This is a genomic window from Bradyrhizobium sp. ORS 375 (assembly GCF_000239775.1).
Lineage (GTDB): Bacteria > Pseudomonadota > Alphaproteobacteria > Rhizobiales > Xanthobacteraceae > Bradyrhizobium.
The window spans coordinates 1-44,965 of sequence record NZ_CAFI01000164.1 but is presented as its reverse complement, the minus strand read 5'-3'; the positions used below and the strand labels follow the sequence as shown (position 1 = coordinate 44,965).

32 protein-coding genes and 3 pseudogenes are annotated in these 44,965 nt (G+C 64.4%); 23 read left to right on the top strand and 12 right to left on the bottom strand.

Annotation, left to right across the window (positions count from 1 at the left end; all coding sequences use genetic code 11):
• The first annotated feature begins 74 nt into the window (after window positions 1-74).
• From BRAO375_RS36315 to BRAO375_RS14255, 3 genes are all read left to right on the top strand, one after another.
• The gene (locus tag BRAO375_RS36315) at window positions 75-356 is read left to right on the top strand and encodes an HWE histidine kinase domain-containing protein (protein WP_009028179.1); all 282 of its coding nucleotides are present in this window, start codon (window positions 75-77) and stop codon (window positions 354-356) included.
• 94 nt (window positions 357-450) lie between these two features.
• On the top strand, window positions 451-1,257 hold the full coding sequence (locus BRAO375_RS14260; RefSeq protein WP_035640277.1) for a hypothetical protein: 807 nt from the start codon (window positions 451-453) through the stop codon (window positions 1,255-1,257).
• Complete coding sequence (locus BRAO375_RS14255; RefSeq protein WP_502688892.1) at window positions 1,229-2,497, top strand: phage exclusion protein Lit family protein; 1,269 nt, start codon at window positions 1,229-1,231, stop codon at window positions 2,495-2,497. The genes BRAO375_RS14260 and BRAO375_RS14255 overlap by 29 nt, the downstream gene beginning before the upstream one ends.
• Before the next feature lie 93 nt (window positions 2,498-2,590).
• Here the strand turns inward: BRAO375_RS14255 and BRAO375_RS14250 are convergent, their stop codons facing one another.
• Window positions 2,591-3,535 (bottom strand): hypothetical protein, encoded by a 945-nt coding sequence (locus BRAO375_RS14250; RefSeq protein WP_009028176.1) that lies wholly within the window; start codon window positions 3,533-3,535, stop codon window positions 2,591-2,593.
• Between the two features lie 409 nt (window positions 3,536-3,944).
• On the opposite strand from BRAO375_RS14250, the gene BRAO375_RS14245 reads away from it, so the two are divergent.
• The 3 genes from BRAO375_RS14245 to BRAO375_RS14235 all read left to right on the top strand — a co-directional run bounded on the left by BRAO375_RS14245 (window position 3,945) and on the right by BRAO375_RS14235 (window position 5,745).
• The gene (locus tag BRAO375_RS14245) at window positions 3,945-4,136 is read left to right on the top strand and encodes a hypothetical protein (RefSeq protein WP_139031378.1); all 192 of its coding nucleotides are present in this window, start codon (window positions 3,945-3,947) and stop codon (window positions 4,134-4,136) included.
• A gap of 434 nt (window positions 4,137-4,570) precedes the next feature.
• Entirely contained in the window at window positions 4,571-4,774 is a 204-nt protein-coding gene (locus BRAO375_RS14240) for a hypothetical protein (protein ID WP_009028174.1), read from the top strand.
• A 32-nt stretch (window positions 4,775-4,806) separates the two neighbouring features.
• A complete protein-coding gene (locus tag BRAO375_RS14235) occupies window positions 4,807-5,745 on the top strand; it encodes a TauD/TfdA dioxygenase family protein (protein WP_009028173.1) in 939 nt (312 codons plus the stop codon).
• Window positions 5,746-6,039: 294 nt separating this feature from the next.
• On the opposite strand, the gene BRAO375_RS14230 is transcribed toward BRAO375_RS14235, so the two are convergent.
• From BRAO375_RS14230 to BRAO375_RS14210, 5 genes are all read right to left on the bottom strand, one after another.
• Window positions 6,040-6,912: an ABC transporter ATP-binding protein gene (locus BRAO375_RS14230; protein ID WP_009028172.1), complete on the bottom strand. Its 873-nt coding sequence runs from the start codon at window positions 6,910-6,912 to the stop codon at window positions 6,040-6,042.
• A complete protein-coding gene (locus BRAO375_RS14225; RefSeq protein ID WP_009028171.1) occupies window positions 6,909-7,796 on the bottom strand; it encodes an ABC transporter permease in 888 nt (295 codons plus the stop codon). The genes BRAO375_RS14230 and BRAO375_RS14225 overlap by 4 nt, the downstream gene beginning before the upstream one ends.
• Window positions 7,793-9,208 (bottom strand): ABC transporter substrate-binding protein, encoded by a 1,416-nt coding sequence (locus tag BRAO375_RS14220; protein ID WP_009028170.1) that lies wholly within the window; start codon window positions 9,206-9,208, stop codon window positions 7,793-7,795. Before BRAO375_RS14220 ends, BRAO375_RS14225 begins: the two co-directional genes overlap by 4 nt.
• 163 nt (window positions 9,209-9,371) lie before the next feature.
• Window positions 9,372-10,151, bottom strand: coding sequence for a Crp/Fnr family transcriptional regulator (locus tag BRAO375_RS14215; protein WP_009028169.1), 780 nt, complete (start codon window positions 10,149-10,151; stop codon window positions 9,372-9,374).
• Window positions 10,152-10,226: 75 nt separating this feature from the next.
• Window positions 10,227-10,517, bottom strand: coding sequence for a gamma-butyrobetaine hydroxylase-like domain-containing protein (locus BRAO375_RS14210; RefSeq protein ID WP_009028168.1), 291 nt, complete (start codon window positions 10,515-10,517; stop codon window positions 10,227-10,229).
• A 251-nt stretch (window positions 10,518-10,768) separates the two neighbouring features.
• On the opposite strand from BRAO375_RS14210, the gene BRAO375_RS14205 reads away from it, so the two are divergent.
• The 4 genes from BRAO375_RS14205 (at window position 10,769) to BRAO375_RS14190 (ending at window position 14,631) form a co-directional block, all read left to right on the top strand.
• Entirely contained in the window at window positions 10,769-11,542 is a 774-nt protein-coding gene (locus BRAO375_RS14205) for a ferredoxin--NADP reductase (protein ID WP_009028167.1), read from the top strand.
• A gap of 111 nt (window positions 11,543-11,653) precedes the next feature.
• Window positions 11,654-13,396, top strand: coding sequence for a fumarate reductase/succinate dehydrogenase flavoprotein subunit (locus BRAO375_RS14200; protein WP_009028166.1), 1,743 nt, complete (start codon window positions 11,654-11,656; stop codon window positions 13,394-13,396).
• A 21-nt stretch (window positions 13,397-13,417) separates the two neighbouring features.
• Complete coding sequence (locus BRAO375_RS14195) at window positions 13,418-13,651, top strand: 4Fe-4S dicluster domain-containing protein (protein ID WP_006609939.1); 234 nt, start codon at window positions 13,418-13,420, stop codon at window positions 13,649-13,651.
• A 2-nt stretch (window positions 13,652-13,653) separates the two neighbouring features.
• Window positions 13,654-14,631 (top strand): HEAT repeat domain-containing protein, encoded by a 978-nt coding sequence (locus BRAO375_RS14190; protein WP_009028165.1) that lies wholly within the window; start codon window positions 13,654-13,656, stop codon window positions 14,629-14,631.
• Between the two features lie 66 nt (window positions 14,632-14,697).
• Here the strand turns inward: BRAO375_RS14190 and BRAO375_RS14185 are convergent, their stop codons facing one another.
• From BRAO375_RS14185 to BRAO375_RS14175, 3 genes are read right to left on the bottom strand one after another with little or no spacing between them, the layout of a single operon-like run.
• Window positions 14,698-22,653, bottom strand: coding sequence for a hypothetical protein (locus tag BRAO375_RS14185; RefSeq protein ID WP_009028164.1), 7,956 nt, complete (start codon window positions 22,651-22,653; stop codon window positions 14,698-14,700).
• 11 nt (window positions 22,654-22,664) lie between these two features.
• Window positions 22,665-23,927 carry a hypothetical protein gene (locus BRAO375_RS14180; protein ID WP_009028163.1) on the bottom strand — a complete coding sequence of 421 codons (1,263 nt, stop codon included), beginning with the start codon at window positions 23,925-23,927 and terminating at the stop codon, window positions 22,665-22,667.
• Window positions 23,927-27,286 carry a hypothetical protein gene (locus tag BRAO375_RS14175; protein ID WP_035640273.1) on the bottom strand — a complete coding sequence of 1,120 codons (3,360 nt, stop codon included), beginning with the start codon at window positions 27,284-27,286 and terminating at the stop codon, window positions 23,927-23,929. Before BRAO375_RS14175 ends, BRAO375_RS14180 begins: the two co-directional genes overlap by 1 nt.
• Before the next feature lie 199 nt (window positions 27,287-27,485).
• Here BRAO375_RS14175 and BRAO375_RS14170 point away from each other — a divergent pair, with 199 nt between their 5' ends.
• The 9 genes and pseudogenes from BRAO375_RS14170 to BRAO375_RS14130 all read left to right on the top strand — a co-directional run bounded on the left by BRAO375_RS14170 (window position 27,486) and on the right by BRAO375_RS14130 (window position 38,572).
• Window positions 27,486-28,502, top strand: coding sequence for an autotransporter outer membrane beta-barrel domain-containing protein (locus BRAO375_RS14170; protein WP_009028161.1), 1,017 nt, complete (start codon window positions 27,486-27,488; stop codon window positions 28,500-28,502).
• Window positions 28,503-29,245: 743 nt separating this feature from the next.
• The gene (locus BRAO375_RS14165; protein WP_009028160.1) at window positions 29,246-29,722 is read left to right on the top strand and encodes an Lrp/AsnC family transcriptional regulator; all 477 of its coding nucleotides are present in this window, start codon (window positions 29,246-29,248) and stop codon (window positions 29,720-29,722) included.
• A gap of 226 nt (window positions 29,723-29,948) precedes the next feature.
• Window positions 29,949-30,326 (top strand): annotated as a pseudogene (locus tag BRAO375_RS14160) (HAD family hydrolase); the annotation flags it as partial.
• Window positions 30,327-30,782: 456 nt separating this feature from the next.
• Entirely contained in the window at window positions 30,783-32,429 is a 1,647-nt protein-coding gene (locus tag BRAO375_RS14155) for a dipeptide ABC transporter ATP-binding protein (protein WP_009028158.1), read from the top strand.
• A 76-nt stretch (window positions 32,430-32,505) separates the two neighbouring features.
• On the top strand, window positions 32,506-34,176 hold the full coding sequence (locus BRAO375_RS14150; RefSeq protein WP_009028157.1) for a peptide ABC transporter substrate-binding protein: 1,671 nt from the start codon (window positions 32,506-32,508) through the stop codon (window positions 34,174-34,176).
• 81 nt (window positions 34,177-34,257) lie between these two features.
• The gene (locus BRAO375_RS14145) at window positions 34,258-35,208 is read left to right on the top strand and encodes an ABC transporter permease (RefSeq protein ID WP_009028156.1); all 951 of its coding nucleotides are present in this window, start codon (window positions 34,258-34,260) and stop codon (window positions 35,206-35,208) included.
• A gap of 39 nt (window positions 35,209-35,247) precedes the next feature.
• A complete protein-coding gene (locus BRAO375_RS14140) occupies window positions 35,248-36,129 on the top strand; it encodes an ABC transporter permease (RefSeq protein WP_009028155.1) in 882 nt (293 codons plus the stop codon).
• A gap of 100 nt (window positions 36,130-36,229) precedes the next feature.
• Window positions 36,230-37,564 (top strand): NAD(P)/FAD-dependent oxidoreductase, encoded by a 1,335-nt coding sequence (locus tag BRAO375_RS14135; protein WP_009028154.1) that lies wholly within the window; start codon window positions 36,230-36,232, stop codon window positions 37,562-37,564.
• A 132-nt stretch (window positions 37,565-37,696) separates the two neighbouring features.
• Complete coding sequence (locus tag BRAO375_RS14130) at window positions 37,697-38,572, top strand: GNAT family N-acetyltransferase (RefSeq protein WP_009028153.1); 876 nt, start codon at window positions 37,697-37,699, stop codon at window positions 38,570-38,572.
• 133 nt (window positions 38,573-38,705) lie between these two features.
• Here BRAO375_RS14130 and BRAO375_RS14125 read toward each other — a convergent pair whose 3' ends face one another.
• Entirely contained in the window at window positions 38,706-39,062 is a 357-nt protein-coding gene (locus BRAO375_RS14125) for a cupin domain-containing protein (protein WP_009028152.1), read from the bottom strand.
• A gap of 29 nt (window positions 39,063-39,091) precedes the next feature.
• A pseudogene (locus BRAO375_RS14120) lies at window positions 39,092-39,247 on the bottom strand (glyoxylate/hydroxypyruvate reductase A); the annotation flags it as partial.
• 332 nt (window positions 39,248-39,579) lie between these two features.
• Here BRAO375_RS14120 and BRAO375_RS14115 point away from each other — a divergent pair.
• From BRAO375_RS14115 to BRAO375_RS14100, 4 genes are read left to right on the top strand one after another with little or no spacing between them, the layout of a single operon-like run.
• Window positions 39,580-40,449 (top strand): GNAT family N-acetyltransferase, encoded by an 870-nt coding sequence (locus BRAO375_RS14115; protein WP_035640271.1) that lies wholly within the window; start codon window positions 39,580-39,582, stop codon window positions 40,447-40,449.
• A 10-nt stretch (window positions 40,450-40,459) separates the two neighbouring features.
• Window positions 40,460-41,611 (top strand): DSD1 family PLP-dependent enzyme, encoded by a 1,152-nt coding sequence (locus BRAO375_RS14110; RefSeq protein WP_009028149.1) that lies wholly within the window; start codon window positions 40,460-40,462, stop codon window positions 41,609-41,611.
• A 51-nt stretch (window positions 41,612-41,662) separates the two neighbouring features.
• Window positions 41,663-42,940, top strand: coding sequence for an NAD(P)/FAD-dependent oxidoreductase (locus BRAO375_RS14105; protein ID WP_009028148.1), 1,278 nt, complete (start codon window positions 41,663-41,665; stop codon window positions 42,938-42,940).
• Complete coding sequence (locus BRAO375_RS14100; protein WP_009028147.1) at window positions 42,937-44,394, top strand: aldehyde dehydrogenase family protein; 1,458 nt, start codon at window positions 42,937-42,939, stop codon at window positions 44,392-44,394. Before BRAO375_RS14105 ends, BRAO375_RS14100 begins: the two co-directional genes overlap by 4 nt.
• A gap of 187 nt (window positions 44,395-44,581) precedes the next feature.
• On the opposite strand, the pseudogene BRAO375_RS14095 reads toward BRAO375_RS14100, so the two are convergent.
• Window positions 44,582-44,965: pseudogene (locus BRAO375_RS14095) on the bottom strand (RNA-directed DNA polymerase); the annotation flags it as partial.

Here is a 44,965-nt window from a genome sequence, read left to right as displayed (position 1 = left end):
TGTCTCGCCTGAATTAACAACCAGCCAACTGAGCGGTCTTAATCAATAGCACCATTCTGATCCTCTTTGAAGACGTGACCGACAGTCGCGTCCGGGATACCGAAAAGGACATTCTCCTCGCCGACACGCGCCATCGGATGAAGAACCTGCTGGCGATCGTGCGCTCTGTTGCCAAACAAATGGAGGTCGAAGGGCGGCCCGCGGAGCAATATCGGGACGCCCTTCTGGGACGGTTCCAAGTAGTCGCCGACGCCGAGACCTTGGCACTGATCGGCACTGGTCCAGCCGATCAGACCGGGCCGCATTGCGCCAACCTCGGACATCCCACCGTGTCCATTCAGTCGATCTTTAGCTAAGCGCTCGACCTCTTGTTGAGTTAGATCAATCCTCGCCTCCGGGTAGCGTTCTATCGATGTGAATGGTGCAGCGAAGCTGAAGGAGGCGTTGCAGATGACACTCCGTGACGTGTACGCGAAAGCATGGGTGGGGCGCCGGGGCCTCGGGAATGGGTGGATCGTCAACCTGGAGCCGACCTTCAACCTTGCCTTGGGCTCAGTTGGCTTTGTCCGGGGCAACGAATTCCGCCCTGAGACGACGCTGGAACTCCGCGGTGTGACTGGCTTGCAAGTGGACCCGACTCAGCAGCGCAAGGACACACCCTGGCAGTTCCAAAGCAACGACCAGATCGAAGTCCAAATTACTGCGGCGGGCAAGAGCCCAGGTGAATCAGTTGTACCCGTACACGCAAGCTGCGACGTGATGGTAAAGTTCGGCCGGGAAGCCGGGGCGAGCATCCACGGCACGGCAATGTGGTGGAACGGATACGCAGACATGGGTGCCGTGCGCGCGGCCATCGTCGACGCAGCCCGAAAGGGTCGGCTCCACAAGGGTGAATCCATCGTGGTAACACAGCAGCTCACCGGGGCCGGCATCGTCTTTACCGCAGAGGGCCACAACGCATCGCTAGTAGCAGCAGCGTCGGTCGATCCCGTGGGTGGCACCGTGCCCCCGATTGGTTCCCTGGCAGGCAAGCTCAGTCTCGTCAATTCCTCGGCAGGCGCGCAATTCCAGTCCTTTGCAGATGGCTCCGTGCTGGCCGCCCGGTTGCTCTACCTGGGCTGGCGGGGTTGGCTCTGGTGGCGTGACTTCGAGGCCTATGGCGCAATCGGTAACGACCCCGACCAGATCGAGGAGACAACGATGCGTCCTGTAGAAGGCGATCTTGAAGATGAGTACTTTGCCATTGTCCGGCGATAAAGCTGTCGTCCCTCCCAGTACCGCCGAGTTGCTCGCTCGACTTCCGCCGCTGCCCGACCTAAAGAGACCGCTCCTAAGGCCGGACGAGGTGGCCAAGAGTATCGCGAGTGGAGACGACGCCTATCTTGAGGAGATGATCTCCGGGCGGTTTATGGACTTCATGCTGCGCGAATTGCTAGACCATCTGCCCGACGTGGTGCAGCGGATTACAAGTCTCGGCCCGGCGGGCCTAGTCCTTCAGGCCCGTCCATCGAACACCATCAACGCGCTGGCGGTCCCCACGCGAGACGGGGCGGTAATTGTCTACAATCTGGGCTTCTACGGAGCGATGTATTCGTTCTCGAGAGCCGTCGCTCTGACTCTCGAACAGCACAACGCAATGCAAGCGATGGAGTGGCTTTCGAGTGTTGTGGATTGGGCCACATCGCGGGCCAAAGAGCCGCGGATACAACAACCGCTGGAACTCGGGGAGGAGTCGGCGAGCCTAGCAGCCAACCTCAGCGCCCAAGCGCAGCGTTTTGCCATGTGTCACGAACTGGGCCACGTCATGACGTTCCGCCGAGCAGAGACGGCGGTCCGCGCCGCCACGCTCGCGGGAGTCACCGTGAGCGCGTTACCAGATACATGGGAAAAGGAATATGCCGCGGATCGGGATGGGCTTGCCATGTTCCTGCGCGTTCTCGCGTCGCAGGGCAAGAGTGCCGCAGCCGCCCTGATAGGCGCAGAGGTATTCCTTAACGCGGCCGGAATGATGCATGAGTCCTCTGCAGAAGAGGAGCAGGCCCACCCTCCGCCCGACGATAGGCTCGCTCGAGTGCGGAACCAGTTCCTGCAAGCGTGCGGCGAACGGGGGTACGAGCTCGCAGGGCCTTCATTGGCGGTTCGGCACATCCTGGAGGCGCTGCGCGGTTTCGTCACACAGGAGGTACGGCGGAGACGCGCCGAAACGACGCGGCGGCTCTCCGAAGTCTTTGAAGCCTATACTGCAAGCGTAACCCAGAGGTCGAAGGACGACATGCGCGCCGCTGCCAAGCACGTCTCGCGGTTCCTGCTCGCCAGTCCAGGCGCCACACTCGACTTCCTGTACGAGAGGATCTTCGCTCCCAAGGTGAGCGATGAACCCGATGGCGGTTCGCCCGCGCGGCTTCTGGCGATCAACGCCGCCCTACACTTCGAAAAGCCGTTACAGGAGGCAATTGAAATTCCCCGGCTTCAGCTTCATTTCGAAGGGCAGCCCTAAAGCAACGATCCGGCGAACGCACACATCCGCTGAGGGTCACAGGCCGACATCCTCGATTCGTCGCCGCTCGGGAAGGCCGGCCAACCTCGGCGATCAAACAACCTCGGCAAGGCCCACCAGCAAACTGGCCTCGATATCCTTGATCACCAACGACAAAAGGTACATCCGAGCCATAAGAATCACCTCCAACTCATCGAGGGACGCGAAAGTTTTGTAGAGATGATCAAAATGACGAACCAATTTCGTGTGCTCGATGATCAGTACCTGATCCCACTTGGCCCGCGCTACCGGCTTACGATGATGCTGGTCCTGGAGGCTTAGAATCGTCACCGCTTGCCCGTCGTTTCTGCCGGGAAACCAGGCCAGCGGCTCCGGCGAGAGGCAGAGGTCCCATCCGTTGATCAATTGCTTGGACAACACCGCACGGTCGCTCGTCGATCTTCCGGCGTCGTAGGTGAAACCCAGCGGCCGGGTTTCGCGCTCCATGACCGCCCGGTAGAAACGTGCAGGCCGATCCAACTCCTCGCTGAACTCCCTCGACATGCTGGAAGCGTGTCGGGCGGTCTCGTGGACGCGCCGTTGTTTCTCCTCGGCTTGCACGGACTCGAAGCGTCGGCTGAAAACAGCCTGATCGGCATATCGCAGCTGTGCCATCCGGCGCAGGCACGGATCGAGCTCGTTCATCCACAGAGGCCGTTGACCCGGAGCAAGGCTGCTCTTGAACTGTTCGTCGCGGCGACGGCGCAGCTGGTCGATATATTCGGTCGAATGGGGCTCGCCTTCGGGCAGACGGAAGCGAATGTTGGGATTGGCGAGGCCTATCTTCGTCGACTCGACCACGTAGCGCCGGAATTCGGATCGCTCCTCTTCGCTCTCGGCAAAGGAGACCTCGAAATCGAGCCGTGGGTTGACGACGTCCCAGCCTGCCTGTTGCAAGGTCGCGACGAATTCCCAATGACGCTCACCTAGCGCAAGCAACTCGGCCAGCACCCGACGCTGTGAGTTGGTGTCGAGCGCTTTCGCCCTCTGTCTTGCCATTCACAAGTCTCCATCAGGCGGGCAAAGAGATCGCAACCAAATTGCAGCCCGGGCACGGTCAATATCTCCGCTAGGGTCTAGCTCAAAGTCGGCAATTATCCCAATTTGGAACTTCGTGACATGGGCTTTCCGATCCGTTGGGGCGCGACATGCAGCTTGCGGTATGGGTCAATGACGGCCCTTTGGTCGTGTCGACTGTTACTTTCGGTTGCGGCCGCGCGGCACCTCCCTGGCGCCGACCGGAGCGTTTGAGATGACCTAACGCGAGACTGCCAGGCGGACGCCTCGCTCGCTGCAGCGACGGCCGACAGGGGAGGCCCCGGCCGCACAATTTCGCGGCAAGACGATCAGCTTCGGTCAGAGCCTCAAGGATGGTCCGTTCACGATGCGGTTCGAGCCCGACGGTCGGATGAGCTATCCGCACTGGGACCAGTCGCTCGGACCTCAAGCCGCGACATGGACGGTCACGGAGGACAAGCTCTGTCTCTCGATCTCCGATGATAGACGTCGCTGCTATCGTCCGGTGCTGAACGGTGAGCGAATAGAGTTGTTCGACCAGCTTGGCCTGATGCAAATCGCCGTGGTGGCCGTGCCGCAGTGATGGAGTCGGTTGGTCGGAAGGCTCGGGCAGGTCGGATCGACGCGCGGCGTTTGGAGATGTGACGACGATCCGTCGCGCGGGAACGACCCGCTGCAAGTCGGTTGCAAACCGATCTCGCGCCGTGCTGAACGATTATTCGCGTCGGTCGCCGCTGTCATGAAACGAACGGCGTGCGGCGCTGCGATCTTTGAATCCCCATTTCATTGACCTGATCACGTCCTGCGCAGATAGTCGGCGCCGTCATCCCTCGACCGGGAATCGCCAGATGAGAACCAGAACCGCAGCCCGTCGCCTGGTGCGCAAGCGCCTTGCCGGACGCTGCTTCTCGGCGGCGACCGGGGCCTGTTGCTGATCGCTGCAGCCGAACTCACCTCATTCATCGATTTTGCAGATCCGACAGGAGCGCCGCTGTGCAAGGCGGCGAATGATCAATCATGCCCACAGCCTTTGTCATCGAAATCTTCAACCGCACCGCCGGCATCGTCACGGCTGACGAGCGCGGCTTCAGCTTCTTCTCGTCCGAGCGCGCGTTCGACAGCCTGGAAGGGCAGTCCTTCTCATCGGCGCGTGATGCCGAACGCGCCGCCCGTGCGCTCATCACCAGCGGTGGCGGACGCGTCCGCCGCACCGCCGTCTAACGCCTTCCATTGACAGCGAAGGATCATCGCTCATGAGCTTCTACAGGGACTTCAACGACAAGCTCGCCATCCAGGCGTGGAACGCCATCAAGCGCGAGTGCTACCAGACGATCGAGGTCCGGCAACTCGGTCCGACGGTCGGCGCGGAGATCGGCGGGGTCGATCTGGCAAAGGATGTGTCCGGGGCGCAGTTCGCCGAGATCCACCGCGCGCTCGACGAAAATCTGGCGATCGTGTTTCGCGATCAGGACATCTCCAAGGAGGACCACAAGCGCTTCGCGCGCCGCTTTGGCAAGTCGCTGCACCGGCACGAACTCGCGGCGACGCGTTTCCGTCACGATGGGCGGTTCGATCCGGAATTCCTGTCGTGGAAGACGGATGCCAATTCGCGCTTCACCGCCGGCGACGGCTGGCATCCGGACGTGTCCTGCGACCCGAGCCCGATCGCGGTCTCGCTCTTGCGGGTGACGAAGACGCCGCCGCTCGGCGGCGACACCGCCTTCGCCAACATGTATCTCGCCTATGAATTCCTGTCGGATCCGATCAAGCAGCTGCTCGACGGCCTGACCGCGATCCACGACGGATCATTGGCCTGGACCGCCGGCTACGGCGCCAAGCCCGATCCCGGCAAGACTTATCCTCAGTCAGAGCATCCGGTGGTCGTGACCCATCCGCGCACCGGCCGCAAATTCCTCTACGTCAACGCCTCCTTCACCTCGCACACCGTGCAACTGACACGACGTGAGAGCGACGCGCTACTGCAGCTCTTGTTCCGCCATGTCGAGAGTCAGCTGGCGCTGCAGACGCGCGTACAGTGGCGGCCCAACTCGCTGCTTGTCTCGGACAATTGGGCGAGCCAGCATCATGCCGTGTGGGACTACTATCCCGAGGAGCGCTGGGGCGAGCGGGTGTCAGTGGTCACCGGCGAGAGTCCACGGGCACGGCTCGATCTCAGCGAGGCCGCGGAGTAGGGCCTCCGAGCTGCGGGTGCGAGCGGGTCGAGGCGACGGCCGGCGTGATATCGCTGCGATGACGTCATGCCTGCCATGTCCAGGTGGAGCTGACGGCGCAGTGAAGAACATCTCGATCGGGCGCCTGTGCGTACGAGCAAACCCGTCCTACGCAGCTGCCCTGCGAAGCAGGAACGTTGCTATGTCGGCCGCCGGCTTGTCATGGCGGCCGGCTCCGGCCAAGCTCCATGCAGTCGCATGAAACTGCCCGGAGACATCCCATGAGCCTGGTCCCGGGACATCGGCTGTCCGTTCTTACAGAATGTCGGGGATCGATTGACCCTGCAGCTCGATGCCTAGGCCCTGCATGCCCAAATCGGTGATCTCGCCGCCCATCGCTTTCAGGCTCTCCTCGCGGATCAGCGACATCAGCCCGCGACGCAACGCCAGGAATTCCGACGACATCATCATCGATTGCTGGCGCGGCCGCTCCAGCGGGATCTGGATCTCTGCCTTGATGGAGCCGGGGCGGGCGGTCATGCAGTAGACGCGGTCGGAAAGGAAGATCGCCTCGTCGATGTCGTGGGTCACGAACAGCACCGAGATCTTCAGCCGCTGCCACATGTTGGTGAGGATCTGCTGCATGATGATGCGGGTCTGCGCGTCGAGCGCGCCGAACGGCTCGTCGAGCAGCAGCACCTTGGGGCCGGTCGCGAGCGCGCGCACGATGCCGACGCGCTGCTTCATGCCTCCGGAGAGACGCTCGGGATAGTGGTTCTCGAACGCCTCGAGACCAGCAAGCCCGAGCAAAGTCCGTGCGGCGCGGGCGCGCTCGAATTTGGGCATGCCGCGCATCTTCAGGCCGAACTCGACGTTCTCGCGCACGGTCTTCCAGGGAAACAGCGAATATTGCTGGAACACCATGCCGCGCTCGGCACTCGGGCCGGTGACGACACTGCCGTCGACGGTCACCACGCCGCTGGTCGGCTTGAGGAAGCCGGCGACGGCGTTGAGAAGCGTCGACTTGCCGCAGCCGGAGGGACCGACGATCGAGACGAACTCGCCGGCTTCGACATGGATCTGCGTGTCGGTGACGGCTTCGACCGCGCCGTCGATGGTCTCGTAGCTCAGGGCGAAGTCGCGGACCTCGATGTGGCCCTGTCTCGTCTCCGCAGCAATCTGGCTCATCGCGACCTCCAGGGCATCACCAATTGACCGGCGGCGCGGATCACGAGGCTGGAGCCGAGCCCGAGCACGCCGATCGCAATCATGCCGAGCGCGATGTCCGCATATTGCACCAGGGAGTAGGCCTCCCAGGTGAAGTAGCCAATGCCGAACTGTCCGGAGATCATCTCGGCTGCGATCAGCGACACCCATGCGACGCCCATGCCGACGGTGAGGCCGGTGAAGATGTGGGGCAGGGAGGCCGGGAAGTAAACCTCGCGGAAGATCGACGCCTCGCGCGCGCCGAGACATTTGGCGGCGCGCACCAGCACCGGATCGACCAGCGTCATGCCGTGCAGCGTGTTGACGAGGATCGGGAAGAACGAGCCGAGAAAGGTGATGAAGACGATGCTCTGCTCGTTGGTCGGCCACAGCATGATCGCCATCGGCACCCAGGCGATCGCTGGAATCGGGCGAAGCACTTCTGCAACGGGAAAGACGATCTCGTGCACGAGCTTGAAGCGCCCCATGATCAGGCCGAGCGGCACGCCGACCAGAGCGGCGAGCGAGAAGCCGATGAAGATCCGGCGACAGCTGAGCAGGATGTGCATCAGGAACTTCGGATCGTGGATCGCCTTGGTGAAGCTCGCATAGACCGCCAGCGGCGCCGGCACGTTGGTGAACTTCACGAAGAAGACGACGCGGTAGGTCGTCAGCAGGTGCCAGGCAATCAGGAACAGGATCAGCGATGCGGTGCCGATCAGCAGGCCGCGCAGCCGGTCCTGGTTCAGCCGGAACCAGCGCGCGGCACGGGCGGAGAATTCCGGCCGGCTCGGCAGCGTGGCGGCGGCAGGCGCGGCGGGCGCCGCAGCCTGCTCGGGCGACGTCATCAAAGCGGGGCTGCTCAAGTCTTGCCTCCCGCCACCGCGAGCTTCACGGCCTCGTCAAGTCCCATCACCTTGCCGCCGATCTTTGCGGCATAGGCCTCGGCATCCTTCTTCAGCAGGAAGGGCGCGATCTCGCCATTGGCGGCGGCGAAGAAGGCCTGGTCGGCGAAGAGCTTGATGCCTCGCGCCGTGTCGAAGACATAGGCGACGTTGATCTTCTTGCCCTTGGCCTTGTAGTCGGCATAGGCGCCGAGCGTGCAGGCCGCGCTGCTAAAGGCCGAGATCCCTTCGCCATCAACCCAGACCTCGCCGGCCTTGCGCGGCTCGGTGATCGGCTTGTTGCAGAACCTGTCCTCGCCGGAGACTTCGTAGTTCGCGGTGCCGGCGAGCTCCTTGTCGTAGTCGAGCTTCAGCTCGGCATAGGCTTTGCGGATGTAGCTGTCGTCCACCCACTTCTTCGGATCGAACTCCTTCATGCGGCCGAGGCTCTGCAGCACCTTGACGTCGGTTGCGGCCGCATCGACCAGCGCCGGCTTGATCGTCGGATCGGTGGTCATGTTGCCGCCGGGGCCTAAGAAGATGTAGACGACCTCCTTGTTGATCCCGGTCCATTCCTGGATCTTTTCGGCCGCCGCCTTCGGATCCTGGCGCAGCCACTGGTTGGCGGCGACGACAGCCTTGACATAGGCGATCACGACCTCCGGATATTTCTCCGCGAAGTCGGTGCGGACGACGACGCCATGGAAGGTCGGCAGGTTGGTCTGGACGCCGTCATAGATCTTGCGGGCGAAGCCGCGAAATGGCAGCAGCTCGGCGAACGGCACGAAGTCGGCATGGGCGTCGATCTTCTTTTCCTGCAGGTTGGTCGAGCCGACCTCCGGGGTCTGGCTGACGAGCTGGAAGAAGTCCGAGGGATAACCGCCGTCCTGCAGCGCCTTGAGGACCATGCCATGCGCGGCCGAGCCGAAGGGTACGCTGACCAGCTTGCCCTTGAGATCCGACAGTTCGTAGTAGGGCGAGTCCTTGTGAACGACGATGCCGTTGCCCGAGCCGGACAGGCTATAGGCGGCGACCGCGATCAGCCGGCTCTTGCTCTCGGGATTGGTCTCGAAGGTGAAGCCGTTCACGATCAGCGGGTAGTCGCCCATCATGCCGAATTGCAATTTGTTCGCCATCATGCCGTTGGTGACTGGTGGGCCCGAGGTGAAGTTCTGCCACTCGATCTCGAACTTGATGTTGGCGTATTTGCCGTCCTTGGGGAGATACTTCTCCAGCAGCTTGAGCTGCCGCACGATCGTGCCGGCGGTCACCGTGTTGGTCGTCGTGTCCTGGGTGCCGATTCCGATCGTGACGGTCTCTGCTGCGGCGGGCTGCGCTGCGATGAGTGACAGGCAGGTGACGGACAATATGAGCGCTTCAAGTCGGCGGACCATTCTCATCCCCGTTCGGTTGGATGGCAGATGGCGCCATGATGAAGGCCGCATCCGTGAGCGCAAATCCCGACTTCGGCTTGGGGTCGATTAGTTGCCGTCAAATCCCGGTTGCGTACTCCTTGGGCAACTTTGCTCCTGAGAGCCGCTTGCATGAGCAGACCGGTCAGTCGGCTGCCTGACCGCGCATCTCGTCCAGGATATCGGGACGGCAGACCACGATCTGTGAGCGCTTCGTCCGGACGATGTTCTTCTCCTGCATCCGCTTAAGGCTGATCGTCACCCATTGCCGCGTGGCGCCGACCATGTGGGCGATGTCGGCATGGGTGAAGGCCGCAGCGATGACCTTGCCGTCGGGATCATCGACGCCGTAAAGGTCGACCAGATGCAGCAGGAGATGCGCGAGCCGCTCGGTGATGGAGCGCGTGCCCAGCATCTGCGCCAGCGCGGAGTAGCACTTGCCCTTGAAGCTCAGGCCCTCGATCAGCCCGATCGCGAGGTTGGGGATGCCAGCGACCAGCGCGCGCAGCTCCTTGCCCGGAAGCTGAATGACGCTGGCGTTGCTGGCCGCGACGCCCGACCATTGATGCACGCCGGTATCGAACACTTCCGGGCCGCCCACGAAATTGCCGACATGCCAATAGGCCAGCGTGATCTCGCGTCCCTGCGGCGAGGTGTAGAACACCCGGATGCGGCCGCTCTCGATCAGGAAGATGCCGTCATGCTTGGCGCCCTGGCTGAACAGTGTCTGGCCGCGGTTCAATACCTTGCGGCGCCCCTGCTTGAGCACCTGCTCGCGCTCGCGCAGGCTGAGCCTGTCGATCAGCGACGGCGGCCCGCCGATGCTTTGCTGGCTTTCGCTGAGCAGGAGCGACGAACTGGTCACGGCGCGCGCGGACGTCAGGGACGAGGGCACGGCTTCCGGTTTGGCCGCCTGCAGCAACATGTCTTGCCTCCGCATTGATCACGTTGATCACAGGCGGAGCAATGTTCGTGCCATCCGGCACGGGGCGGCCAGCGCTCAGCCCGCAGCGAGGTCCCAGAGGTATGATCTCGGATAAATGCCGCGATCGTGGCCGTCGGAGAACGCGATGTTCAGGCCGTAACCAAGGTCTCCGATGCCGACGATGCCGATGCCCGGAAATTGTGCCGGGAAGCGGTCGTCAAAGCGCGCGCGCCGGCAATGCGCGCACATGCAGGACAGGCGCAGCCGTTCGGCCGTCAGCACGGCAGGCGGCCGGCTCGCATCCCGCAGCAGCAAGGTTGTCAGATCGGAGCTGACCTCGCACTCTGCGATATCAGATACGGTCATGTTGTCTCCTGGTTGCGCCAAGACCTGGTGGTCAGCCTAAGCTCACGAGACGGGCGTCACCCAGCAACTAATTGCCAGCGACGGTCGAATCTCGATCCCTCGTCCTCAATCCCCGTTGTCTCAAGCGTCGGACCGCCGAACTTTGCAACTAATCGACCAGCGCGGTGCTTTCGAAATTGCCGCACCGGCTCGTTTCCGCGACATCGTCGTCATCAACCGACGCACGGCGCCAAGCGCCGCGAGGAGACGAGATGAGCGCTTTTCAGACCGCGACGGTGTTGTCGGTCCGGCACTGGACCGAGACGCTGTTCAGCTTCACCGCCACACGAGATCCGGGCTTCCGCTTCCAGAACGGCCAGTTCGCGATGATCGGGCTAGAGGTGGACGGCCGGCCGCTCATGCGCGCCTACAGCATGGCGAGCGCCAATCATGAGGAAGCGCTGGAGTTCTTCAGCATCAAGGTCGCCGATGGCCCGCTGACCTCCAGGCTGCAGAAGATCAAGCAGGGCGATCAGATCCTGGTCGGCCGCAAGGCGACGGGAACGCTGGTCGCCGGCAACTTGATTCCGGGACGCCGGCTGCTGCTGTTGTCGACCGGGACCGGGCTCGCACCGTTCGCCAGCCTGATCAAGGACCCCGACATATACGAAACCTATGACACCATCGTGCTGGCGCATGGTTGCCGGCAGGTCTCCGAGCTCGCCTATGGCGAGCAGCTCGTCGACGAGCTGCGCAGTCACGAGGTCTTTGGCCCGCTGGTCCGGGACCGGCTGCTCTACTACCCCACTGTCACCCGCGAGCCGTTTCGGAACCGCGGCCGCATCACCGACCTGATCGCATCGGGGCAGATGTTCGCCGATCTCGGCGGGCCCGATCTCGACCGCGAGACCGATCGGGTGATGCTGTGCGGCAGCCCCGCGATGCTGGCCGAGCTGCAGACCATGCTGGAAACGCGCGGCTTTACCGAGGGCAATCACAGCACCCCCGGTCATTTCGTGGTCGAGAAGGCCTTCGTCGAGCGCTGACCTCCGGCCGCGAAGAAATTCGCTCCGGCGACAACTAATTGCTATCGCCGGCCGCCCCGCTGAACAACTCTGACCCGGACCGGTGTGTCCCCGGCCAAGCAGGAGCTTAGAATGGCAATGGATGAAATCGTCGACGGCCTCTCGGAGGTGTCCTGCGACGTGCTGGTGATCGGCGGCGGCACGGCCGGTCCGATGGCCGCCCTGAAGGCCAAAATGAAGAATCCGAAGGCGAACGTCGTTCTGCTCGAGAAGGCCAACGTCAAGCGCTCGGGCGCGATCTCGATGGGCATGGACGGCCTGAACAACGCCGTCATTCCCGGCTACGCGACGCCGGAGCAGTACACCAAGGAGATCACGATCGCCAATGACGGCATCGTCGACCAGAAGGCGGTCTATAAATACGCCCAGAGCTGCTACGGAATCATCGAGGAGCTCGACAGCTTCGGCATCCGCTTCCTCAAGAACGAGAACGGCGACTACGCCGTCAAGAAGGTGCATCACATCGGCACCTATGTGCTGCCGATGCCGAACGGCGAGACCGTCAAGAAGGCGCTGTACCGCCAATTGCGCCGCGCGCGCATCCTCATCTCCAACCGCTACATGGCGACGCGGCTGCTCAAATCGAGCGACGGCCGGATCGCCGGGGCCGTCAGCGTCAACACCCGCACCGCCGAGATTCTGGTGATCAAGGCCAAGGCCGTCATCTTGTGCATGGGCGCGGCCGGGCGGCTCGGCCTGCCGACGTCCGGCTACATGTTCGGCACCTACGAGAACGCCGCCAATTCCGGCGACGGCTACGCCATGGCCTATCATGCGGGTGCGGCGCTGGCCAATCTCGAATGCTTTCAGATCAACCCGCTGATCAAGGACTACAACGGGCCGGCCTGCGCCTATGTCGCCGGTCCGTTCGGCGCCTACACCGCCAACAACGAGGACCGCCGCTTCATCGAATGCGACTACTGGTCGGGCCAGATGATGTTGGAGTTCTACAATGAGCTTTTGTCGGGCAAGGGACCGGTGTTCCTTCAGCTGAAACACCTGCACGACAAGACCATCGAGGAGATCGAGCACACCCTGCACAAGGTCGAGCGTCCCACGCGGGGGCTGTTCCAGGAAGGGCGCGGCGTCGACTACCGCAAGGAGTCGATCGAGATGCACATTTCCGAGATCGGCTTCTGCTCCGGCCACAGTGCATCGGGCGTGTTCGTGGACGACAACGCCCGCACCACCGTTCCCGGACTTTACGCGGCCGGCGACATGGCCAGCGTGCCGCACAACTACATGCTCGGTGCCTTCACCAACGGCTCGTTCGCCGGGCTCGACGCGATGGAGTTCGCCGACAGTCATGATTTCGGCGAGATCGATGCCGGCGAGATCGCGCTGGAACGTGAACGCGTGATGGCGCCGACGAAGCGGGAGGACGGCATCCCGCCGAACCAGATCGAGTACAAGACACGGCGCCTCGTCAATGATTATCTGCAGCCGCCGAAGGTGACCCGGAAGTACGAGCTGGGCATGCGCCGGCTCGCCGAGGTCCGCGAGGACATGCAGGAGTGCATGATTGCTCGCAACGCGCATGAGCTACTGCGCGCGCTGGAGGTGCAGTCGATCATGGATTGCGCCGACATGGCCGCCCACGCCTCCCTGTTCCGCGAGGAGAGCCGCTGGGGGCTCTATCACTGGCGCACCGATTTCCCGGAGAAGGACAACGAGAACTGGTTCTGCCACACGCTGCTGAGCAAGCAGGACGGCAGGATGACCAGCGAGAAGCGGGAGGTGCAGCCCTATGTCGTGCCGATCGCGGACGACGAGAAGGACCTCTACGACAAGCAGCGCATCCGCGCCAGCGCCTGACGAGCAGACGGAGAATGAGACATGCCTCTTGCGACCTATCAGACGTCGGTTCCGGTGGTGGTCGACGACGCCAAATGCATCGCCGACAAGGGCTGCACGGTGTGCGTCGACGTCTGTCCGCTCGACGTGCTCAGGATCAGCGACATGACCGGCAAGGCTTTCATGGCGTATGACGAGTGCTGGTACTGCATGCCCTGCGAGGCGGATTGCCCGACCGGCGCCGTCACCGTCAACATTCCCTATCTGCTGAGGTAATCATGTCGAGCCCGTTCGAATCCTATGACGATCTCGACGATGCCGACGAGCGCCTCGGCGCCGCCGATCCGGCGGAGCGGCGGGTTGCCATCATTGCGCTTGGCCATTCCGGCGATCCGGCCGCGGTGGCGCACCTGGCCAAAATGGTTGCCGATCCCGATGCCGGCGTGCGTCAGCAGGTCGCAATGGCGCTCGGGGAGTTCGACGGGCCCAGTGCCGCCGGGGCGCTGGTGCAGCTACTGGTCGACCCCGAGCGGATCGTCGCGTCCGCGGCCGCCGACAGCCTTGCCGAGTTCAAGGATCCGGAGTCGGCGGATGCGATCCTTCCGCTGGTCAAGCATGCCCATGCCTTCGTCCGGATGGGTGCGCTGCGCGCCCTCAAGGAGCTCAGGCGCAAGGATACGCTGAAGCCCGCGCTCGAAGCGCTGCAGGATCCCGATGCCGCCGTGCGGGTGCAGGCGATCGGCGTCATTGGCTTTCTCAAGCTCGAGGAGTCCATTCCGGCGCTGACGGCCCTGATCGGCGATCCCGACGCGCATGTCCGCCGCGCTGCGGTCAGTGCGCTCGCCTTCTCGCACATGAAGATCGCTGCCGAGACCATCACCCGGGCGCTGAAGGACACCGACTGGATGGTGCGGGAGATGGCGGCTGAGACGCTCGGCCTCAACGTCAATGGCGCCGTCGCGGCTGACCCATTGATCGCCTGCTTGGCGGATGAATTCTGGCAGGTGCGGCTGAAGGCGATCCGCAGCCTCGGGCGGATGAAGGTCGCGCATGCGGTACGGCCGATCGGCCATTGCATCACCCATGAGCAGGCCAATCTGCGCAAGGAGGCGGCGGCAGCGCTCGGCGAGATCGCCGCTCCCGACGGCGAGCCGTTCCTCGTGCTGGTTGCCGATGATCTCGATCCCGATGTGCGCAAGAACGCGAGATGGGCGCTGCATCAGATCGCCGCAAGCACGGCGAGGGCGGGCTCGTAGGTGTCGGTTGCAGCGCAAGCCATTCGGCATGATGTCCCAGAGCGCAGGTGCTGCCGGTGTACGTCCTCACATCCAGTTCACTCCGGCGGCCGCGACATAGAGGCCGCGCAGGTGGATCAGCGGAATCCCGGTTTCCGAGATCGTCGAGAACACTGAGACTTCGAACTGCAGCGTGGAACGTGCCAGCAGGGCGGCCGGCAGCTCGTTGTCGCCGCGCCATTTGCTCAGCGCAGTGACGAGCTTCCCAACCAGGGGGGCCACGTCTGCGGCGCTGGGATAGAACGGCAAATCTTCAGGCAGATCGAGCAGGACCGGCAGCACGCGGTCCGGCAAAGCCAGCGGATTAGGGCCGTCCTGCACCGGATAGACAAGGTTGATGACGGTCTGCACGCTGCCCTGCGCGGAGGATTTGAGGTTGGTCACGCCAGTCAACAGATTCACATAGAGCCTTGTGAGCGCGTCCGTCAGGGTGGTCGCCACCGCGCCGCCACCGGAGAGCGGCAGCTTCGAAATGTCGATCTGCGGATCGAGATCCTTGTCGATGAACGGCAGCACCTTGTCCGGTGCCTTGATGACCGGCGTCAGATACTCGAAGGGCTGCGGTAGTCCGGGCAACCGAACCGGCGTATCGCCCTCGAGGACGACGGCGCCGGCGTTTCGGGCGATGCTGAGCTGATAGGCGCCGTTGTGGTGATCGATGATGCTCAACGGCTCGACCGAGAGTGTGCGCGCCGCGACCGACATCGCCTTGTCGGCGGTCAGCCCGTCCGCCGGATCCGTCTTCCCGTTGGGAAGGAAATAGGCATCGCCATGGACGTCGGGGGACGCGCTGTAGGTCACGCCGTCGATGGTGATCCGCATGGTCGGCAGCGGGCAGTGCCAGTTTCCGATCGCCGGATTGTTCGGGTCTGCCACGACCTTGAGACGCCATGGGGCCGTCTCCGGCGCAAGCCGCGCGTCAAACCATTCCTGGACCGTGAAATTGAACGGCACGCCGCCGTCATTGTCGCCGACCGAGCGGCCGGACGGCATGCGCTGCGGCAGCTTGATCGGAACGTCGAGCGATTCCGTGACGTGTTCGACCGTCGCCGCAAAGGCAGTCAGCGCGTCGGAGAGATTGTCGGCGGTCCCGGTCTTGCGCAACTGGTTGAACACGGCTCCAATTCCGCCGGAGGGACCGCCAGCGCCATAGATGGTGGCGAATTGGGTGAGGGTGTCGACGAGGTCGTCCGGGACCCGCGCGGCGGCGAGCATCACCCGGCGCGGCTGCTCGCCGATGTTGATGATGACCGTGACGTTCAACGTATCCTGCGCGACGAACACGTGCTGATAGCCGAGTTCAAGCGACCATTCGTCGGCGATGGCGAGCGGATTATCGCCTTGCGTGACCCGCGAACCGAAGGTCTGCGAGTTGATGATCGGCGGCCGCGGATAGGCGCGCAGCGGCAGGGCGATGTTGGCCGGCTGCATCGTCAATGTCGCATCGGCCGCGAGCACGAAGCGCAGCCAGGTCCCGAGATTGAACGCCCCGTCGGGAACCTTCAGCGTGCCGGTGACGTCCTCGAAAGCGTCGATCTGGAAAGTCTGGGGCAGGCTGAACACCGCCTCCTCGCCCTTGCGATGCGCGCTGAGCGCGAGCGCCAGCGGCTGCGGAGCGGTCGGCGACATCGCGACCTTGCCGGGCGACACGGTGACATTGTTGTTGCTGGTCGTGCTCTGTGATCCCACCGACCGGCCATAGAGATTGAGATTGAGGCCGGTTGGCCATGTCGCCTGGCCGACGTTCGTCGTCGTCTCGGTCTGGGCGACGGCATCGATGCCGTAGAAGTTGGAGAGACTGATCAGGCAGGACTGGCGATAGGCCTCGGTCGCAGCCGCCGACGTGCTCTTGCCGTCGGCGAGGCTGACGACGCGGCCGCTCAGTCTGGTCGCAAGGTCGCGCTTGGCGGCGAGGCAGCGATCGACCGCGCTCGGCACCGCCGTGTCCCTCAAGGTGGCCGGGATGCCGCAATCGGGCGCCAGGAAATTTTCCACCATGGCGAGAAAATTCGCGAAGGCGCCGTCGAGGTCGAGGTCGGTGGCGGTCATCGCCGTGGCGCCGAGCAGGAACGCGTTGTCCGGACTCTGCTTTGCGATGAGCTCGTCGAGATTGGCGCCGCTGATGCCGCCGCGGCTGATCAGCGTGTTGTTGACGCCGGGCGGCGCGTAGGCCAGGGGTTTTGGCGCGAAGCCGGTCGGGGGTCCGAAGGCGACGGTGAGCGCGTCGGTGCCGTAGCGCATGATCCACAATTGCGCGCCGCCAGGTACGTCGGCATCGCCGGCCAGCACCTTCATCCGGGTCGAGGCCAGCGCCTGCTCGAACGCGGTTGCGAACACCGCATAGGACTGCACCGAGCTGCCGGCTTCGGTCGGGTAATAGGGCGACAGCACCGTCGTCATGACGGCGATCGCCGCATCCGAGGCGAAGTTGGAATCGACGGGGCCGCGCCGTTTGAAGGTCATGGTCGCGGTGAGCGGGAACAGCACGTCGGCGTGATAGGCGGAGTCGTCCGCTGGCAGCGTCAAGGAGAGATCGGCCAGCGCACAGCCTGCGCCGGCTTTAATGGCCGTCAGGATGGCCTTGATGTCGGCTCGGAGCAGGTCGGCGATGCTGCCGCCCCCGATCGGAACAGACAGCGGCTGCGACAGGAACGACACCGTCACGCTGGCGTCGATGTCGCCGAGCTGATGGAAGATGGTGGCATAGGTGCGCTTGAGATTGTTGGTGCGGCGAACGTCCGAGTCGGACTGGTAGACGAAGGTCCGCTTCAGCGTGAGCACCCGCTGCCCGCCGACCTGCTGCACCATGTAGCCATACACCAGATGCGGCCAGTCGCCGAGGCCCGCCACCGGATCGGTGTAGCCCACCGGCAGCGCCGATGTCGTCAACTGCCGCGACGGCAGCATGTTGCCATAGAGATCGATCCATTCGAAGCCGAGCGACAGCGAGCCGCCGATGAACATGTAGGGGTCGAGCGCCAGCAGCGTCTCCGAGTCGATCGGCGGCGCCGGGATGCCGAGGTCCGCCGGATCGCTCGGCCACGCGTTGCCGGTGAGTTCGAGCAGGTTGAACAGGCGTTGATAGGCGATGCGTCCCTGTGCGGCCGCGGCGTCGTCGCGCAACGGGCCGGTGACGAACTGATCGCGCGGCGGATTCACGATCGGCACGGCGTGGCCGCTTGCGGTCACCGGAGCCTGCGGGACGAAGGCGAGCAGGTGGAACAGATTGTCCAGCGTCGCCTGATAGTCGCTGGTGGATGGCGGCGTCAGGCGCGTCACCCGGATGCCGACATTGCCGGTCGGTGCGGTGGCGTGCAGGTCCTGCAAGGTCCAGGCGGAGGCAAACAGCGTCGGGTCGGCGCCCGCGGTCGGGTCGCTCACGCGCGCGGCGTTCACCGTGCCGTCGAGTGCTGCGCCGAAATCTGCCGATGACTTGGTCTGCTGCGGCAGGTTGAAGGAGACGACGAGCTGCAGCTGACCCAGCCCGTCGCTGTCAAACAGGTCGTCGGGCAGCGGCGTCGGCGCGCCGAAGTAGAGATAGTAGCCGCCGGAGTTGGTCAGTCCACCGGTCATCATGTGTTCGATGAAGGTGATGATCGCAGGATCCGGTGCGGGGACGGCGGCCGCTGCGCGCACCGCCATCAGCATGCGCGGCGGATTGGTCTCGGTGGAGACGTTGCTGCGGAAGATGAAGGTCTGCTGTACCGTGACCAGTTGGATCGACAGCGCGCCGGAGCCGGTGCTGCCGCTGCCGGCGACATAGGCGATCTCGAGCGCGGTCGGTGGCTGGGCATCCTTCCGCTGATAGATCTTTTCCAGCACCCGCAGGTCGTCGGACTGCACCCCGAACAGCTCGTAGACGTTAGCGAGGTAGGTCGGCTTGGCGCCGGTGGATTCGGCGGCAGGCACGCGCCGGACCGTAAAGGAAATGGTCGCGCACCACGCATAGGCCGATGCCGGCACGTCGTGCGCGACATTCTGAGCGTCCAGCGTCTGCAGATGGAACAGCCGCGCGGCGTCGGCGGCGGCGATCGTGCTGATCAGCGCCGGCGGCAGGCTGCGCAGATAGGCTGATGTGCCGGAGCTGGCGAGCACCTTGCCGGGCTGGCCGTTGGCCAGCGTGAAGCTGCGCGGCGCGGCCGCGGCCAGCGACATCGTGGCGGCCACCGCGCTGGAATCATCGACGCCCGTCACGGACGTCGGGATCTGAATGCCGATCGGAATCGGCTGGGTCGGCGGCACCAGGCCCCAGGACTGAGCCGCCGAATTGGCGAGATTCGCCGTCGGCGATGGCGCCGCGGGATTGGCGACGACCGCCTCCTGCCCAGTGGCGCTGTAAAGCGCCTGCTGCCCGATGCGCGTTCCGTGCAGCATGAAGCGCGTGCCATTGCCGACCGCCGACGACATCGCGGAGGGGGCGGGGCCGCTCGTCTGCTCCATCAGATCGTAGAGGGCGGACAGCGCGACCGGTGAGGTCCCGATGAGCTGGCTCGCGCCGTGCAGCGCGGCTTGAACGGTGATGCGCAGGTAGTCGGTCACGATGGTTGCGAGATCTGCGGTCGCGAGCGGCACCGTCTCGGTCGAAACCGACACGATGGTGCCGGGAAGCAGCGGGAAGAAGGCGAGGCCGTAGTCGGTGCCGGCGGTCAAGGCCTGCGCCGTCAGCCGCAGATTTGCGCCGAAAAAGGATTGCAGCTCGGTCGACGACGGGGCGCGTGCGGTCGAGCCTGGCTGGCCGATGCTGCTCAGATAGTTCGACAGGCCGTCGAGGTCGGCCGGCAGCACGGTGATCGCCTGGTACAGCGCATCCGGCGTCGGCGCGCTGGCCGGTGTCACATGGCGGGCCCAACTCTGATACGCCTGCAGCATCCACGCGGTGAACAGCTTCACCGCCTCGTTCGCCGGGCTCGGGCCGGCTGCGCCAGCGAGCTTGACCTGCGACGGCGTTTTCGTCTGCGGCGACATCAGTGCCGTCTGGACGACGTAGATCCAGTCGGGTTGTGAGGCCGTCGGAGTTGCAAGTCCAAGCGTCAGTTGCGGCACGACATAGAGGGCGAGCGCCAGCGGCTGGCAGTTCAGAGGCGGATAGGCGACCGGCGGCGGCGCCGCCAAAGCCGTCGCGAACATGCGTTCGGCCCGCAGCATCGCGACCGGCGATGTCTTGTTCCACAACGCGTCCTGCCAGGTGTCGGAGCCGAAGGTCGCGGTGTAGCTGACGGTGGTCGAGAAGCCGACATGGATGTGGATCGTGAACAGGCCGCAATTGATCGAGACAGTGAGCTCGACGTCGACGCTCGCCGACATCGGCACCGTGACCTGGCGGTGCGATTCGGCATTGACCGCGATCGAAATCGTGATCTCGACCAGCAATGACGCCGAGATGATCGCGAAGTCGATCTTGCCCTCGAGCTTGCCGATGATCGTCAGCGAGGCATAGACGTTGTAGTACTCCTCGGACTTCTGCTGGCCGCCGACCGGGTTGCTGGTGAATTTCGAGAACGTGCCCTGGAAAATGCCCTGCAGCAGCACGCCGAGCGATGCCGACATCGGCCCGGCCGAGAACTCGCGGTAGATGCCGATGCGGAAGCCGAGCCCGATCTCGATGACGTTGCCGAAGGCACCGACCGGCAGATTGTTGCTGCCGATCGCGATCGGCGGCAGCTTGTCATCGGTGGCGCCCGACAGCTTACCGAACAGCAGACCGCCCGAGCCGTAATATTCGGCCGCGGCAATCACCGCCGAATGCGAGAAGTCGCCATTGTGCGGATAGCCGATGTCGATTTCGAAGTCGCCATTGGTGAACACCTTGACGCCCAGCGACGGCAGCTGGACCTCGAAAGCCTCCATGTTGATCTTGCGGATCTTGTCGGGCAGCGTCAGATAGGCTTCGTAGACGCCGATGGTGGCCGAGACCTTGCGATAAAGGATCTCGGCCGACAGCCCGACCAGGGCGTCGAGATAGGCCGATTTCGGCGCGCCCTCGATGTTGAGGTCGTCGCGCACGAGAAGATGCACGCCATAGATCTGCGGATCGGCGAACACCAGCCGCACGTCGATCTGCCCGAGCAGGATCATGCGGGCGCCGATCAGCCACCCCGCATCCTTGTCGAACAGGTGGACCGGCAACGGGTTGCCCCCGCTGATGCCGGCAACGATGTTCTGGATCTGGATCAGCGCATCCTCGACCGAAACCGGCTGGGTCGGCAGCCCGACATGCTGGCCGAAAGCGGCGAGCACCACGTCGAGATAGGCTGCGCCGAGTCCCGGTGCGTTCGGGGCCTGCGATGGTTGCGTCGGGTCCCAGCTTGGATTGCTGGAGGTGCCGAGCATCGGGAAGTTGCCCTTGACCGTGAAGCTGAAGCCCGAGCCGGTCTTCGCCTTCGCGCTGTCATAGACGAGGCCGAAACCGGCCACGGAGCAGCCAAGGAAATTGAAGTCCAATCCCTCATAGTCGATCTCGACAACGCGCGACGTCTGCCCGAGCGTGATCGACAACGAAAAGTTGTTCAGCCCGATGCCGTTCAGGAGATCCCACGGCTCGGGCAAAGTGGTGAAGGAATTCCCGGTGAAGATCGCGACGAAGTCCGCCAGCAGCTGCCCAAGGGTGGATGGTTGGTGCGGGTCATTGCTGGTCGACAGCGTCAACTTGTTCTGGGAGATGTCGAAGGTGCCCTTCAATCCGGCGATCTTCGGGGCGCTGACCGACACGGTGGTGCCGGCCCCCGATTGCTTGCTGGAGAAATCGAAGGTGAGCACCAGCGCAAAGCCGTCGATGTCGAGCGCGCCGACGATGATGTTGCTGCCGCTGCCGAGCTGGGCATCGGTATCGGTCGAAATGGCGATGCCGCCGAGCGTCCAATTGGTCGCGAAGGCGACGTGCAATTGCCACGTGGTCGCGCTGTCCTGCGGGATGGTGACGCTGCCGTCCAGGGCCTCCAAGGCGACATGGTCGAGGAACGACTGCATGTCCGTGGGCAGGTCGAGCCCGAGTGCGCCCAGCAGGTCGCCGAAGGGCAGCGAGGTGGCTTGCGGCTTGCCGAGATTGGCGAGCGTGGCCGGCAGGTCGAGTCCGGCTGCCGCTGTCCAGCTCGCACCCGATCCAGCGTCGGCCATCAGGACGACGCCGAGGGCGATCTTGTCGTGGACGAGCAACTGGGCCGCCATCGACGCCGTCGTGGCCGCCTGCGCGTATTGGACGCCGAGCGTCAGGCTGTCGAGCGCGAGCACGCCGTCGAGGATCGAGAACGGCTTGCCGTCCGGCGTCGTCACTTGCGCCATGAAGTTGACCGCCTTGTCGCGGCTCATCACGGTGAGTTGCAGGCCGCTCAGCAGCAGATTGGCAAAGGAGGCAGGCGAAGGCAGCTTGAAGGCGTCCAGCAGTGCTTTGAAGCTCGGCTTCGATCCCGAGGCCTCGGTGGCGGTGAACGTGAAGCTCGGGCACTCGACCGCGACATCGAGATCGAGTGCGCCGAAGGTGAGGCTGCCGCTGAGCGTCGCGGTGACGAAGGGAGAGGAGAATGGGCCCTGAACGGCGAGATTGATGTGGGACAGCGTCGCGGTGATGTGGAGGGCATCGAGCACCGTGACGGAAAAGCCGGCGCGCTGCCGTCCCAGGGCGACGCCGACCGACAGGCCGACCAGCTGGCTGGATCCGCCATTGCCATCCTTGAGAACCTCGAAGCCCATCTCGTCGACCGAGACCAGGCTGTTGTCGCTCGTCAACGGCGACAACAATCCGTCGCGCGGCAGCCATTGCGCCAGCGGCAGGCCGGGAAACAAAGAGGCCAGGCGATACAGGCCGAGATCGGCCAGCGGGTCTTCGCCGGGGTCGAACGCAATCACCGTGGACACCACGGGCAGATCGGCCAGCGGCGATGCCGCGATGAGGTCGGCCGTCGCGACCACCAGCGGCTTGCCCGATTTGATGGAGTCGCTGACGGCCTGCCGGATCGCATCGGATGGGGTGCCGGTGATCGTTGCCATCGTCTGCTCGCTTAGTTCTGTACGATCTGGACGGGAAGGTGATCGCTGAGCAGGAGATTGAACATCAGCGCTCGCCCTGTCGCGACATCGCCGATCGTGTAGGGACCGCCGGAATAGAATTCGGTCACGACCGTTCCTGCATTGTTGGGAAACCAATGACCCACCCGCGGCAGCAGGGTGTTGGTGATGAAGTTTCGGACGGTCTGCAGCCTGAGCATCTTGTAGGCGCGCGTCCCGTTCTGGGTGAAAAGCCCAAGCACGTCGGGCACGCTGGTCGCGTTGGCCGTGGTGCCGAGACCGATGTCGCGCGGCGAGGTCAGTACGCCTGCGCCCTGATGCCAGGGACCGTTGGTGCCGACGGCGGAATGGACCGACGTATTGGCAAACGCGTTGTTGGCGTAGGTCTGGGCGACGAAGTTCAAGGCAGTGGCGCGGTTGCGAAGAACGGTCAGATCGCCGTTGACGACCACGTTGAAGTCGCCGAGGTAGCCCCGGGCGCCTGCATTGGCGCCCAGCGCGCCGGCGGCAAAGCCGAGCAGAGCGCCGTAGATGGGACTCTTGGAATTGTTCTGTCCGACCGGTGCGTGATAGACCACGGTCGACACCGGCGTCTGCGGATTGGCATTGGGATCGACGATCGAGATCTGGCACGGCCGCCGCGACCGTCGTTGCTGCGGAATGACGTCGTTCGAGCGGAAGACGCGCCCGCCGCGCAGGTTGCGCACGATGTTGGCATCCGGACAGGTCGAGGTGGGAAAGCCCAGCGCTGTCGCCCCGCCGAGCGCGTTGAAGGTGATCACCGGGTTATTCGCGTTGAACTGGATCGGTGGTCCGTCCAGCACGAGATCGATGCGATTGGCGCCGCCGCCGCCGGCCGTGGCGACGGTATCCTGGCCAGCGGACCGGCCTCCGGCTTGCTGCCGCGCATAACCGTTGCGATAAAGCACAGCGTAGCCCTCGAGATTGCCCTCTCCGGTGAAGCCGAGATCGCCGATCACCGCGGGCGGCATCGCCCCGGCACCCGCGATGGCGCCTGGAATCCAATCGAAGTGCCAATCATTGTTGCCGGTCGCGTTGAGAAAGGTCTGCAGACGCGCGAGAAACGGGATGCCCTGAACCCTGAGCTCCTGGATCACCAGCACCTGGGCGCCGAGATCGGCCACGACCGCGGCCGCCAGGCCGCAGCGGATGATCTCGCATTGGCGGCCGGTGGCCTCGAGCCCGTAGCGGGCGCCGAATTCCTCCAGGTTCCAGGCGAGCGCAGTGACGGCCATCAATGTCCTCCCGTCACAGCTTGGGTCGGCGCGAGCGGCGGCGCCTTCGGGTCGACATAGGCGCCGAACCAGCCAAGCGTGCGGTCGCCGAAACCCGCGACGAGGATGTTGGTCGAGCCCTTCGGCGGGAACGAGCGCGTGAACACGGTGACGCCCACCGACGCGAAGGTGAAGACGTAGACCGACTGCTGTCCCTGCGCGATGCGCGACAGCATGATGCCGTCGGCCCCGAATCTGAGGATGCCCTCGAGATCGAAGCTCAGATTGACGCCCCCAGGTCCCGAGAGCCGGATGAAGGGCGCGTAGGCCGCCACGCCGGTGCCGCCCGCCGTCCAGGTGAACATCAGCTGGGCATTGATCAATCCAGATGCATCGAGCGAGCCGGAGCCACCGAGCGGCAGATCGAAGGCGAGGCCGTACCATTCGCCGCTCGGAGAGGCGCCGCCGGTTGATGGATTTGTGGTGAGCTCGCGGTAGCCCAGATCGGCCGGCGATTTGCTGTCCGCTCCGATGACGAAGCCTTTGAGCTGCAGCGGGAAGCTGGCAGCGAAGCTGTCAGGGCGGTAGAGGGTGTTGGCCGCGGCCGAACTGGTGTCGACGAAACTGCCCGTGAACAGCTTGTCGGGCAGGCCGCTCAAGGTGAAGCCGCTGAGATCCCTCCTGAAGCTCTTGTGACCGCCGGGCGTGGGACTTCTGTTCGAGTCATAGGACATGGTCAGCCCGAAATTGACGAAGGAGACCGCGGCGTAGGACAACAGGTCGAAGTCGCCGCTGGCTGGCGGCAGTGTGCCCATCCAGCCCGACATCTGGAAGGTGACGGATGAGGTCTGATCGACATCGGCGTTCTGTGCGACCAGCGCGCGGTCGATCTCGATGCGGTCGATTGCGCTGCTCGACAGATAGAACGTGCTGGTCGCGCCCGGCGCGGTTGCGAACACGTAGCTCGGCGCACCGTCGTTCTGCTGCAGAGCGCCGCGGATGATGATGAGGTCGGTTGCGATCGGGCCGGGACCACTCGGCGCGCCCAGCACGGCATCGCCGAACAACGCGTTGAGGATGACGGCGGCGCTCGAGGAAAAGCTCTTCAGCGCCGAGTTCTCGAACAGGGTCTCGAGCGCCAGCAGCTGGAAATCATAGACCGCCGAGGTCGCGATGAAGCCCGAGCCCGGGCTTCCGTTGGGCGACGTGCCCGGACTGAGATAATGCACGAGGCCGAAGAACGCGCTGTCCGGAGCATAGGAGCTGCCGTCGTAGACCGTGTGATTGACGGCGCAGCCGACGTGATGGGCGACGAGCGCACTGGGGTCGACGCCAGCGAGCAAAAACGACAGGCTCGGGTCGAGCTGGCCTGCGGCAACCGGCACGTTCAGGCACAGGAAGCCGTTCCATTCGGGATCGTCGACCAGTTCGCAGAAGGTCTGTAGGCCGGCGAGCCCGAGGCCGTTGTTGTACTGGGCCTTGGCATTGGCGATGTAGCTGCTGAGCCAGCCAGACAGCACCGCGCCGGTCGGATCAAGCGCGGCGACGTTGAATTGCTGATAGCCGGTCCAGGCCGCAGGAGTGGATGCAAGATCGCTGACGCGCCCCTGCGCCGATTTGATGATCAGCACCGACTGATAGTCGCCGGGTGCGATCTTGTCGGGCGAGGCGGGTGCGAAAGAGAATCCCCAGCCGCTCATGGCGAGGGTCACGGTGCAGTTGGCGATATAATCCGCCGTGGCCGCGCTGATCACGATGAACTGCTGAGGGGCCAGGAAGGCGTCGCGGATGTTCTCCGGCAATGGCTGGCCGGTCGGGGCCCTGTCGGCTCCCAGCGCCTGGAAGGTGAGTTGGCAGCCCGCGGCCGCGCCGAGCTCGACCGAGACGATGTTGCCCTTGCCGTCCAGGCCCACGATATAGCCCTGCGGCGTGACCGCGATCTTGCGCGGATCGCCGAGATCCGCCGACTGAGCCGGCAGCTCGCGGATCACCTGGGCGCGAGTCGTTGCGAGATAGCCATATTCGAATGCCGCGAGGGCGCCAGTCTGCGCAGCGAATCCGGGTGTTGGCGTCACCGCGCCATAGGGCAGCAGCGGAAAGGCGGCGCCAACGGGCAAATTTGGCGGCAACGCGCGCAAGGCGAAACCGTCATGCCGCAGCAATCGAGGATCCTGGGCCGTGCCAGCCCCAGGGCTGAACAGCGGCGAGTTCGCCGATTCGGAATAGTAGACATTGTAGGGCGGCGTCGCGCCGCTCTTGACGACCGCGGCCAGCGCGGTGGTATGGCCGTTGTTCGGGCCGGGACCGAACGTCAAGCTGCCGTTCGTGGCCGTCGTCACCGCAATGTCGGCCGGCGTGCCCGGCATGAAGCGCATCAGGTCGCCGTCGGCAAAGCCGATCTGCTCCGTGGTTGCGAAGCCGCAGACCAGCCGGTGCGCTGCTTGGGTTGCACCGGGCACGGTCATCGCAAAGTCGCCGCTGGGCGCGAAATAGAGTCGCGCCGGCTGGACCGGATCGACCGCGGCGGCCGCGACGAACTGGGCGCCCGTGCCGGGCCTGAGGGAAAGCTTCTCGTTCCAGACCGTACGATATGCCGAAACGAAGCTGCCGCCCGCCGGCGTAATTGCCAGGTTGTTGCGGGCCGGATTGCCGAAGCCGAACGGATCGATGACGCCGTTGACCGTCGCCCCCGCCAGCGCCTCGCTGCTATCGAGCAGCGGGAATGGCAGCCTGCTCGGCGGGCCACCGTCCTGCGCCATGGCATAGTCGAAACCGAAGTCGAAGGCGGTCAGCGCGCCGGCATTGACGCCGGAAAAACTAAGACAGCCCGCGGTTTGTCCCGTGAGCGGCACAGATAGCGAGGCCAGCTTGACGGCCGGCTGGCTCGGCGCTGCATCGCCGAAGGACAGCGCTGCCAGTCCAGCGGGGGAGATCACGAGACTGTCGCCGCCGTAGCTCAGCGGACTGGATGAGCCGACAGCGCTCGCGTCAAAGAATAGCGTCCGTCCCCGGCCGCCGGCCGCAAATAGCCGATAAGATTGGGGCTTCAGCGCGTAGGCCGGGTACGGCAGGCTGAGGCCCTGCGCCAGAGAGTCGAGCTGCTGCAACCACAGCACGAAGCCCCCCAACGTCGCATTTGTGCCAAACGGCGGAAATCCGCCAGCTGCAGTCAGCATGCTGGCGCGAAATGCGGGCATGCTGGATTGCGCCGGCGCCTGTGGCAGGAAGACGAAGCCGGCATGCTGGAAAATCTGGTGATTGTTGATCACCATGGCGAAGAACTGATCGAGCGTCAGTGGCCGCATCGTGGGCGCTGCGTTCACCGCATAGGCGAACGCGCCGACCCAGGGGCCACCCGCCGGCTGGGATGTCGCCGCCAACAAATATGTATGGTCCACGGGCGGGGTCGGATTGGCGAAGGGCGGATAAAGTGGCGAAAACGTCACAGGCATCGTTCGCGCGCGCCCCCTCTCTTTTCTGCGGCACCAGAATATGCTCTTATCGTTACGATTGTATAGTCCTATCGTGTGGATATAAGGTTGTTGCAGTCTTGGCCTGCAGCTGAACGGGAAGATTTTGATGATCGGCTTGTCTGGCGGCGGACGATGCGGCCGTCTCGTGGTCGCAGCGGCCTTCATTTTTGTGAGCGCGGATCAGGCTGCTCTTGCCGATGAGTCGTTCGACCAGCGGTTCTGGTCGCCCTTGCCACTGTCGAGTTCGTTTGCCGGGCCGCTGACACGTGCGGACGATGCGATCGTGCGTGACGGCTGGACCACCTACGCCACCGGCTACAGCATCGACGGTCACAGCATCACCGACAATGTCGTTGCCGATGGCCGCTTCACCTCGAAGGGATATGTGGCTGGACTGGCCAAGCGGCTGTCACCGAACTTCACGGTCGGCCTGCGCGGACAGCACGGGACCAGCAGCGTGAGCTACAATCAGACGCCCGACAGGAATATGAGCGTCAGCAGCCAGGGCATTGCCTTCGACGTCATCGTCGAGGATCAGCACGTGTTGTGGCGCACAACTGCGAGCTATGCCGACGACAGCTTCAATGCAAACTTCAACGCATTCACGCCCGGCAGCTGGAACGGCCGTGAATGGGCAATCGATTCGCAGTTCAACGTGCGCTGGACGTTCTCGCGGGTCGTGACCACCGGCTTTGTTGGCGTCCGCTACTTGAGACTGGAGCAGGACGCCTTCACGGCGACGGACTTCTTCTCCACGCAATTCCCGGGCCAGAGCCGCGAGTCTCATCAGGTTCGCGCCGGCATCGATCTGCTGTGCTCGCTCCTCAGCGTCGGTCCGTTCCAACTGCTGGCCTCGGCGTCGGGGCAGGTGCGCAACGAGATGGACAACCACCCGCCGATCCATGGCGGGGTCGATCTCACCGGCATGGCCGGCAACAGCTTCACCTTCGACTATGCCAATGCGGAGCCGGTTCGTTTCCCGGCCGCCGTCACCTGGCAAGCATCGGGCGGCCTGGAATTACGTGCGGCGGACACCTTCCACGTGTTCTTCAACGCCACAACAAGTCGCAACTCGATGCTGAGCTGGACGGGCTATCAGGTCGGCGCCCGCTTCCTGTTTTGATCGCGGTCACCCGCCTGTTGTAAAGACGGCGCGGCGGAGCCAGCGCCCTCCAATCGATTGCTCGGCGGCGTGCTGTTTTTCGAGCTGGCGTTCTCCTTGTCATCGTTTTTGATCGATTATCCAGGCCTGGACCCGCGGGTGAAGTCTCAACTTGCGGAGAATGGTCTCGCTTTGGAAGCTTAGCTCGGATGTCGATGACGCCGCCGGGGTCATCACGACCCGACGGCTTGGCGCCAGCTTCGGGGCGGCAGGACCGCGCGTCTGCACGTCCGCTAGCTGCCGTTCGTCGGCAGACATGACACCCGCTGCAGCACACTCGCGGCCACCGCATCCCCAGCCCAACGCCTCGTGACGATCGCGAAGCGCCCCTCGCGGACCGGGATGCGCCTTGATAATCACAAATTCCGAAAATCGGCAGGTGAATAATGTTCTGCGGAAGTGTGGCGTTTGTGACGTCAACTGATCTCCTGCGCCGGAGGGGGCTTTTGGACCAGTGGTGGTGTGGGTGCCGCGCTTCATCTCGCGAAGAGGCTGCTCGCCGAACGTCATTGGCTTTGGCCACGCGCGGACTGCGTCGACTGGATCTCGAGAGTCCACGCGCCGTCACGACGGGGAGGCAGGTGGCGGGCTTGGCTGCGTGTCCGAAGTCCGACAAACACGATCGACAGACGAAGCTGATATGCTAGCGTGCAGAGATCATCGCCTGGCACACCTGCTTAGACTGACCGCCCGGATGGCAGACAATGAAGCTCGACCGCATCGATATCAAGATCCTGCACGAATTACAGAAGAACGGTCGCGTCACCAATGTGGAGCTCGCCAAGCTGGTCAATCTGTCGGCGAGCCCCTGCCTCATGCGCGTCAAAAAGCTGGAGGCCGAGGGCTATATCTCCGGATATTCCGCACAGATCAATGTGGCCAAGCTCGGTTCGACGCTCACGGTCTTTACCGAGGTCACGTTGAAGAACCACCAGCAGATCGACTTCGCCCGGTTTCTGGCTGCGATCGAGAAGGTGGAGGAGGTGGTGGAGTGCCACTTGGTGTCCGGTGGATACGACTATCTCCTGAAGGTCGTCGCGGCGGGAATCAGCGAGTACCAGGAAATGATGGAGCGTCTGAGCGGCATGAATGTCGGCATCGACAAGTATTTCAGCTTCATCGTCCTGAAGTCTCCCCTGGTGCGAACCCATCTTCCGCTGAAGAGCCTTTTTCCGCTCTGATCGGTGCCGCTTCCGTTCGGTGCCCGACGCACGGGGAAGGGCTGTGCAGAGCACAAGAAGCGCCAGCCCGCATCCCTCAGCCGCTGTGAGTTTCTGCCGAAATCAGCGGAAGAAACGAAAGATCCTGCTTCATGGCGGCGGAAAATGGCGATCCGTCCGCTCCCGCTCGCCCTACCTTGATCGCATCATCTGTCGGCTTGCAGCGCCGACGATGAGGATAGTGCGCATGACCCGCTTCCGCCCGAAGTACATCACCTTCGATTGCCACGGCACACTGATCCACTTCCAGATGGCGGAGTCCGCTCGCGACATTTACGGCGCGCAGCTCAGCGAGCCGCGGATGCTGGAATTCATCCCCAACTTCGCCGCCTATCGGCCGGACGAGGTCATGAAGCACTGGCAGCCCTTCGCGACCGTCGTCCACAATGCTCTGGAGCGGACCTGCAAGCGCAACGGCGTCGCTTTCCGACCCGAGGATCCCCGCAACATCTACGAGCGCAATCCGAGCTGGGGTCCTCGTCCCGATGTGCCGGAGGGCCTCGCCAAGGTTGCCAAGGAGATCCCGCTGGTTGCGGGAGCGGCTTCATGCGCCGCGATGCTGATGAAGGCTGCCTCTGGTTGATCAAGGGCCGCTTCGCGCGGCAGCTTGCGTGCGCGTTTCAGCTCTGCATGACGAGTCCTCCGCCGCTGCCGGTTTCCTGAGCAAGGCAGTTGCGAAAACGGCGAGGGCCGGGGAGTAGCAGACGACTGCGCCAGGCGATGATCCATGCGGCGGGACTGCGGTGAAAGACCGACGGAGCCCGACACGCCACGATTAGAGGATATTATACCGAAAGCCGCCCAGGCTGCAGACGAGTATGCTGCACCCCTCGCGCCATTCAGCGTTTCGTGTGGTCGAGGGCGCGCAACACTGATGTGAACGGCCACGAACTCTGGGTGGGAATTCATGGCCGGCGACCACGTCAACCCACGCCCTCAAGTTAGGCAATCTGCCGCGACTTGTGCCTCTTAGCCCATCATTGTGACGATGTCTTAGCGCGAGCTGACAGGAATGAGTTCGATGATGCCTCAAGGTCAGACCGCAAGGCCGGCAGCGCCGGCACTTTCGATCCGCGGTCTGACGGTCGATCTGCCGCGAGGCATGGAACGACGCCACGCCGTTGAGAACATCACGTTCGATCTCCTGGACGGTCAGATCCTTTGCATCGTCGGCGAGTCCGGCTCGGGCAAGTCGGTCACTGCCAACACGATCATGGGTCTCCTGCCGCGTGCGATCCTGGTGTCGGCGGGCGCCATTCAGCTCGGTGGACCCGATGGCACGGCGATGATCGGCGCTTCGCCTGCAACGTTGCGCTCGGTGCGGGGCCGTGTCGTCTCGATGATCTTTCAGGATCCGCTGTCGGCGCTCAACCCGTTGATGAGGGTGGGCGAGCAGATCACCGAGGTCCTGACCGCGCATGACGTCGGGACCAAGGACTGGCAGCGACAGCGCGTCATCGAGCTGCTCACGGAAGTCAATCTTCCCAACCCGCAACTGATGTACGATCAGTATCCGTTTCGACTGTCGGGTGGACAGCGCCAGCGCGTCATGATCGCAATGGCGCTGGCGCTCGAGCCCAAGGTGCTGATCGCCGACGAACCGACGACGGCGCTCGATGTGACCACGCAGGCGCAGATCCTGCACCTGATCCGGGACATCCTGCGGCGAAAGGGGATGAGCGTCATGTTCATCACCCACGACTTCGGAGTCGTCGCCGAGATCGCCGACAGCGTGATCGTCATGGAAAAGGGGCGCATCGTCGAGCAGGGCATTGCCGCCGAAGTGCTGAAGTCGCCGTCTCACCCGTATACCAGGCGCCTCATCGCGGCCGTTCCCAATCTGACCGGGCAAGACCGCGCCGCTGCGGCAACGGTGCCCGAGGACGCGATCCTCAAAGTCGAGGGCCTGTCGAAGACCTATCGGAGCGGGAGCGCTCTGTTGGGCAGCCAGCGCGTGGTCCCCGCCGTGCAGGACGTGTGGTTCGACATCGGTGCCAGCCGCACGCTCGGGATCGTCGGCGAAAGTGGATCGGGCAAGTCGTCGCTCGGCCGGCTGCTCGTCAAGCTGCAGGATTGCGACGGCGGCAGGATCCTGTTCGAGGGGCGCGATATCGCGGCGCTCTCGGATTCCGAGTTTCGCCCGCTGCGGCCGAAGATCCAGATGATCTTCCAGGACCCGTTCGCGTCGCTCAACCCGCGGTCGACGATCGGCCAGATCCTGACCGTTGGCCCGGTCGCGCACGGCATGCCGCGGGCGCAGGCGCGCATCGAGGCCAAGGAACTGCTGGCGCGTGTCGGCCTCGATGCAGGCGCGTTCGATCGCTATCCGCATGAGTTCTCCGGAGGCCAGCGCCAGCGCATCGGCATCGCCCGGGCGCTGATGTTCAAGCCCAGGCTGCTGGTCGCCGACGAGGCGGTCTCCGCGCTCGACGTGTCGATCCAGGCGCAGATTCTCCAACTGCTGGATCAGATCCAGCGCGAGACGGGGGTGTCGATGATCTTCATCACCCACGATCTGCGCGTCGCCAGCCAGATCTGCGACCAGATCGCCGTGATGCACAAGGGGCGGATCGTCGAGCAGGGCCCGCCGTCACAGATCTTTCTCAATCCGCAATCGTCCTACACGCGCGAACTCGTCGCCGCAATTCCGGGTGAGACGCTCGTTTGAGCCGGTCACTCGCCCGTATCCGATCCGACCACCGCAACCGATACACGCAACGCAATCTGGATGGAGAGACGACCTCATGACGGATACGATCAACGCCCGGCCAGGCTACTCGCGTCGTGATGCCCTGCGGCTGACGGGAGCGGGCGGACTCGCCACCTTCGTCGCTCCTCACGTCCTGGGTGGCGCGGCGTTCGCGCAGGGCAATGCGAAGGCTCCCAAGGGCCGCGTGGTCGTCGGCGTCTCGCAGGAGCCCACGACGTTCAATCCCCTGATGGTTCATGGCGAGACCGACGACGCCGTGATCTTCTCGGTCTTCGACGCCCTGATCCGCATCGACGCCCAAGGCGTGATGCAACCCAATCTTGCGGTCGAGGTGCCGAGCCAGGCCAACGGCGGCATCTCGAAGGATGGCCTGGTCTGGCGCGTTCGGCTGCGCGACGATGTGAAGTGGCATGATGGGACGCCGTTCACGGCCGAAGACGTGAAATACACGCTCGAGTTGATCGTCAGTCCGAAGTTCCGGGCCTGGCGCACGGGCGGCCATTCGCTGGTGCGCGACCTGAAAGTGGTCTCTCCGACCGAGATCACCTGGCGAATGGAAAGCGCCTTCGCGCCCTATCTCGCATTCCTGGCCGAGACCTTCATCGTGCCCAGGCACATTCTGGAGAAGGAGGCTGATCCGAACATCACGGCGTTCGGCCAGGCGCCGATCGGCACCGGTGCCTTCAAGTGGGGCCAGCGCGTTCCCGGCGATCGGATCGAGCTCGTGGCCAACCCGAACTACTTCGGGCAGGGGCCGTTCATCAGCCAGCTCGTGTTCAAATACGTCCCGGACATGACGGTGCTCTACACGCAGTTCCAGAGCGGCGACGTCGATCTGGTGGACCAAGCCTACATCACCGCCGATCACTACGAGGAAGCCAAGAAACTGCCGGGACGCACGGTCGATCTCGAAGCGGCATCGGGTATCGAGGGAATCTTCTTCAACCTCGAGCGGCCGCAGTTCAAGGAGCTGGCGGTTCGCAAGGCGCTCTATGCGGCGCTCGACCGCAAGTCGATCATCGACAGCATCTACTATGGCGTGGGAACCGTCACCGAGACGTTCATGCCGCCGCAATCCTATTATCATGATCGGACGCTGCCGGTTCAGGACTTCAACCTGAATGCCGCGCGCAAGATCCTCGACGACGCCGGCTGGGTGCCGGGGGCGGACGGCATTCGCGCCAAGGGCGGCGTGCGCTTGTCCTTCGCCAATTCGACCACGTCGGGCAATCATCTGCGCGAGCAGATGCAGCAATACATGCAGCAGATATTCCGCGAGATCGGCGTCGAGATGACCATCTCGAACCTCCCGCCGGCCGTGATGTGGGGCGACTTCTGGCAGAAGTCGCAGTTCGATAGCGGTCTCTCCGGCGTCACCTTCCTGATTGCGTCCGACCCCGACGTCACCAACCGTTTCGCGTCGACCTCAAGCTTAGCGAAGGGCGGGCAGGGGTCGAACGTCATGCAGTATTCCAATCCAAAGGTGGACGAGCTGCTGAAGCAGGGGCGCAGCACCTTCGATCAGGAGGAACGCCGCAAGATCTACGCCCAGGTGCAGCGGATCATCCGCGAGGAACTGCCGTTCCTGCCCGTGTTTGCCTACACCGTCATTCTCGGACGCAAATCGAAGCTCGACGGCTTCAAGTTCAATCCTAACGTACGCACCGCCTCCTGGAACGCCGCCGCGTGGTCGTGGAAGGGATGATGGCGGCCAAATAGTCCGCCATCCGCCGCCCGCCGGCGGATGGCTCGTGTTTCCGACGCGGGTCATGATGAGCGAGAGCGAATGCGCGGCTTCCTAGTCAAACGGCTTCTGCAGAGTCTGATTCTGCTGCTGATCGTGTCCGTGATCGGCTTCGCAGTCCTTAATCTCTTTCCCGGCGGTCCGCTGGCGCAATACGCGCTCGACTCCAGCATGACACAGGACGACCTCATGCGCCTGAAGGAGCAGCTTGGACTGAACCGGCCCCTGTACGTGCAGTACCTGGACTGGGCATTCAGGCTGGTGCAGGGAGATTGGGGCCACTCCTTCCGCGACAGGGCGCCGGTTCTGTCGGTCATCGGCCGCCATCTCTGGGCGACCTTCCTGCTGATGGGATCGTCGACCATCCTGGCTGTCGGGGTCGGCGCCTGGATCGGCATTCGCAGCGCCACCCATCGCGGCTCGCTGTTCGACCACGCGGCGACGATCGGGGCCATGGTGGCGCTGTCGATCCCGACCTTCTGGTTCGGACTTGTCGGCATCTACGTCTTCACGCTGCGGCTGGGATGGCTGCCCGCGGGCAACATGTACACGGTCGGCGACGAGTCGATCCTCGACTATCTCCACCATCTCATCATGCCGAGCGCCGTGCTGGCGCTGGTGCACGTCGCCATCTGGAGCCGCTATATGCGTTCGGCGACGCTGGATGTCATCCACCAGGATTTCGTCAACACCGCCCGCGCCAAGGGCCTCAGCGAACGGCGCATCCTGATGAAGCACGTCGTCGGCAATGCGTTGCTGCCGATGATCACGCTGGCGGGCATCCAGCTTCCCAGCGTGCTGACCGGAGCGCTGGTGACCGAGACCGTGTTCACCTGGCCCGGCATGGGCCGCCTGTTCCTCGATAGCCTCGGCTACAGCGACTATCCGGTCGTGATGGGACTCCTGATGTTCTCGGCGGTCCTCGTGATCGTGAGCAATCTCCTCGCCGACATCACCGTTGCGCTCGTCGACCCTCGCATCCGGTTGGCCTGAGTCATGTCATCCACCGCCAGAGAGTTGGAACCAGCCGTCATGACGAGCGCCGCAGCCCCCCATCCGGCCCGCGAGCGCTGGTGGCGCGGCCGCACGATGCGTCGCTTCCTGGCCAATCGCCTCGCCTTGTTCGGCGCGGCCGCGATCGTGCTCCTCGTGCTCGCATGCGTGATCGGGCCGGGTCTGCTGCCTTACACGTCCCTCAGTATCGACCTGCGGGCGCGGTTCGCGCCGCCCTTCACCGGCTCGCATTATCTCGGCACCGATCCGCTCGGGCGCGACGTGGCGGCGCGGCTGTTCATGGCCGGGCGCATCTCGCTGGCGGTGGGCTTTGCCGCCATGCTGCTGTCGACCATCATCGGCACGCTGATCGGCGTGATCGCGGGCTATCGGGGCGGCTGGATCGGCGCCGTCCTGATGCGCATGGTGGACGGCTTCCTTTCCTTTCCCTCGATCTTCCTGGTCCTGGCGCTCGCCGCCGCGCTGAAGCCGAGCGCGATGATGATCACCGTCGTCATTGCCGCCACGAGCTGGATGGAGGTGGCGCGCATCGTCGAGACCGAGGTCCGCTCGCTGCGCGAACGCGAGTTCGTGCAGGCCGGGCGCATGCTCGGCCTCAGCGGGACGCACATCATGTTTCGCGAGATCCTGCCGAACGCGATCGGGCCGATCATCGTCGCCGCGACGCTCACTGTCGCCCGCGCCATCCTGATGGAGGCCTATATCAGCTTCCTCGGCTACGGCATCCAGCCGCCGCTGCCGAGCTGGGGCAACATGCTCGACGGCGCGCAGCGCTATCTCGGCAGCGCGCCATGGCTCGCCATCATCCCTGGCGCGGCCATCACCATCGCGGTCGCGAGCTTCAATTTCATCGGCGACGGCTTGCGCGACGCCTTCGACGTCCGCGGCGACCACAAATAGGACCGCACGACACGACGCCTGCCGGCGCTGCCGCAGCGCCGGCGATCAACTCGTACCACCACGCCGTGAGCCACGGCACCTTGATTGAAAGACACTCGCTATGCCCATCGTCGTTCAACCGGTGCAGAACAGCGCCGACTTTCCCAAGCAGGTCGATGTCGTCGTGATCGGCGCGGGCATCGTCGGCACGTCGACGGCCTATGAGCTGGCGCGCAAGAAGGTGTCGGTCGCCCTGATCGAGAAAGGCATCGTGGCGGGCGAGCAGTCCGGCCGCAACTGGGGCTGGGTGCGCCAGCAGAACCGCGACCTCCACGAGCTGCCGTTGGCGATGTACAGCTTGAAGCGTTGGGGGGAGCTGAACGCCGAACTCGGCGCCGACCTCGGCTTCCGCCGCGCCGGCATTCTCTACGCCACGAAGGACCCAGGCGAGCTGGCCCGCTGGGAGAAGTGGAGCCAGCAGGCGAGGCTCATGGGATTCCATAACGAGAGTCTGACCGCGGCCCAGGCGCAGGAGCGGATGAAGGGCAGCACCAACACATGGCTCGGGGGCATCTGGTCTCCGACCGACGGCTGCGCGGAGCCGGGGCTGGCTGCGCCCGCCATCGCCGAGGGCGCCAAGGCGCTGGGCGCTTTCGTGCATCAGAACTGCGCCGCGCGCGGGCTCGATATCGCCAATGGTGAGGTGAAGGGCGTGTGGACGGAGCGCGGACTGATCCGCGCCTGCGCCGTGGTGCTGGCGGGCGGCGCCTGGAGCTCGCGCTTTCTGCGCCGGCACGGGATCGACTTGCCCGTGGCCAATATCGACGGAACGGCGCTGCGCACGACGCCTGCTCCCGACATCTTCGATGTTTCATGTGTTTTCGGCGCGGGGTACGCCCTGCGGCGGCGCATCGACGGCTCCTACACGATCGCCGTGCCGGGGCATGGCGTCATCAACCTGGCGCCGCAGGGCTTGCGCTACGCGACGAAGTTTCGCGAGCTGATGCGCGCCAAGATCGGGAAGAAGATGACCTACCGGGTCAACAGCATGCTCTGGAACGGTCCGGACGCCTGGGGGAGCTGGGACTTCGACGCGATCTCTCCGTTCGAGAAGATCCGGATCATGGATCCAGTTCCGCAGAAGGATCTGGTCGATCAGGCCATCCGCAATCTGGTGTCGGACTTCCCGGCGCTCAAGGGCATCGGGGTCGCCGAGTCCTGGGCCGGGCTGATCGACACCTCGCCGGACCTCGTGCCTGTCGTGGACACGAGCGACAAGATCCGCGGGCTGACGATCGCCACCGGCTTCAGCGGCCACGGCTTTGCGCTCGGACCCGGAGCGGGCCGGCTGGCGAGCGAACTCGCCACGAACGAAACGCCGTTCGTCGAAACTCAAGCCTATCGTCTATCGCGCTTTTCGGATGGATCGGCCATCAGGCGGCCGGACATGATGTAGGGGAAGGGCCGCTCGACGTATCGGGGGCCGGTCGCCGATGCCTGATTGTTTTTCGTATGTTTCTTGTAGATGATCCGGTATGCCGATGTCTGTCCTCGCTTCATCCTTCGACGGCGATAAGGGGATCTGACGATGCAAGACTCCGTGCGCCTGAAATCGTTCGAGCTGTTTCCGCAGGACATTGCCGGTGTCGATGTCAAGCTGCTCCACGCGCTCACGATCAGCGTTGGCTGGCCGCACCGCCCGAACGATCTGGAGCTCATGCGCCGTGCCGGCAAGGGCATCGTGGCGGTCGACGGCATCGGCCGTGTATTCGGAAGCGCGATGTGGTTTCCTCACGGAGACGACTTCGCCACGATCGGCCTGGTGATTACGGTGCCGCGCACGCAGGCGCAGGGCAACGGCCGCTGGCTGATGGACCACGTCTTCTCTCATTGCGGGGCCCGTCGCCTGAGCCTCAACGCCACCAAGGCGGCCTATGGCCTCTACCACTCCCTGGGCTTCATCAAGGAGGCGGTCGTTCAGCTCCACGATGGCGAGGTCTCGTGGAGTGGAGCATCCCTGACGCCCGTGGATGGTCGTCTCGAGGAGCTGCCCGGGGAGGTGATCGGCGAGATCATGCCGCTCGACCTCGCTGCATTCGGGGTAGATCGTGAGCGCCTTCTCACCCTTCTGGCCGAGGTTTCGAGCGTGTGGGTGCTCCGTCGTCGCGGCGAGATCGTCGGCTACTCCATGTGCCGTGAGTTCGGTCGGGGGCATGTCATCGGACCGATCGTCGCGTCCAACGACGAGGATGCCATCCATCTCACGGCGGTTCACATGGAAGCGCTGAAGGGACGGTTCGTTCGGGTGGATACCCGTTCGCAAGGCGCCTTTGCAGAGTTTCTCACCCGCAGCGGGCTCGTCGCCGGCGAGGCTGTCACTACGATGTGGAAGGGACGCCCGTTTCTGAACGAGGTTGCGGGTCACCCAATCGTCTACGGCTTGGCCGGCCACTCCTTCAACTGAGCCGGCGCGCCGAACCAGGACCAGGGAAAGTGTCGGGCTTTCGGCGCGAAACCGCGAAGTCACGCCGCGGGCATCCGGCTGCGCGAGACGGACGCGCGATAGCGGAGCGGGTGAGGCCGCTCGCCGGCACCGGTCATTCGTAGACGCAGACGTAGATTTTCCGCACGGTCTCGATCGTGCGCCAGATGCCCACGAAGCCCGGCTTCATCACGAAGCTGTCGCCGGCACGGAAGGTGAATGTTTCGCCGCCTGTCTCCTTGATCTCGATCAGTCCCGATAGGATATGGCAGAACTCGAATGTCGTGCCTTTGATCGAGTGCGTTTCGCCGGGCGTCGCTTCCCAGACCCCGGTCTTGATCATCTCGCCGCGCGAGTCGTCCTGAGCCCAGGTCTTGAACTTGGGCGAGCCGGAGATCAGTCGCTCGGGCAGCGGGAGCCCGTCTTTGGGCGTGAACGTCGGATTGGTATCGATGGGGATGAGAAGCGACATGCGTGCCTCCGTGTACGGGTGGTGAAGTGTCAGCATCTGCGCGCGCGATCCATCAGCCCAATCATCGGCTGACCGGCTCGGCGGCGGCGGATGTTGTTGTCGATCAAGGTGCGCGCGGCCGTGTAAGGCTGGGTGACGCTTGCGACGTGCGGCGTGATCATCACCTTGGGGTGACGCCAGAGCGCGTTCGACATGCCGATGACGGACGGACATGCGACCAGTCTCGTCAGGATCTCCTCCATCATCGCGCCGCGGCTTGGGATGGCGCTCAAGGTAGAGAAACGGCCCGGCTGTTCGCGCCGTAGACTGCGGACTTTCGGAAGATAATATCGAAAACGGTCCGGTCTGCAGTCGAACCTTCTGCCGGTCTCGGACCACCCTGGGCGCAGTGAAGCATCGGCAGTTCGATCTTGGATGCTGGTCCTAACGCACGTCCCATCACCATCAGACCAGGGGACGGCGCGGGCGCTATGTCATCCGAGTGTGATGAGACCTCATTGAGATACCTGAAGGCAGCATGACAACCGCAGACTTCCGGGATCGAGGGATCGCGGCAACCGACGTTTCGCTTGTCCCGTTCTCCGCCCATCACCTGCCCGGCGCCCTGAAATTGTCCCAGGAAATGCGCTGGCCTTATCGGATCGAGGACTGGGCATTTGCCCTGCAACTCGGGCAGGGGTTCGTTCTGGAGCGCGACGGTGAGGTCATCGCTACCGCCGCGTGGTTTCCCTATGGCGAGGACTGCGCCACGATGGGCATGATCATCGTCTCCGGCGCGGCCCAGGGCCGCGGTTATGGCGCCAGGCTCATGGACAGTCTGTTGGCGGCGGCGGGACCGCGGACCGTTCTCCTGAATTCCACTCCGGAAGGTCAGATCCTCTACACGCGGCGCGGCTTTCAGCCGGCCGGGATGGTCCACCAGCATCAGGGCAACCCCGCCGGCCGCTCTGAGGCGCCGCCCCTTGATGTCGTACGGCCGCTGACATCCTCGGACTTCGAAGCCGTTGCGCGCCTCGACGCCGAGGCGACGGGCTTCCAGCGGCGTCCGCTGCTCGGGCGCTTGCTGGAGGTCGGTGACGCCCAGGTCCTGCTGCGGCAGGGCGACGTCGCAGGCTATGTCATCTCGCGCCTGTTCGGCCGCGGGCACGTCGTCGGCCCCGTCATTGCGCCGACACCCGACGACGCGCATCTTCTGATCAAGGCGGCGCTGTCGCGGCTGGAAGGCCGGTTCGTGCGGATCGACACGGCGGCCGACACCGGCCTGTCCCCTTGGCTCGATTCGATCGGCTTGTTGCAGATCAGCGATGCGCTCACCATGGTTCGGGGTACGATGCCGCGGAGCGGACCGTCGCGGGTCTTCGCGCTCTCGAACCAATCGCTCAATTAGGAGAGCCGGCATGCTGAATACCACAGCCGCAAGCCTCGAAGATTTGGCCACCCCGGCCGCCATTCTCGATGGGGCCCGGCTGGACCGCAACCTCGCGCGCCTCGCCGCCCGCATGAGCGACCTCGGCGTCACGCTTCGTCCGCACATGAAGACAGCCAAGTCGATCGACGTCGCCAAGCGCGCCTTCCCGAACGGGCCAGGACCCATCACGGTCTCCACCTTGGCGGAGGCGGACTACTTCGCCGGTCACGGCTATCGCGACATCACCTACGCGGTCGGTATCGCGCCTCATACGGCCAGTCGTGCCATGAGCCTGCGCAAGGCGGGCGTGGATATCAAGGTGCTGCTGGACACGGTGGAGCAGGCCGCCTTCCTGTCTGAAGCGGGGCGGGCAATAGGCGTGGCGCCGGCTGCTTTCATCGAGATCGATTGCGACGGCCATCGCGGCGGACTGCGGGCGGACGACCCCGCGCTGCTCGACGTCGCTGCAACGCTGACGAACAGCGGCTCGGCGCTTGCAGGCGTGCTGACGCACGCGGGCGAATCCTATGCGCTTCACACGCCCGAGGCGCTGGTGGCCGCGGCGGAGAATGAACGGGCCGTCGCCGTCAAGGCCGCCGAGCGGCTGCGTGCGGCCGGACATCACTGCCTCGTCGTCAGTGTCGGCTCGACCCCGACCGCTCATTGCGCTGCCGCGCTCGACGGCGTGACCGAAGTGCGGGCGGGCGTCTACATGTTCTTTGACCTGGTGATGCACGGCGTCGGCGTCTGCTCGACCGATGATCTCGCCCTGTCGGTTCTGTCCACCGTCATCGGCGCCAAGCCCGAAAAGGGATGGATCATGATCGACGCGGGCTGGATGGCGCTTTCGCGCGATCGCGGCACAGCAAGTCAGCAGGTCGACCAGGGCTACGGCCTGGTCTGCGATCTCGCGGGCCGGATCTATCCCGACCTGATCGTGGCCTATGCGAGCCAGGAGCATGGGACGCTCGCGGTCCGCTCCGGCTCGTCCCAGTCGCTGCCGGACCTGCCTGTCGGCACCAAAGTTCGCATCCTTCCCAACCATGCGTGCGCCACGGCCTCGCAGCACGAGCACTACCACGTGGTCGCCGGCCAGGGCGCCGCGATCGAAGCCCAGTGGCCGCGCATCCGCGGTTGGTAGTTGCTCGGGGCACAGCACATTCTTCCCTTCCTCCTTCGAGCCCGGTGACAGATGAAGCTCACATCCTACTGGCTGGACACGTCCGAACCGTTTTCGGGCGGTGCCAAAGGTCCGATCGAAGGGACATACGATGTCGCGGTGATCGGCGGCGGGCTCACGGGCTCCTCCGCGGCGCTGGCGCTCGCCAAAAAGGGCGCCCGCGTCATCATGCTGGAGGCAGAGACGATCGGCCACGCCGCCTCGGGCCGCAACGGCGCGATGTGCAACAACGGCTTCGCCCAGGACTATGGGGTGATGTCCGACAAGCTCGGACGTGACGTCGCCGACAGGCTCTACCGCGCCTTCGACGCCGGCGTGGATATGGTCGAGCGTCTCGTCGCCGAGGAGAACATCGACTGCAGCTTCGCCCGCGTCGGCAAGATCAAGCTCGCGGCCAAGCCCGAGCATTACGACAAGCTCGCGCGCGGCCAGGAATTGCTCGCCGCTCACGTCGATCCCGATACGCATATGGTTCGGCGCGAGGATCTCGCATCGGAAATCGGATCGGAGCGCTATTACGGCGGCCTCGTCTATCGCAAGAGTGCAGCCATGCATGTCGGGCGCTTCGTCCGTGGCCTTGCGGAAGCTGCCGCGCGTCGCGGCGTCGCCATCCATGAGCGGACGCCCATGACCGGCCTGATGGCGGCGCCCGGCGGCGGCCACCTGGTCGATTTCCCCAAGGGCCGTTTCACGGCCAAGCAGGTTCTCCTCGCCAGTGGAATCTCGCAGGTCGGTCCGCTCGGCTGGATCCGTCGCCGCATCGTGCCGGTCGGCGCCTTCCTGATCGTCACGGAGCCGTTGCCCACAGATCTTCTCGACAGGTTGCTCCCGCGCCGGCGCAATGCGGTCGATACCAAGAACCTCGTCAACTACTTCCGCACGACGCCCGACAATCGCCTGCTGTTCGGCGGTCGGGCGCGCTTCGCGGTGTCCAATCCGGCCTCGGACGCGAAGAGCGGCGAGATCCTGCGCGCCGCGCTTCACGATGTCTATCCCGAGCTGCGCAACGCACGGATCGACTATTGCTGGGGCGGCATGGTCGACATGACGCGCGACCGCCTGCCGCGCGCAGGCGAACGCAACGGCATCTACTACTCCATGGGTTACAGCGGACACGGCACGCAGATGTCGACGCTGATGGGGACGATCATGGCCGAGGTCATGGACGGCCGGGCCGCGTTGAACCCCTGGAAGGACTTCGCCTGGCCCGCCATTCCCGGCCATTTCGGCAAGCCCTGGTTCCTGCCTCTCGTCGGTGCCTACTACCGCATCAAGGATCGCTTTCAATGACTAATCCCATCAGGCATCTGACCGAGGCGGGCCATCTCGGCTCCTTCTTCATTAGCGGCGGCTGGTGCAAGCCGGATGGCATGGAGCATGCTCCGATCGTCAACCCCGCCAAAGAAGAGATCGTGGCCGCCCTTCCGCTGGGCAGCGAGGCCGATGTCGAGTACGCCGTGAACGCCGCCCGTCGCGCTTTTCCCGGCTGGGCACGCACGCGCCCCGAAGAGCGCGCCGCACTCCTCACGCGTATCCACGCCTTGATCCTCGAACGCCAGGAGCTTTTCGCGCAGGCCCTGACGTGCGAGATGGGGGCTGCGATCAGCTACGCCCGTCTTGCGCAAGTCCCGCTGGCCGCCGAACATGTCCGCGCCGCGCGTGACAATCTTGCGCGCTTTCCGTTCATCACCGCACGCGGCAGCACCGCGATCATGCGCGAGCCCATCGGCGTCTGCGCGCTCATCACGCCCTGGAATTGGCCGCTCTACCAGATCACAGCCAAGGTCGCTCCGGCGCTCGCCGCCGGCTGTACGATGGTGCTGAAGCCGAGCGAATTGTCGCCGCTGAGTGCTGCTCTGTTCGCCGAGGTGATGGATGATGTCGGCGTGCCGCCCGGGGTCTTCAACCTTGTCCACGGCACAGGTCCGACCGTCGGTGCCGCGCTGGCCGCGCACCCCGAGGTCGACATGATCTCGATCACTAGCTCGACCCGGGCGGGCATTCTCGTCGCCCAGGCGGCCGCGCCCACCGTGAAGCGCGTGGCTCAGGAGCTCGGTGGTAAGTCGCCCAACATCATCTTGCCGGATGCCGATCTGCGCCGGGCCGTCCCGCTTGGAGTCGGCGCTGCCTTCCGCAATGTCGGCCAATCCTGTAGCGCGCCGACGCGCATGCTCGTCTTGCGCGCGCAATTGGCAGAGGTCGAGAGGCTGGCCGAGGCCGCCGCGTCCGAACTGGTGGTCGGTGATCCGCTTCTCGAAAGCACAACTCATGGCCCGATCGCCAACCGGCCGCAGTTCGATCGCGTCCAGACCATGATCGGCGTCGGCCTCGAGGAGGGCGCCAAGCTTGTCATCGGCGGAACGGGACGGCCCGATGGACTCCCGGTCGGGCTGTATGCGCGACCGACGGTGTTCTCGAATGTCCATCGCGACATGCGGATTGCGCAAGAGGAGATCTTCGGCCCGGTGCTGTCGATCATCCCCTATGACACGGTGGAGGAGGCGATCGATATCGCGAACGACACCGTCTACGGCCTCGGCGCTCACGTCCAAGGCAAGGACTGGCCGACGACGCAGATGGTTGCCGGCCAGATCCGCTCCGGCCAGGTGCATCTCGACTATCCCGACTGGGACCCCAACGCACCGTTCGGCGGCTACAAGCGTTCCGGCAATGGCCGGGAATACGGCCTCGAAGGCATCGAAGAATATATCGAGACCAAAGCTGTTCTCGGCTTCTATCGATGATGGCCGATCGCAGACATCATTCGTATCGGGCGCCGAACGTTGGCGGCTTGTCCACGAAGCAAGTTGCTTCTGCATCTCCATCAGAAGGCATCTGCACTGCGGTTGTAGCCATACATCAAGCTCGTGCGCCGCGCCCGACAGCTTGTGTCCTCCCGTCCAGATCGGGCCGTCGTGACCTTCGTCAGGATCACCGCTTCCGCCAATTCCTGAAGTAGAAGTACAGCAGGACGCCGGCAATTGCGGCGCCGCCGGGGACGACCGCGACCGCCAGCAACAACGCCACCAGGATCACCAGGGTTGTGACGTACCACGGCGGCCGCTTCTTCGTTGCCGCAGGCGCCGAGTCTGCGGCGCCCGGTCCCCACGGCCCGTTGACGGGGGCGGATCCGGCGGGCGGCGGCGGAACGATGGGCGGGCGCAATGAGCCTGGCGCCGCAGCGCGGGCCTGCGCGGCCTGCTGCTTTTCCTCCTGTCTTGCGAGCGCGAGCAGCACCGGGTCAGGCGCCGGCGGCGGCCGCATCGCGGGAGTCCATTGCCGGCCCGGCGGTGTCCGACCCGCGGCCGCCGCCTT

Excerpts from the sequence above, each read along its gene's own strand:
- BRAO375_RS14260 (WP_035640277.1), top strand. The coding sequence starts at position 451 with ATGACACTCCGTGACGTGTACGCGAAAGCATGGGTGGGGCGCCGGGGC.
- BRAO375_RS14255 (WP_502688892.1), top strand. The coding sequence starts at position 1,229 with ATGAGTACTTTGCCATTGTCCGGCGATAAAGCTGTCGTCCCTCCCAGT.
- BRAO375_RS14250 (WP_009028176.1), bottom strand. The coding sequence starts at position 3,535 with ATGGCAAGACAGAGGGCGAAAGCGCTCGACACCAACTCACAGCGTCGG.
- BRAO375_RS14245 (WP_139031378.1), top strand. The coding sequence starts at position 3,945 with ATGAGCTATCCGCACTGGGACCAGTCGCTCGGACCTCAAGCCGCGACA.
- BRAO375_RS14240 (WP_009028174.1), top strand. The coding sequence starts at position 4,571 with ATGCCCACAGCCTTTGTCATCGAAATCTTCAACCGCACCGCCGGCATC.
- BRAO375_RS14235 (WP_009028173.1), top strand. The coding sequence starts at position 4,807 with ATGAGCTTCTACAGGGACTTCAACGACAAGCTCGCCATCCAGGCGTGG.
- BRAO375_RS14230 (WP_009028172.1), bottom strand. The coding sequence starts at position 6,912 with ATGAGCCAGATTGCTGCGGAGACGAGACAGGGCCACATCGAGGTCCGC.
- BRAO375_RS14220 (WP_009028170.1), bottom strand. The coding sequence starts at position 9,208 with ATGGTCCGCCGACTTGAAGCGCTCATATTGTCCGTCACCTGCCTGTCA.
- BRAO375_RS14215 (WP_009028169.1), bottom strand. The coding sequence starts at position 10,151 with ATGTTGCTGCAGGCGGCCAAACCGGAAGCCGTGCCCTCGTCCCTGACG.
- BRAO375_RS14210 (WP_009028168.1), bottom strand. The coding sequence starts at position 10,517 with ATGACCGTATCTGATATCGCAGAGTGCGAGGTCAGCTCCGATCTGACA.
- BRAO375_RS14205 (WP_009028167.1), top strand. The coding sequence starts at position 10,769 with ATGAGCGCTTTTCAGACCGCGACGGTGTTGTCGGTCCGGCACTGGACC.
- BRAO375_RS14200 (WP_009028166.1), top strand. The coding sequence starts at position 11,654 with ATGGCAATGGATGAAATCGTCGACGGCCTCTCGGAGGTGTCCTGCGAC.
- BRAO375_RS14195 (WP_006609939.1), top strand. The coding sequence starts at position 13,418 with ATGCCTCTTGCGACCTATCAGACGTCGGTTCCGGTGGTGGTCGACGAC.
- BRAO375_RS14190 (WP_009028165.1), top strand. The coding sequence starts at position 13,654 with ATGTCGAGCCCGTTCGAATCCTATGACGATCTCGACGATGCCGACGAG.
- BRAO375_RS14185 (WP_009028164.1), bottom strand. The coding sequence starts at position 22,653 with ATGGCAACGATCACCGGCACCCCATCCGATGCGATCCGGCAGGCCGTC.
- BRAO375_RS14180 (WP_009028163.1), bottom strand. The coding sequence starts at position 23,927 with ATGGCCGTCACTGCGCTCGCCTGGAACCTGGAGGAATTCGGCGCCCGC.
- BRAO375_RS14170 (WP_009028161.1), top strand. The coding sequence starts at position 27,486 with ATGATCGGCTTGTCTGGCGGCGGACGATGCGGCCGTCTCGTGGTCGCA.
- BRAO375_RS14165 (WP_009028160.1), top strand. The coding sequence starts at position 29,246 with ATGAAGCTCGACCGCATCGATATCAAGATCCTGCACGAATTACAGAAG.
- BRAO375_RS14155 (WP_009028158.1), top strand. The coding sequence starts at position 30,783 with ATGATGCCTCAAGGTCAGACCGCAAGGCCGGCAGCGCCGGCACTTTCG.
- BRAO375_RS14150 (WP_009028157.1), top strand. The coding sequence starts at position 32,506 with ATGACGGATACGATCAACGCCCGGCCAGGCTACTCGCGTCGTGATGCC.
- BRAO375_RS14145 (WP_009028156.1), top strand. The coding sequence starts at position 34,258 with ATGCGCGGCTTCCTAGTCAAACGGCTTCTGCAGAGTCTGATTCTGCTG.
- BRAO375_RS14140 (WP_009028155.1), top strand. The coding sequence starts at position 35,248 with ATGACGAGCGCCGCAGCCCCCCATCCGGCCCGCGAGCGCTGGTGGCGC.
- BRAO375_RS14135 (WP_009028154.1), top strand. The coding sequence starts at position 36,230 with ATGCCCATCGTCGTTCAACCGGTGCAGAACAGCGCCGACTTTCCCAAG.
- BRAO375_RS14130 (WP_009028153.1), top strand. The coding sequence starts at position 37,697 with ATGCAAGACTCCGTGCGCCTGAAATCGTTCGAGCTGTTTCCGCAGGAC.
- BRAO375_RS14125 (WP_009028152.1), bottom strand. The coding sequence starts at position 39,062 with ATGTCGCTTCTCATCCCCATCGATACCAATCCGACGTTCACGCCCAAA.
- BRAO375_RS14115 (WP_035640271.1), top strand. The coding sequence starts at position 39,580 with ATGACAACCGCAGACTTCCGGGATCGAGGGATCGCGGCAACCGACGTT.
- BRAO375_RS14110 (WP_009028149.1), top strand. The coding sequence starts at position 40,460 with ATGCTGAATACCACAGCCGCAAGCCTCGAAGATTTGGCCACCCCGGCC.
- BRAO375_RS14105 (WP_009028148.1), top strand. The coding sequence starts at position 41,663 with ATGAAGCTCACATCCTACTGGCTGGACACGTCCGAACCGTTTTCGGGC.
- BRAO375_RS14100 (WP_009028147.1), top strand. The coding sequence starts at position 42,937 with ATGACTAATCCCATCAGGCATCTGACCGAGGCGGGCCATCTCGGCTCC.